53 protein-coding genes and 1 pseudogene (1 of these 54 running past the window's edge) are annotated in these 56696 nt (G+C 61.3%); 36 read left to right on the top strand and 18 right to left on the bottom strand.

Translation table 11 applies throughout. From position 1 onward, the window contains the following. The 3 genes from DC522_RS18800 to xylB (DC522_RS18790) form a co-directional block, all read right to left on the bottom strand. On the bottom strand, positions 1-25 hold the 5' portion of the coding sequence (locus DC522_RS18800) for a ribose ABC transporter permease (protein WP_116530202.1). 1007 nt of this gene lie to the left of the window's left edge; the window shows 25 of its 1032 coding nt (coding positions 1-25); the start codon lies at positions 23-25; its stop codon lies off the left edge, out of view. After that, a complete protein-coding gene (locus DC522_RS18795; RefSeq protein ID WP_116530201.1) occupies positions 22-1551 on the bottom strand; it encodes a sugar ABC transporter ATP-binding protein in 1530 nt (509 codons plus the stop codon). The genes DC522_RS18800 and DC522_RS18795 overlap by 4 nt, the downstream gene beginning before the upstream one ends. A gap of 256 nt (positions 1552-1807) precedes the next feature. Continuing rightward, complete coding sequence (xylB, locus tag DC522_RS18790) at positions 1808-3292, bottom strand: xylulokinase (protein ID WP_116530200.1); 1485 nt, start codon at positions 3290-3292, stop codon at positions 1808-1810. Positions 3293-3498: 206 nt separating this feature from the next. Between xylB (DC522_RS18790) and DC522_RS18785 the strand changes: the two genes are divergently transcribed. The 12 genes from DC522_RS18785 (at position 3499) to DC522_RS18730 (ending at position 17150) form a co-directional block, all read left to right on the top strand. Further along, positions 3499-5172, top strand: coding sequence for a GMC family oxidoreductase (locus DC522_RS18785; RefSeq protein ID WP_116530199.1), 1674 nt, complete (start codon positions 3499-3501; stop codon positions 5170-5172). A 151-nt stretch (positions 5173-5323) separates the two neighbouring features. Continuing rightward, the gene (locus DC522_RS18780) at positions 5324-6325 is read left to right on the top strand and encodes an AraC family transcriptional regulator (protein WP_116530198.1); all 1002 of its coding nucleotides are present in this window, start codon (positions 5324-5326) and stop codon (positions 6323-6325) included. 191 nt (positions 6326-6516) lie between these two features. Beyond that, positions 6517-7947 (top strand): ABC transporter substrate-binding protein, encoded by a 1431-nt coding sequence (locus DC522_RS18775; RefSeq protein ID WP_116530197.1) that lies wholly within the window; start codon positions 6517-6519, stop codon positions 7945-7947. 108 nt (positions 7948-8055) lie between these two features. After that, positions 8056-8937, top strand: coding sequence for a carbohydrate ABC transporter permease (locus DC522_RS18770; RefSeq protein ID WP_116530196.1), 882 nt, complete (start codon positions 8056-8058; stop codon positions 8935-8937). Next, positions 8934-9788: a carbohydrate ABC transporter permease gene (locus DC522_RS18765; protein ID WP_116530195.1), complete on the top strand. Its 855-nt coding sequence runs from the start codon at positions 8934-8936 to the stop codon at positions 9786-9788. The genes DC522_RS18770 and DC522_RS18765 overlap by 4 nt, the downstream gene beginning before the upstream one ends. A 3-nt stretch (positions 9789-9791) precedes the next feature. Continuing rightward, positions 9792-9998 (top strand): DUF2160 family membrane protein, encoded by a 207-nt coding sequence (locus DC522_RS18760; RefSeq protein WP_116530194.1) that lies wholly within the window; start codon positions 9792-9794, stop codon positions 9996-9998. A gap of 11 nt (positions 9999-10009) precedes the next feature. Continuing rightward, a complete protein-coding gene (locus DC522_RS18755) occupies positions 10010-11053 on the top strand; it encodes an NAD(P)-dependent alcohol dehydrogenase (RefSeq protein ID WP_116530193.1) in 1044 nt (347 codons plus the stop codon). 13 nt (positions 11054-11066) lie between these two features. Then, positions 11067-12137 carry an ABC transporter ATP-binding protein gene (locus tag DC522_RS18750; protein WP_116530192.1) on the top strand — a complete coding sequence of 357 codons (1071 nt, stop codon included), beginning with the start codon at positions 11067-11069 and terminating at the stop codon, positions 12135-12137. Between the two features lie 72 nt (positions 12138-12209). After that, positions 12210-12935, top strand: a complete 726-nt coding sequence (locus tag DC522_RS18745) for an SDR family oxidoreductase (RefSeq protein ID WP_245444299.1) — start codon at positions 12210-12212, stop codon at positions 12933-12935. Between the two features lie 51 nt (positions 12936-12986). After that, positions 12987-14471, top strand: a complete 1485-nt coding sequence (locus tag DC522_RS18740) for a mannitol dehydrogenase family protein (protein ID WP_116530190.1) — start codon at positions 12987-12989, stop codon at positions 14469-14471. 45 nt (positions 14472-14516) lie between these two features. Then, complete coding sequence (gene xylB / locus DC522_RS18735; RefSeq protein WP_116530189.1) at positions 14517-15986, top strand: xylulokinase; 1470 nt, start codon at positions 14517-14519, stop codon at positions 15984-15986. Between the two features lie 30 nt (positions 15987-16016). Then, a complete protein-coding gene (locus DC522_RS18730) occupies positions 16017-17150 on the top strand; it encodes a zinc-binding dehydrogenase (protein ID WP_245444296.1) in 1134 nt (377 codons plus the stop codon). Between the two features lie 20 nt (positions 17151-17170). On the opposite strand, the gene DC522_RS18725 is transcribed toward DC522_RS18730, so the two are convergent. Beyond that, entirely contained in the window at positions 17171-17743 is a 573-nt protein-coding gene (locus tag DC522_RS18725) for a peroxidase-related enzyme (protein WP_116530188.1), read from the bottom strand. 123 nt (positions 17744-17866) lie between these two features. Between DC522_RS18725 and DC522_RS18720 the strand changes: the two genes are divergently transcribed. Continuing rightward, positions 17867-18667, top strand: a complete 801-nt coding sequence (locus tag DC522_RS18720) for an enoyl-CoA hydratase (protein ID WP_116530187.1) — start codon at positions 17867-17869, stop codon at positions 18665-18667. Positions 18668-18744: 77 nt separating this feature from the next. Here DC522_RS18720 and DC522_RS18715 read toward each other — a convergent pair whose 3' ends face one another. Further along, a complete protein-coding gene (locus tag DC522_RS18715) occupies positions 18745-20385 on the bottom strand; it encodes an acyl-CoA synthetase (RefSeq protein WP_116530186.1) in 1641 nt (546 codons plus the stop codon). Positions 20386-20572: 187 nt separating this feature from the next. Further along, positions 20573-21802, bottom strand: coding sequence for an ABC transporter substrate-binding protein (locus DC522_RS18710; RefSeq protein ID WP_116530185.1), 1230 nt, complete (start codon positions 21800-21802; stop codon positions 20573-20575). 346 nt (positions 21803-22148) lie between these two features. On the opposite strand from DC522_RS18710, the gene DC522_RS18705 reads away from it, so the two are divergent. The 6 genes from DC522_RS18705 (at position 22149) to DC522_RS18680 (ending at position 28751) form a co-directional block, all read left to right on the top strand. Then, positions 22149-23060 carry a LysR family transcriptional regulator gene (locus DC522_RS18705; RefSeq protein WP_116530184.1) on the top strand — a complete coding sequence of 304 codons (912 nt, stop codon included), beginning with the start codon at positions 22149-22151 and terminating at the stop codon, positions 23058-23060. A gap of 204 nt (positions 23061-23264) precedes the next feature. Beyond that, positions 23265-24365, top strand: coding sequence for an ABC transporter substrate-binding protein (locus DC522_RS18700; protein WP_371679958.1), 1101 nt, complete (start codon positions 23265-23267; stop codon positions 24363-24365). An 88-nt stretch (positions 24366-24453) separates the two neighbouring features. Beyond that, positions 24454-25527, top strand: a complete 1074-nt coding sequence (locus tag DC522_RS18695) for an ABC transporter ATP-binding protein (RefSeq protein ID WP_116530182.1) — start codon at positions 24454-24456, stop codon at positions 25525-25527. Positions 25528-25544: 17 nt separating this feature from the next. Next, on the top strand, positions 25545-26471 hold the full coding sequence (locus DC522_RS18690) for an ABC transporter permease (RefSeq protein ID WP_371679956.1): 927 nt from the start codon (positions 25545-25547) through the stop codon (positions 26469-26471). Next, positions 26437-27261 carry an ABC transporter permease gene (locus DC522_RS18685; protein WP_116530210.1) on the top strand — a complete coding sequence of 275 codons (825 nt, stop codon included), beginning with the start codon at positions 26437-26439 and terminating at the stop codon, positions 27259-27261. The genes DC522_RS18690 and DC522_RS18685 overlap by 35 nt, the downstream gene beginning before the upstream one ends. A gap of 35 nt (positions 27262-27296) precedes the next feature. Then, positions 27297-28751, top strand: a complete 1455-nt coding sequence (locus tag DC522_RS18680) for a gamma-aminobutyraldehyde dehydrogenase (RefSeq protein ID WP_116530180.1) — start codon at positions 27297-27299, stop codon at positions 28749-28751. Here the strand turns inward: DC522_RS18680 and DC522_RS18675 are convergent. From DC522_RS18675 to DC522_RS18650, 6 genes are all read right to left on the bottom strand, one after another. Then, positions 28748-29881 (bottom strand): adenylate/guanylate cyclase domain-containing protein, encoded by a 1134-nt coding sequence (locus tag DC522_RS18675; protein WP_116530179.1) that lies wholly within the window; start codon positions 29879-29881, stop codon positions 28748-28750. The genes DC522_RS18680 and DC522_RS18675 overlap by 4 nt on opposite strands. Before the next feature lie 6 nt (positions 29882-29887). Next, on the bottom strand, positions 29888-30253 hold the full coding sequence (locus tag DC522_RS18670) for a response regulator (protein ID WP_116530178.1): 366 nt from the start codon (positions 30251-30253) through the stop codon (positions 29888-29890). Then, complete coding sequence (locus DC522_RS18665; protein WP_116530177.1) at positions 30253-33915, bottom strand: PAS-domain containing protein; 3663 nt, start codon at positions 33913-33915, stop codon at positions 30253-30255. Before DC522_RS18665 ends, DC522_RS18670 begins: the two co-directional genes overlap by 1 nt. Next, the gene (locus tag DC522_RS18660; RefSeq protein WP_133239310.1) at positions 33912-34904 is read right to left on the bottom strand and encodes an ABC transporter substrate-binding protein; all 993 of its coding nucleotides are present in this window, start codon (positions 34902-34904) and stop codon (positions 33912-33914) included. The genes DC522_RS18665 and DC522_RS18660 overlap by 4 nt, the downstream gene beginning before the upstream one ends. A 220-nt stretch (positions 34905-35124) precedes the next feature. Next, a complete protein-coding gene (locus DC522_RS18655) occupies positions 35125-36114 on the bottom strand; it encodes a homocysteine S-methyltransferase family protein (RefSeq protein ID WP_116530175.1) in 990 nt (329 codons plus the stop codon). A gap of 68 nt (positions 36115-36182) precedes the next feature. Further along, complete coding sequence (locus DC522_RS18650) at positions 36183-36884, bottom strand: Crp/Fnr family transcriptional regulator (protein WP_116530209.1); 702 nt, start codon at positions 36882-36884, stop codon at positions 36183-36185. Between the two features lie 183 nt (positions 36885-37067). Between DC522_RS18650 and DC522_RS18645 the strand changes: the two genes are divergently transcribed. From DC522_RS18645 to DC522_RS18625, 5 genes are all read left to right on the top strand, one after another. After that, positions 37068-37295, top strand: coding sequence for a hypothetical protein (locus DC522_RS18645; protein WP_116530174.1), 228 nt, complete (start codon positions 37068-37070; stop codon positions 37293-37295). 45 nt (positions 37296-37340) lie between these two features. Next, positions 37341-37961, top strand: a complete 621-nt coding sequence (locus tag DC522_RS18640) for a class I SAM-dependent methyltransferase (protein WP_116530173.1) — start codon at positions 37341-37343, stop codon at positions 37959-37961. Between the two features lie 354 nt (positions 37962-38315). Beyond that, positions 38316-39242, top strand: a complete 927-nt coding sequence (locus DC522_RS18635; protein WP_116530172.1) for a FecR domain-containing protein — start codon at positions 38316-38318, stop codon at positions 39240-39242. A gap of 65 nt (positions 39243-39307) precedes the next feature. Continuing rightward, the gene (locus DC522_RS18630; RefSeq protein WP_116530171.1) at positions 39308-42079 is read left to right on the top strand and encodes an EAL domain-containing protein; all 2772 of its coding nucleotides are present in this window, start codon (positions 39308-39310) and stop codon (positions 42077-42079) included. Positions 42080-42157: 78 nt separating this feature from the next. Continuing rightward, positions 42158-42907 (top strand): extensin family protein, encoded by a 750-nt coding sequence (locus tag DC522_RS18625; protein WP_205769676.1) that lies wholly within the window; start codon positions 42158-42160, stop codon positions 42905-42907. Between the two features lie 67 nt (positions 42908-42974). Here DC522_RS18625 and DC522_RS18620 read toward each other — a convergent pair whose 3' ends face one another. Next, positions 42975-43202 carry a hypothetical protein gene (locus tag DC522_RS18620; protein ID WP_116530167.1) on the bottom strand — a complete coding sequence of 76 codons (228 nt, stop codon included), beginning with the start codon at positions 43200-43202 and terminating at the stop codon, positions 42975-42977. Positions 43203-43728: 526 nt separating this feature from the next. Between DC522_RS18620 and DC522_RS18610 the strand changes: the two genes are divergently transcribed. Then, on the top strand, positions 43729-44535 hold the full coding sequence (locus DC522_RS18610) for a DUF1194 domain-containing protein (protein ID WP_116530169.1): 807 nt from the start codon (positions 43729-43731) through the stop codon (positions 44533-44535). A 6-nt stretch (positions 44536-44541) separates the two neighbouring features. On the opposite strand, the gene DC522_RS18605 is transcribed toward DC522_RS18610, so the two are convergent. Continuing rightward, positions 44542-45711 (bottom strand): PHB depolymerase family esterase, encoded by a 1170-nt coding sequence (locus DC522_RS18605; protein ID WP_116530168.1) that lies wholly within the window; start codon positions 45709-45711, stop codon positions 44542-44544. A gap of 181 nt (positions 45712-45892) precedes the next feature. Continuing rightward, positions 45893-46120: a hypothetical protein gene (locus DC522_RS18600; protein WP_116530167.1), complete on the bottom strand. Its 228-nt coding sequence runs from the start codon at positions 46118-46120 to the stop codon at positions 45893-45895. Between the two features lie 260 nt (positions 46121-46380). Between DC522_RS18600 and DC522_RS18595 the strand changes: the two genes are divergently transcribed. Genes DC522_RS18595 through DC522_RS18585 form a run of 3 tightly spaced genes read left to right on the top strand, consistent with a single transcriptional unit; the run spans position 46381 to position 47431 of the window. Continuing rightward, positions 46381-46617, top strand: coding sequence for a hypothetical protein (locus DC522_RS18595; RefSeq protein ID WP_133239308.1), 237 nt, complete (start codon positions 46381-46383; stop codon positions 46615-46617). Positions 46618-46619: 2 nt separating this feature from the next. Then, positions 46620-46922, top strand: a complete 303-nt coding sequence (locus DC522_RS18590; protein WP_116530165.1) for a hypothetical protein — start codon at positions 46620-46622, stop codon at positions 46920-46922. Between the two features lie 5 nt (positions 46923-46927). Beyond that, complete coding sequence (locus DC522_RS18585; RefSeq protein WP_133239307.1) at positions 46928-47431, top strand: phage holin family protein; 504 nt, start codon at positions 46928-46930, stop codon at positions 47429-47431. 62 nt (positions 47432-47493) lie between these two features. Here the strand turns inward: DC522_RS18585 and DC522_RS18580 are convergent, their stop codons facing one another. From DC522_RS18580 to DC522_RS18570, 3 genes are read right to left on the bottom strand one after another with little or no spacing between them, the layout of a single operon-like run. Continuing rightward, the gene (locus DC522_RS18580) at positions 47494-49347 is read right to left on the bottom strand and encodes a DEAD/DEAH box helicase (RefSeq protein WP_116530163.1); all 1854 of its coding nucleotides are present in this window, start codon (positions 49345-49347) and stop codon (positions 47494-47496) included. Positions 49348-49399: 52 nt separating this feature from the next. Continuing rightward, positions 49400-49780: a hypothetical protein gene (locus DC522_RS18575; RefSeq protein ID WP_245444294.1), complete on the bottom strand. Its 381-nt coding sequence runs from the start codon at positions 49778-49780 to the stop codon at positions 49400-49402. A 21-nt stretch (positions 49781-49801) separates the two neighbouring features. Next, a complete protein-coding gene (locus DC522_RS18570; protein ID WP_116530161.1) occupies positions 49802-50581 on the bottom strand; it encodes an IclR family transcriptional regulator in 780 nt (259 codons plus the stop codon). 177 nt (positions 50582-50758) lie between these two features. Here DC522_RS18570 and DC522_RS18565 point away from each other — a divergent pair, with 177 nt between their 5' ends. From DC522_RS18565 to DC522_RS18530, 8 genes and pseudogenes are all read left to right on the top strand, one after another. Next, entirely contained in the window at positions 50759-51940 is a 1182-nt protein-coding gene (locus DC522_RS18565) for an ABC transporter substrate-binding protein (protein WP_116530160.1), read from the top strand. A gap of 92 nt (positions 51941-52032) precedes the next feature. Further along, positions 52033-52896 carry a branched-chain amino acid ABC transporter permease gene (locus DC522_RS18560; RefSeq protein ID WP_116530207.1) on the top strand — a complete coding sequence of 288 codons (864 nt, stop codon included), beginning with the start codon at positions 52033-52035 and terminating at the stop codon, positions 52894-52896. A 10-nt stretch (positions 52897-52906) separates the two neighbouring features. Then, entirely contained in the window at positions 52907-53899 is a 993-nt protein-coding gene (locus DC522_RS18555; RefSeq protein ID WP_245444303.1) for a branched-chain amino acid ABC transporter permease, read from the top strand. Next, positions 53896-54660, top strand: coding sequence for an ABC transporter ATP-binding protein (locus DC522_RS18550; RefSeq protein ID WP_116530158.1), 765 nt, complete (start codon positions 53896-53898; stop codon positions 54658-54660). The genes DC522_RS18555 and DC522_RS18550 overlap by 4 nt, the downstream gene beginning before the upstream one ends. Then, complete coding sequence (locus DC522_RS18545) at positions 54641-55357, top strand: ABC transporter ATP-binding protein (RefSeq protein WP_116530157.1); 717 nt, start codon at positions 54641-54643, stop codon at positions 55355-55357. The genes DC522_RS18550 and DC522_RS18545 overlap by 20 nt, the downstream gene beginning before the upstream one ends. Positions 55358-55365: 8 nt before the next feature. Then, on the top strand, positions 55366-56160 hold the full coding sequence (gene pcaD / locus DC522_RS18540) for a 3-oxoadipate enol-lactonase (protein ID WP_116530156.1): 795 nt from the start codon (positions 55366-55368) through the stop codon (positions 56158-56160). 31 nt (positions 56161-56191) lie between these two features. After that, complete coding sequence (gene pcaC / locus DC522_RS18535) at positions 56192-56545, top strand: 4-carboxymuconolactone decarboxylase (RefSeq protein ID WP_371679954.1); 354 nt, start codon at positions 56192-56194, stop codon at positions 56543-56545. A gap of 36 nt (positions 56546-56581) precedes the next feature. Further along, a pseudogene (locus DC522_RS18530) lies at positions 56582-56696 on the top strand (protocatechuate 3,4-dioxygenase subunit beta); the annotation flags it as partial.

Below are 56696 nucleotides of genomic sequence, written 5' to 3'. Positions count from 1 at the left end.
CGCTGGTCTCATTGGGAGATGTCATGCGGCGGCTTCCTTTACCCCCGTCGCGATGGCGACGATGTTTTCCTGCGTGATCGGCGGATGGCCGACCCCACCGACCTCACCGGCGATCCTTCCTTCGCGCATCACCAATACGCGGTCGCAGATACCTACGATTTCCGGAAGTTCGCTCGATATGACGATGACGCCGACGCCACGCCGCACCAGCTCGTCGATCAGCCGGTAGATCTCGGATTTCGCGCCGATATCGACGCCGCGCGTCGGCTCGTCGAGAATGAGCACCCGGGGCTTGGTTTCGAGCAGGCGCGAGAGCAGAACCTTCTGCTGGTTGCCGCCGGAGAGGCTGCCGACGGGAACGATATCTCCGGCAACGCGGATCCCAAGCGCTTTGATGGCAGCAGCTGCCCGCGCCTTGGCCGCTTTGAGGTTCAGCACCTTTCCGACCCGTGAATCCCGCTCCAGAACGTTCAGATTGACGTTCTCGCGCACCGTCATATCGAGGAAGAGACCAAGGTGCTTCCTGTCCTCGGTCAGATAGACGATGCCGGCCTCGATCGCATCCTCGGGGCGACGGATGGAGAGGGGCTTTCCCTGAAGGGTGATCTCGCCGCTCGTCCGGCGGTCGGCTCCGTAAATGAGGCGGGCAAGCTCAGTGCGCCCGGCCCCGACAAGCCCTGCAATCCCGAGCGTCTCTCCCAGGTGAAGATCGAAGGAGCACTCGTGCACGCGCTGACCATCTCCCATATCGCGGACGGAGAAGATCACCGGGCCTCGGCTGCCTTTTGCGTCATGGTCCTTCTTGTAGAAGGAGGACAGATCGCGGCCCACCATCATCCGGACCAAACGCTCGGCCGAAATTTCGTCCCGTTCGAGCGTGCCGACATAGGTTCCATCCCGCAGCACCGAGACACGGTCGGCAAGCTCGTAGACCTCGGCCATGCGGTGGCTGATATAGATGATGGCCATGCCTTCCGCTCGAAGCTGCCGCACGAGCGCGAACAGGGCTTCCGTTTCTCGGGACGAGAGGGACGTGGTCGGCTCGTCCATGATCAGGATGCGGGCATTGGCGATAAGCGCGCGGGCGATCTCAACCAACTGCCGCTCGGCCATCGACAATGCGCTGACCTTCGTCGAGGGGCCGAACGTAACCCCCAGTTTGGTGAGCACGGTGCGGCAGGCATTCTCCATCGAGCCGCGGTCGATCATGGGGCCGCTGCGATGCTCACGCCCCAGCAGCATGTTTTCCGCGACGGACAGGTTCGGTGCGAGGGAGAGTTCCTGATAGATGGTCGAGATGCCGTGATGGAGAGCGGCGAGGGGAGAGTTGATGATCACCGGCTTGCCGTCGATGCGGATCTCTCCGCCGCTATCGGCATGATAGGCCCCTGAGAGAATCTTCATCAGGGTCGATTTGCCGGCCCCGTTCTCGCCCATGAGGGCATGGATCTCACCAGGATATATTGTGAGCGACACATCGGAGAGGGCTCGCACGCCGGGGAAGGTTTTCGAGATCCCGGACATTTCGAGGATCGGAGATGATCCTGTCATAGATCCTCCCTTGGCGGTATCCCGCCAGTGCGGGCGATGGGAGACTTATCGGGAAGGAGAGGATTGCCGGAAGGCCGCTCATGGACAGCAGGAAGCACGCCGTCCCTGGCTGCACCAGGAGCGGCAGCGGTGGAATGTGGGGGTGTGACGACAGAGCCCCGGTCCACGGTTCTTTCCTCCCTGACGTCCCCGGCTTGACGATGAGGCGGTTTGTTCGTTCAGGATGAGAGAAGACTAGGGCCGCTCAAATCAACTTTCAATCGCCACCTGACAGGGCGTGCTTGAACTCCGGCTTGAGAGCACGATAGAGGCGACGGAAGTTCTCGATGCGTGGGCTATAGAGTTCCGCAAGGTGAGATTCCGGCTCGATCGTCTCAAGCACTGCAGGCGCTGAGCAGACAGCCTCCGGAGGCTCCCCGGTCGCTGCCAGCCGCGCCAGCCGCGCGGCGCCGAAAGCGGGCCCTTTATCGCCCCCTTCATAGCGGACAAGCCGGATGTTCAGGACGTTGGCGAGAATGCGCGCCCAGAAGGCACTGCGAGATCCGCCGCCGATCAGGCCCGCGTAAGAGAGTTGCGTGCCTGCGTGCTCAAGGCATGCCTTGGCATCGGCGAAACTGAAAGCGACACCTTCCAGAACGGCCTGCACCAGATCCGTCCGTTGCGTTTCGGGGGAAAGTCCGAAGAAGACGCCGCGCGCATAAGCGTCGTTGTGGGGCGTGCGTTCTCCTGCGAGATAGGGCAGGAAGAGCAGGGAGGAGGGCTTGCGGGAGATGTCTTCAGTCTGCCGCAGAAGGTCAGCGATATCCGTCTTGAGCAGCTCCGCCACCCAAGCGAGGCAGCTTGCTCCGTTGAGCATCGCCGCCATCTGGAACCAGCGATCAGGAAGACCATGGCAGAAGGAATGCACCAGGGCCTCGGGCGCGGGGCTGAATGCCCTCGTGGTGACGAAGAGTTGGCCCGATGTCCCGAGTGAGATGAAAGCCGCTCCGTCCTCAACCGCTCCCAGCCCGACCGCGCCCGCTGCCACATCGCCCGCACCACCGGCAACGACGATCTCGCCGCTCAAGCCCCATTGCCGCGCCAGTTCCGGACGCAAGCTGCCGGACGGGTCCGATCCCTCGAGCAATGCGGGCATATAGGAGCGATCCAGCCCTGTTGCCGCGAGTGCCTCGTCGGACCACGATCGCGCGGCCTCATTCAGCCACCAGGTGCCCGCTGCATCCGACATGTCGGTTGCGAGGCGGCCCGTCAGTTTCAGCCGGATGTAGTCCTTCGGCAGAAGAACCTTTCGGGCGGCCCGAAATGTCTCCGGCTCATGCCGCTGAAGCCAGAGGAGCTTCGGGGCCGTGAGGCCGGGCATCGGGAGCACGCCCATGACTCGCGAGAGGCCAGGGTGCTTTCTTTCAAGCTCCTCCGCCTCCTGGAACGAGCGGCCATCGTTCCAGAGAATGGCCGGGCGCAGGGGCTGATCGTTCTCATCGAGCAGGACAGCGCCATGCATCTGTCCCGAGAGGCCAATCCCTTTGACGTCGGTGAAGGCTTCCGGTGCCAGGCTGCGTAATCGCGTGATGGCGGCTTGGACCGCTTGCCACCATACTTCAGGATCCTGCTCGGACCAGAGATCGCGTGCGCGGGAGATCGCCAGAGGGATTTCCGTCTCGCCTATGGCAAGCTGACGCTCATCGACGACGATCGCCTTGACCGCCGAAGTGCCGATATCGATGCCGAGATAATGAGACACGCCTGCGCTCCATGAGAGGCCCGCCTGAGAAGTCTGAGTGGAGAGTCAATGATGCTGACCCGGCTTGTCTTTGACCCATACTTTAATTTCGCATTGCGATCAAAAAAGTACAGATCAGGTGCAGTTATGGCTGTAGTCGGCAACAGATCGGCATCGTAGGCTTTCGATCAAATCCTTCGTTGAGGAAGAAGGCAGGTCGGAACCTCATGGTGGCTTCAGGTCCAACACCGAGTTACGATTTCATCATCGCGGGCGGGGGCTCCTCCGGATGCGTGGCGGCCACGCGGCTCGTTCGCGACTTCGGCTGTCGCGTGCTTCTCATCGAGCGAGGACCGGCGAGGACGGCCTCCATCATGCGCATGCCGGCGGGCTACATGAAATATCTCGCCCGGGATGACTTCCTCGAGATGCATCAGACCATGCCGCAGCAACGTCTCGGCGGACGGGCGCCTATCGTGCCTCAGGCCAAGGTTCTTGGCGGTGGCAGTGCCGTGAACGCGATGGTCTATATGCGCGGTCAGCGCGAAGATTATGACGGCTGGGAAGCCTATCTCGGGGAGGGTTCCGGCTGGTCATACGCCGATGTGCTGCCTCACTTCAAAGCACTGGAGCGGAATACCAGATTCAACAATGCCTATCATGGCATAGACGGAGACCTGTTGGTCTCCGATCCAGGCAGCCTGTGCGACATGACCGAGGATTACATCCTCGCGGCACAAGGGCTGGGCCACCCCTATAACCCGGATTTCAACGGTGAACGCCAAGCCGGCGTCGGCGTGATGCAGCATACGATGGGCCGTGGGGCCAACGGGCGGATGGTGCGCTGCGATGCCGTATCGGCGTTCCTGTCTCAGGTCATGGCCGATCCGCGCCTGACCGTTGTGACCGATGCCCTGGTAACGAGAATCCTGATCGAGGCAGGCCGCGCCACCGGCGTGGAATACAGCCTCAACGGCAATATGGTGCGCGCCTATGCTGACCGCGAAGTGCTGGTTGCGGCAGGAACATACAATACGGCGAAGCTGCTCATGTTGTCAGGCCTCGGTCCGGCCGAACATCTCAGAGAGCATGGTGTCCGAGTGGTTGCCGACCTGCCCGGGGTAGGGGCCAACCTGCAGGATCACCATGAGGTGCCGCTGATTGCGTCCACCAATCGGCCGAGCGGATATTTCGGTCAGGACAAAGGCTGGCGCATGGTGCGCAACGGCCTGCAGTATATTTTGTTCGGCACCGGGCCGGTCACGACGACCGGGATCGAATCCTGCCTGTTCTATGATCCGGATGGGGAAGAGCGGCCGACCATTCAACTGTATTGCGCGCCCATCGTTTATCTCGACCGCGACGTATCGAGCGCCAAGCCGACCTATGGCGTTACGCTGACCTCATGCCTGCTGCGGCCCAAAGCGCGAGGAAGCGTCCGGCTACGCTCTTCAAATCCTGCGGATAAGCCCGTCGTCGATGCGAATTTCTTCGGCCATCCTGACGATCTGCGCCTGACGCTGGCCTCGCTTCGGCATGCCCGGAAACTGCTGGCGACAAAACCGATCGGGCCGAAGATTGCGCAGGAGCTGCTGCCGGGAGCCGATGTCGAAAGCGATGAAGCCCTCATTCAGTACTGCGGGAAGACCGTCAAAACCAATTACCACCCTTCCGGTACTGCCCGAATGGGGCCTGATGACGACCTGATGGCCGTGCTCGACAGCCGGATGCGCGTCCGCGGTGTCGATGCCCTGCGCGTGATCGACTGCTCCGCTATACCGTTCATCCCGTCCGCAAACACCAATGCGGCAGCATTGATGCTTGGGCATCGTGCGGCTGAGTTCGTTGCAAACCCTAGCCATCAGCCTGCCGAGGATCGACAGTACGAAACCTTATCCTAGAACTAACACTGGCGTCGAAAGCCTGTGCCCAGCCTGCGTATTCGGCTCAAACTGACAGCCGCGGCTCCGTCAAAGGAGACGTGGAACGATAACCGCCAAAGAGCGGATTTTAAGAGGAAACGGCCTGCTGTACCTATGGAGGGCGGCGAGAATGGAACGCAAATCAGTCCCTGTGTATGAGGTTATCGTCTTTCCGCCATCCGCATCGTTCCGGTGGAACGTTCACGACTATCCTCACCACCTGGCGAAGTGGCATTACCACGTAGAGTATGAGCTCCACCTGATCCAGAATTCCTCCGGCACGATGATGATCGGCGACTATGTCGGTCCCTTCGAGCCTGACTGCCTTGTCCTGACAGGCCCGAATTTGCCCCACAACTGGTTGAGCGACACCGGTAACCTGACCATTCCCGATCGGGACATGCTGATTCAGTTCAGCCCTGAATGTGCCGACCGCATCTGCACGAACTTTCCCGAGTTCGAGGAGGTGCAGCTGCTTATGTCGGATGCCGCATTCGGCCTGTTGTTTTCGGGAGATACGGCACGAAAGGGAGCTTCTCTGCTCCGGCAGATCGGCCCCGCTCAAGGCGCCCAGCGCATGATCCTGTTCCTGGAGCTCCTGGCGACATTGGCCAGGAACCCTTCCGAGCGGAAAACGCTCTCTCACCGCGCTCCCGCCGCAACCATACCGTCGCGCCCGTCGGAGAGGGCCGAGCGCGCGATCAACTACATCCACAACAACTACTTCTCCGATATCCATCTGACGACCGTTGCGCAGCTCTGCGGCATGGAGCCGAGCGCCTTCTCCCGCTTCTTCAAAAAGCAGACGGGTCATACCTTCGCGAAATACGTCAACCAGACGCGCATCTATTCGGCCTGCACGCTGCTCGCCCACACGGATCGATCCGTGACCGAGATCTGCTTCGATGTGGGCTTCAACAATATAGCGAACTTCAACCGCCAGTTCGTGAAGTTCTGCGATCAGACGCCATCCGCATACCGGCGAACGGCGCGTCGATGCACAACGCCTGCTCCGGCCTCGATCCAGGAAAGCATTTTTATGGCCGCCAGATACGGATCGAACGCCTCTCCGGACAAAAAAGTACAGGTCCCGATGAGCAGAGGCGTGGAAGCATTCGCTGGCGCTGAATAGATTTTCTACGGAGGCCGCACGAGACATGCGTGCGACTTCCGGGAGGCAAATTCAGAAGACCATGTTCTGATTTGCTCGCCTCGCCTGACAAAACAATACCGCCCGCCCCCCAAGGAGGGGCGTCGCATCTTTGATCTCAAGGATAACGACCGCGGGTCTTCCTTGAGAGGAAGTTCGGGAGGGAAAACGCGATGTATCACTTCAAAAGCCTGATAGCCTCGACACTCACGGCAGCTTTGCTCTCAAGCACGACGCCGGCGTTCGCCGATTTCTGGTCGGATGCGGCGAAGGGATTGGCGGGCACGACCATTCGAGGCATCTCCGAGAGTACGCCGCCGTCCAACTATGCCAAGGATGTGCTGGGTCCTGCCTTCACGAAGGCAACCGGCATCAAGGTCGAGTTCGAGGCGACGTCCTGGGATCAGATGTACGATAAGGCGATCAAGGACATGGAAGCCAATACCGGCATCTATGACTTCGTCTATATCGAGCAGGACATCATCTACAGCTATCTCGCCCGCAACTTCCTGGTCGATATCACGCAAGCGCTGAACGAGAACCCCAATCTCAAGTCGCCGACCTTCGACCCGACGAAGTTCACGAGCTTCATCGACAACTTCAAGAACGACAAGGGCAACCTGTTCGGCGTCCCGATGGAAGCCTTCATCAAGGTTTACCTGTACCGCAAGGACCTGTTCGACGATCCCAAGGTCAAAGAGGCTTACAAGGCGAAATACGGCGCGGATCTCGCGCCTGCGAAGGATCACAAAGAATATCGCCAGATCGCCGAATTCTTCACCGAATGGGGCAAGTCCAGCGGCCAGGAGATCTTTGGAACCACCGTTCAGGCGGCCTCCGGCCATCCCGCTGCGGTCTACGAAGTCGTCGAAAGCATCTTCCCCACCTACGGCGTCTATAACTGGGGTATCGATACCAAGACCTATGGCGCTTCGGTTGCGAATGGCGGCCGCATGAACAGCCCTGAGGCCAAGGCCGCTCTGACCTGGTGGATCGGAAATCTTGCTTATGCTCCGCCGGAATCGACCTCCAGCACGTGGGACGAGGTTGCTGCAACCTTCGCAGCAGGCCGGGCCGCACAGGGGCTGGTCTATGGCGAGAACGCAGCCTGGATTGCGACCGACGACAAGAAGTCGACGGTGGTCGGCAAGGTCGGCGTGGCGCTTCCGCCCGTGCAACCCGGCGTGATGGATCAGGCCGCCTCGGGTGCGGGATATATCGGCTACTATGACGGCGGCGCCTTCGGCATTCCGCATTCGTCGAAGAACAAGAAGGCCGCTCTTCTCTGGCTGCAGTACATCGGTCAGGACTCCGTCCAGACGGATTGGGCGCTTGCCGGGTCGCGCATCACGCACAAGGCGACCTACGACGACCCGAAGGTGCAGGCGCAAGACAAGAAGGTCGACGGCTATTACACCTTGATGCGCGAGAAGGGACCGCTCTTCCGTGGCGCGCCTCCTTTCCCGTTCCACAACCAGGTCCGCGAGGCGATCGCTCCCTTCATCTACCAGGCGATCACAGGCGAGCTGAAGCCTGACGAGGCGCTCGACAAGGCCGCCGCGGCAGCCGACGCCGAATTGAAGAACCTCGGCTACCGCAAGTAATGCGCCCTTCCTTTTGGGCTATCAAGGCCACCGTGCTTTTTGTGCGGTGGCCGTTAAACCCCAAATTCCCCGGTCGAGTTTTCGCGACCGGACGGCAGGAGCATCAGGATGCGTGCGAATTCGGTGGGATGGCTGTTTCTCGCGCCGACCCTCCTCATTTTGTTCGTCTTCGGGGTCATTCCGTTCCTCTATGTTCTCGTCATAGGGTTCATGAACTGGAACAGTTTTGCGGCGAATCCGGATATGCAATTCGCCTGGGCCGAGAACTTCAGGCGCCTCGTCTTCGACGATCAGTTTCTGTACTCGCTCTGGCTGACGCTCAAGTTTGCCTTCTTCGCGGTCCTCAGCGAGATCGTGCTCGGCTATTTCCTCGCTCAGCTCTTCATGAAAGACTTCCCGGGCAAAGGTTTCTTTCGCACCATCCATACGCTGCCGCTCGTGATCGCCCCGATTGCCGTCGGCGCCACGTGGCGTCTTCTGACGGTGCCCGGCCTCGGACCGTTGCCGTTTTACCTGAATCGGTGGTTCGGGTATGAATTCAACATCAGCCGGTATATCGACCAGGCCTTCTTCACGACGGTCGTCATGGATGTGTGGCACTGGACGCCGCTCGTCACGCTGACGCTGCTCGCTGCACTGTCGTCCCTGCCGAAGGAACCTTTCGAGCAGGCCCAGATCGATGGCGCGAACCGCTTCCAGATCTTCTGGCATATCACCCTGCCGCTGCTGAAGCCCGCCATTCTCGCCACGGTTTTCATTCGGATGATGGATGCATTGCGCACCGTGGATGAGGTCTGGATGCTGACTGGCGGCGGCCCGGGCGCTGCCACGCGGTATATCGGCCTTCACATCTGGCGCGTCGTCTTTCCGAAGACCGACTACGGCTACGGGTCGGCGATGTCGCTGATCACACTCTATCTCACGATCGTCATGTGCTGGATGCTCTATGCGGGTCTGGTGGCACGGCGTGATTTGAAGAGGGCGGAATGATGCGTCAGTTACGCAAGAGAGCTTCTGCATCGCTCGTGTCCATCCTGTTCTGGACGCTGTCGAGCATCGTCACGCTGCTCCCGATCTACTGGATGTTTGCAGTCTCCGCGAAGAGCCGCGTTCAGCTGTTCGGAAGCCCGAACTTCGTGATTTCGAGCTTCTTCACGGAGAACTACACGAGCACACTGGCCGATGCGGCCTTCCAGCGGTATATGGTCAATTCCATCGTGGTCGCCACGGCGAACGCTTTGCTCGTCACCACCTTGGCCCTGCTCGCCACCTATGCTCTGTCCCGGTACAAGCTGCCAGGGAAGGAGAATCTCTTTTTCTGGACCATCACCAACCGCATGGCGCCTCCCGCGGTATTCCTCCTTCCGCTGTTTCTTCTCTACACCCAGGTCTTCGTCGTGGCTGATGTGAAGCTGTTCGACACGAAGATCGGCCTGATACTCCTGTACTGCGTCTTCAATCTCCCCTTTGCGATTTGGACGCTGAGAGGGGTGATCGACGGAATTCCGAAAGAGCTCGACGAGGCCGCCTTCGTGGACGGAGCCAATACGTGGCAGGTCTTGACCAAGGTCATCCTGCCTCTGGCGAAGCCGGGTCTCGCGGTGACGGGAATTCTCACCTGGGTCTTCGCGTGGAACGAGTACCTGTTCGCAGCGACGCTGACCAGCGTGCATGCGCGCACCATCACGACGGGACTTGCCGAGTTCGTGACCGTCACCGGCACGAACTGGGGAAGAATGGCAGCGACCGCGATGTTGACCCTTGTGCCGGCTCTTCTCGTGCTTGGTCTCGCGCAGCGTCACATCGTGGCGGGTCTCACCTTCGGCGCTGTCAAGGAGTGATGCATGAGTGACGACATCGATAGACCTGTCGTGGAGCGCCGTGGCTTCCTTCCGATTGAGACAAATGCCTTTGATCGGATCTTCATTGCGGTCCTTCTGTTCGTTGCCTTGCACTTGCTCTGGATGCGCTTTCTCGAGGCGGATCTTCCCCTCATGGTGGCTACGGTTCTGTCGCTGGTCCTTGGGGTCATCATTGTCATGCGCGGGTAGGAGGACCTTCGATGAAAGCGCTCGTTCTTGAGGAAAAGGGAAAGCTCGCCCTTCGTGATCACATCGTCGAAGAGGAGCTTGGGCCGCGCGATGTCCGCATCCAGCTGAAGGTCGTTGGCGTCTGCGGCAGCGACGTTCATTACTATACGCATGGCGCCATCGGACCGTTCGTCGTTCGGGAGCCGATGGTCCTCGGCCATGAGGCGGCCGGTGTCGTCACCGAAGTCGGCTCTGCCGTCCGCGAGCTCAAGGTGGGCGACCGTGTCTGCATGGAGCCGGGGATCCCTGACCCGACGAGCCGTGCAACGAGGCTCGGATTGTACAACCTCGATCCTGCGGTCAGGTTCTGGGCGACGCCTCCGATCCACGGCGTTCTCAGGCCCAGTGTCGTCCATCCGGCTGATTTTACCTTTAAGCTGCCCGACAACGTGTCCTTCGAGGCAGCGGCCATGGTCGAGCCCTTGGCCGTTGGTGTGCATGCCGCGATCAAGGCCCGGGTCAAGCCCGGTGACATCGCCGTTGTCACCGGCGCGGGTCCGATTGGCCTGGTCACGGTTCTCGCGGCGCTCGCGGCTGGCTGTGCCCGTGTCATCGTCAGCGATGTCGATGACGACAAGCTGGCCATCGCCGCGAAATTGGGCCCGGTGACGCCTGTGAATGTGCGCAGCCGCGATCTCACTGAGGCGGCACGCGCGGAAACGGACGGGTGGGGAGCCGATATCGTCTTCGAATGCTCCGGCAACGAGAAGGCCGCAGCCGATGTCTTCGATCCGCTCTGCCCGGGCGGCTGTGTGGTCTATGTCGGCATTCCGCTGGAGCCCATCGCTTATGATGTCGCCAAGGCCCAGGTGAAGGAAGCCCGTGTCGAACACGTGTTCCGTTACGCTCATGTCTTCCCGCGCTGCATCGCCATGCTGTCATCGGGCTCTATCGACGTGAGCCCTCTGATTACCCGCACTTTTCCCTTCTCCAGGAGCGTTGAGGCCTTCGAATACGCAGCCTCGGCCCCGAAGGGGGAGGTGAAAATCCAGATCGATATGCAAGATCAAGCCTGACGAGGAAAAGAACATGGCGCCAGTCTCCATCAGCAATGTCAGGAAGCGTTACGGGTCTGCCGAGGTGATCCACGGCGTTTCCGTGGATATCAACGACGGCGAGTTCGTCATTCTCGTCGGCCCCTCCGGCTGCGGGAAGTCGACCCTGCTGCGAATGGTTGCGGGGTTGGAAGAGATTTCGTCCGGTGATGTCCGGATCGGCGGAAGGGTCGTGAACGACAAGCCGCCGAAGGACCGGGATATTGCGATGGTCTTCCAGAACTACGCGCTCTATCCCCACATGACCGTCTACGACAACATGGGCTTCTCCCTCAGACTGAAAGGGCGGCCCGCGTCGGAGATCGATACGAAGGTCAAGCATGCGGCGGCTATTCTCGATCTTGAGAAACTGCTCAATCGTTATCCGCGCCAGCTTTCCGGCGGCCAGCGCCAGCGCGTCGCCATGGGCCGGGCCATCGTGCGCGACCCGCAGGTGTTCCTGTTCGACGAGCCGCTCTCCAACCTCGACGCGAAGCTGCGCGTGCAGATGCGTGTGGAGATCAAGGAACTGCACCAGCGGCTGAAGACCACCACGATCTATGTCACCCACGACCAGATCGAGGCCATGACCATGGCCGACAAGATCGTGGTGATGCATGATGGCGTGGTGGAGCAGATCGGCGCGCCGCTGGAGCTCTACGACCGGCCTAGGAACCTGTTCGTGGCGGGTTTCATTGGATCACCTGCGATGAACTTCATCGAGGGGCAGGTTGCGCTCGTCAATGGCCAACCGATCGTGAAGACGCTTGACGGCATTGCTCTTCCGGTATCGGTTCCACCGGCACAGCTCAAGGAGGGGCAAAGGGTCGTCTATGGCATCCGCCCAGAGCACATCACCCTGGGCGGGGGTGGTCATGCGGCAAACGTCTCGGTGATCGAACCAACAGGGTCGGAGACGCAGGCCTTCATGAAGCTCGGCACGAACCCGCTGGTAGGCGTCTTCCGGGAACGCTTTTCTGTGCATCCGGGCGAGCGCCTCGATATCCGGCTCGATCCCGAGAAGGCGCATCTCTTCGATAAGGACACCGGGCAGAGATTGTCCTGAGATTGCAAGCCTCATGACAGGCTCCATTGTTGTCGCCGATGGCGGATTTACGTGCTGGTGAGGAACGAATCCATGGAATTCGAAGGCAAGAGCGTTCTCGTGACGGGAGCCGGCAAGGGCATTGGCCGGGCAACGGCCAAGCTCTTGGCCGAGCGTGGGGCCAAAGTCGTTGCGATGACCCGGACGAAGGAGGATCTCGACAGCCTGGAGAGTGAAATCGGCTGCCGGTCCATTGTCGTCGATCTCGCTGATGCGGCGGCGACGCGAGAGGCGGCACGAGCCGCCTTGCCGGTCGACTACCTGGTGAATTGCGCCGGAGCGACGGCGCTCGATCCTTTCCTCGAAGTGACGACGGAGACGTTCGACTGGCTCTACGCGGTCAATACGCGTGCACCCATGATCGTGGCCCAGGAATATGCGCGGGATCGGGTCGCGCGCGAGCTGCCTGGGTCGATCGTGAATGTCTCGTCGATTTCATCCTTCATCGGGTTTGCCGATCATGCCGCCTATTGCGCTTCAAAAGGGGCGCTCGATGCCTTGACGCGCGTGATGGCGAACGAACTCGGGCGCCACAAGATCAGGGTGAATGCCATCAACCCGACGGTCACGCTCACGCCGATGGCGACAAAGGCCTGGAGCGATCCCGAAAAGGCGGGACGCATGCTCTCGCGCATTCCGCTCGGGCGGTTTGCCGATCCTGACGATGTCGCGGAGGTCATTCTCTACCTACTGAGTGACCGCGCCGCGATGCTGAACGGCCTTGCGATGCCGGTCGATGGTGGCTTCATGATTAACTGATCTGGGCGCTGCCCGTCGATATCCGAAGGTTAAACGATAGGTTCAGGTCAGATGGCTCAGCCTCTCTCCCTCGCTCGTCTTGCCTCTCTTCCCGAAGCGGTTGCCCGGCCGCGCTATCCGCGGGAGGTGTTGCGCCCAGGCATTCTCCATATCGGTGTCGGGAACTTTCATCGCGCCCATCAGGCGGTCTACCTGGACGACCTGTTCAACAACGGCAGGGACTTGGACTGGGCGATTATCGGCGCGGGCGTACGCGCGGGCGATGCCGCGATGCGGCGTGCTCTCGAGCCACAGGATTGGCTCACCACGGTGGTCGAGTTGGAACCGGGAGCCAACCGTGCCCGCGTCACCGGTTCCATGATCGGCTTCGTGCCCGTCGGGGCGGACAGCCGCGCCATCGTCGATGCGCTCGACGATCCATCGATCAGGATCGTGTCGCTGACCGTGACCGAAGGCGGCTATTGCATCGATCCGGCCACCGGATTCTTCAACCCCGAGCATCCGGAAATCCGCTATGACGCTTCGCATATCGATGCGCCCAAAGGTGTGTTCGGTGTGCTGGTCGCGGCTCTTAAGCGGCGTCGCGAGCGGAATATGGCTCCTTTCACGATCATGTCGTGCGACAACATTCCCCATAATGGCCAAGTGACCATGGATGCGGTCGCGGGCCTTGCCGATCTGATCGATCCTTCGCTTGCCGCCTATGTGCGCGAGGTGGTGGCCTTCCCCAACAGCATGGTCGACCGCATCACCCCGGCCACGACCGACCGGGAGCGCGCCATTCTCGAGGAGCGGTTCGGCATCAAGGACAATTGGCCCGTCTTCTGCGAGCCTTTCCGGCAGTGGGTGCTCGAAGACCATTTCTCCACAGGTCGGCCGGCGCTGGAGGAGGTAGGCGTGACCTTCACGCCTCATGTCGCCGCGTTCGAGCTGATGAAGCTGCGGATTCTCAACGGCGGGCATGCGGCCATCGCCTATCCGGCGGGCTTGCTCGGAATCCACTTCGTCCATGACGCCATGGCGGATCCTCTCGTGCGCGGGTTCCTCGACAAGCTGGAGACGGAAGAGATCATTCCCCATGTGCCGCCGGTGCCCGGCGTCGATCTGGCCGAATACTACCAGCTCATCGCCAGCCGCTTCGCCAATCCCGATGTCGGTGACACGATCCCCCGCCTTGCGCAGGACGGATCGAACCGGCAGCCGAAATTCATCCTGCCCTCGACCCGTGAACGGCTGAACGCCGGAGCCGACGTGACGGGGCTTGCCCTGGAATCTGCCCTCTGGTGCCGCTACTGCGCCGCGACCACCGATGCGGGTGAGCCGTTTGCACTCAACGACCCGAACGCCGAACGACTGACGCCAGCCGCTCTCGTGGCCAAGGATGATCCGGGGTTCTTCCTGGCCTTACGCGATATCTTCGGCGACCTCGCCGAGGCTCCCCAGTTCCGCTCACGGTTCGAAACCGCGCTCAATTCTCTTTGGCGGGATGGCACGCGCGTCACGCTGCAGCGCTACCTGGGTGGCAATCTCGCCTAATGCGAGCGCCTGGAATTGAGGGTGATCTGACGGAGACAATGGCCGATGTATATGGGAATCGATTTAGGCACCTCCAGCGTCAAGGTCATCCTCATCGATGAGGCAGGCACGCTCGTCGACGAGGCGGCGGCACCGCTCACATTGTCGCGGCCACGGCCGCTCTGGTCGGAGCAGGATCCTCAAAGTTGGTGGGATGCGACGCAGGCCGCCGTTCGGAACCTGAAGAGTCGCCGTTCCCTCGATGCCGTGGCGGGCATCGGCCTTTCCGGACAGATGCACGGCGCTGTTCTGCTCGATTCCAACGATCAGGTTCTTCGTCCCGCCATTCTGTGGAACGACGGGCGTGCCGGAGCGGAGTGCCGGGAACTCGAGCAGCGTGAGCCGGCAAGCCGGGAGATCACCGGCAATCTGGCGATGCCCGGATTCACTGCGCCGAAGCTCATCTGGGTCGCGAAGAACGAGCCCGACATCTTCGCGCGCACGGTGCGGGTGCTGCTTCCGAAAGACTGGATCCGCCTGAAACTGACGGGCGAAGCGGTCAGCGACATGTCCGACGCTGCCGGCACTCTCTGGCTCGATGTCGGGAAGCGGCAATGGTCGCCTGCGATGCTCGAAGCGACGGGACTCGGCGAGCGGCATATGCCCCGTCTCGTCGAGGGCACCGAAGTGTCGGGTGTTCTCTCTGTGGAAGCGGCTGCGGCGCTCGGCCTCCGTCCCGGTATTCCGGTCGCGGGCGGCGGCGGCGACAACGCGGCGGGAGCCGCGGGAATCGGTGTCGTCCATCCTGAAATGGCTTTCGTATCGCTCGGCACATCAGGCGTGATCTTCGTAGCCGATGCGGCCTTGAAGAAGGATCCGGAGCGGGCGGTTCATGCGTTCTGTCACTGCATTCCGGGCATGTGGCACCGGATGGCGGTGATCCTGTCTGCTGCGGCCACCTTGTCGTTTGCCACCCGCCTTGCGGGTGCCGCCGATGAAGCGTCCCTTCTGGCCGAGACGGAAGCGGCAGGTCTGCCGCCCCAAAGCCGCCTCGTCTTCCTGCCGTATCTCAGCGGCGAGCGGACACCTCACAACGATCCGGCGGCCACAGGCGTCATCTTCGGACTTGATGGAACGACGACGCGGGCGGATCTGGGCCGGGCCGCGCTTGAAGGGGTGGCTTTTGCTCTGGCGGACGGATTGGACGCTCTGCAGGCCCGTGGCGGGACGATCGGCGGTCTTTCCGTCATCGGCGGTGGAGCGCGCTCGAAACTGTGGGGGCGGATTCTGGCAGCCGCACTTCAGCGGCCTCTCACCTATCATCGGGGAGGCGAGGTGGGGCCGGCGTTGGGCGCAGCCCGGTTGGCGATGGTCGCTGCTGCGGGAGCGAGTCTTGACGAGGCCTGTCCTCCGCCGCCGGTTTCTCATGTCATCGAACCGGAAGCTGCGTTGGCGGAGTTGCTCAAGGCCCGACGTGCCTTGTATCGCCGCTTGTATTCCGACTTGAAATCGACCTTTGCGGATTCAGCGTCGTGAGCAGCATTCATACGGAAGGCAGGAGACGCAATGATGGCATTGAATGAAGAGGATACTCCAGTCGGATTGCGGGAGCAGTCCAACAGGAAGATGACGGCCATCGTCTGCCATGGGCCTGAGGATTACCGCGTCCAGCAGGTGGACCGGCCGGTGCCGGAGGAGCGCGAGATGGTCCTTCGCATTGCGGCTTGCGGCATCTGTGCGAGCGATTGCAAATGCTGGTCGGGCGCGAAAATGTTCTGGGGCGGGGACAATCCCTATGTGAAGCCACCGGTGATCCCAGGGCATGAATTCTATGGTGTGGTCGATGAGCTGGGGCCGGGAGCAGCGGAGCATTTCGGCGTCAGCCTCGGGGAGCGCGTGATCGCGGAACAGATCGTGCCGTGCGATCAATGCCGGTTCTGCCGGTCAGGGCAGTATTGGATGTGCGAGGTCCACAATATCTTCGGCTTCCAGCGCGTGGTGGCCGATGGCGGAATGGCGGAGTACATGCGCATTCCACGCACCGCGCGCGTCCACAAGATCGACGAGGGGATCTCCGCAAACGATGCCGCGATCATCGAGCCTCTGGCCTGCGCCATCCACACGGTCAATCGCGGCGACATCCAGCTCGACGACGTGGTGGTGATCGCAGGGGCCGGGCCGATCGGCCTCATGATGGTTCAGGTGGCGAAGCTCAAGACGCCGAAACTGCTCATTGCCATCGACATGGTCGACGAGCGGTTGCAGCTCGCGAAATCCTTCGGCGCGGATGTCGTCATCAATCCTCGCGAGCAGGATGCGCTGGCTGTCGTGCGGTCTCTGACGGATGGATATGGGTGCGATGTCTATATCGAGGCGACAGGTTCGCCGAGCGGCGTCGAGCAAGGCCTCAATCTCATTCGCAAGCTCGGTCGTTTTGTCGAGTTTTCGGTCTTCGGAGCGCCGACGACGGTCGATTGGTCGATCATCGGCGACCGCAAGGAGCTCGATATTCGTGGCGCTCACCTTGCGCCTTATTGCTACCCTATCGCCATCAATCTGCTGTCGCGGGGACTGGTGACATCAAAGGGCATTGTCACTCACCGCTACCGCCTTGAGGAATGGGACACGGCCATCGCTGTCGCGAACTCTCTGGATAGCGTCAAGGTGCTCATGGACGCGACAAGTCAAGAGAGTGAATAAGGTGAGAGGGGCGTGATCGCTCAAGTCCTGCCCATCATGTAGAACTCGTCGTTCGGGCGCAGGTTGGTGACATTGGCGAGGCGGTTCGACATGCCGAAGAAGGCGGCGATGGCGGCGATGTCCCAGGCGTCGTCCTCGCTGAAGCCATGAGCGCTCAAAGTTTCGAGGTCGGCATCGTCAACCGCATAGGCCTCGAAAGCCACCTTCATGGCGAAGTCAAGCATGGCTTTCTGCCGCTCCGTGATGTCGGCCTTCCGATAATTGACCGCAACCTGATCCGCGATCAGCGGATCTTTCGCCCGAATGCGCAGGATCGCCCCGTGGGCGACGACGCAGTACTGGCACTGGTTGGCGTTGCTCGTCGCCACCACGATCATCTCACGCTCGGCCTTGGTGAGGTTCCCCGGCTTGTCCATGAGAGCATCGTGGTAGGCAAAGAAGGCGCGAAACTCGTCAGGGCGCCGGGCAAGGACCAGGAAGACATTCGGGACAAAGCCCGACTTTTCCTGCACGGCCAGGACGCGTGCCCGGATATCCTCCGGTAGATCGGCGATCTCCGGCGTCGGAAAGCGGCTGATTGGTGCCTTGCTCATGGGGGCTCCCTTCCTGTTATGTCGCTGCGGCGTCGCATCGGCCGAGCGGCTTGCTTGACCTCAGCTTATTCGGCTTGGCTCAGGCGGACAACGTGCTTAAATTCGGGGCCAGGAGAGACAATCATGAGCGCGCAGCAGACTATCCCCGAAGAGCCCATTCTGATCCGCGAGGACCGGGAAGGGGTCGCGACCCTGATGCTGAACCGGCCCGGCCAGTACAATGCGCTGTCGGAGGAAATGCTGCAGGCGTTGCAGCAAAGCCTGGACGAGCTTGCCGCCGATGAGAGTGTGCGCTGCGTGGTGATTGCTGCCGCGGGCAAGGCCTTCTGCGCAGGACACGACCTCAAGCAGATGCGCTCCAATCCGCGCCAGGAATATTACGAGGTTCTGTTCCAGCGGTGCGGCCGGGTCATGCAGAGCATCGTGAATCTGCCCGCTCCTGTGATCGCCCGCGTGCACGGCATGGCGACGGCAGCCGGGTGCCAGCTGGTCGCGTCCTGCGATCTCGCGGTCGCGGCCGAGAGCGCGACCTTCGCCGTCTCCGGCATCAATGTCGGCCTTTTCTGCTCCACGCCGGCGGTGGCTCTTTCGCGAAATGTCGCACCCAAGCAGGCCTTCGAGATGCTCGTGACGGGACGCTTCATTTCGGCCGCCGAGGCGCTGTCCTACGGCTTGATCAACCGCGTCGCGCCGGATGCCGAACTCGATGCGGCCGTCGCCTCGCTGACGTCGGCCATCTGCTCGAAGAGCCCTGTCGCGATCCGTACCGGAAAGGCGATGTTCGGGCGGCAGCGCAGCATGAGCCTGGAAGAGGCCTATTCTTTCGCAGGCCAGGTGATGGCCTGCAACATGATGGCCGAGGACGCGGCCGAGGGCATCGATGCGTTCATCGGAAAACGTAAGCCCGTGTGGAAGGGGCGCTAGAGCATCGGACCCAAAAGTGGATCTGCACTTTTGGGAGTCGATCCGATGCTCATTCTCTGAGGAGCGCGCCCCATCCTTCACGCCTGGCTTGCGTGGGCGCGCGCCATCTCGCGCAGCTGGAATTTCTGGATCTTGCCGGTGGATGTCTTCGGCAACTCCGTGAAGATCACCGTGCGCGGGCATTTGAAGGAGGCGAGGTGCTGCCTGCACCAGGCGATGATCTCCTCCGCCGTCACGGATTGATCGGGCTTCAGCTCCACGAAGGCGCAAGGGGTTTCGCCCCATTTCTCGTCCGGCATCGCGACGACGGCAACCGTCTGAACCGCAGGATGCTTGTAGATCGCATCCTCCACCTCGATGGAGGAGATGTTCTCGCCGCCGGAAATGATGATGTCCTTCGAGCGGTCCTTCAGCTGGACATAGCCGTCGGGATATTTCACGCCGAGATCGCCTGAATGGAACCAGCCGCCCGCGAAAGCCTTCTCGGTCGCGCTCGGGTTCTTCAGGTATCCTTTCATGACGACATTGCCGCGGAACATGACCTCGCCGAGCGTCTGCCCATCCGCCGGTACGGGCTGCATCGTGTCCGGGTCGAGCACGTCGAGCGCTTCCAGAACGGGATAACGCACGCCTTGGCGCGCTTTCTTCGCGGCATATTCCGCAGGAGACAGCTTGTCCCAATCCTCATGCCACTCGTTGACGACGGCGGGACCATAGACCTCCGTCAGGCCGTAGAGATGCGTGACGTCGAATCCCGCTTCCTTCATGGCCGCCAGCACGGCCTCCGGCGGGGGAGCGGCCGCGGTCATGAAGCGGACCGTTTGCGGGAACGTGCGCTTTTCGGCTGCGGGCGCATTCAGCAGCGTCGACATGACGATGGGCGCACCACAGAGATGGGTGACCTTGTAATCCGCCAGCGCATCGTACATGGGCTTCGCGCGAACGGCCCGCAGGCACACATGAGTGCCGGCGACGATCGAGAGCGACCAGGGAAAGCACCAGCCGTTGCAGTGGAACATGGGAAGCGTCCACAGATAGACCGGATGCTGCCCCATTCCGCCGGTGACGATGTTGCCCATCGCAAGCAAGTAAGCGCCGCGATGGTGATAGACGACGCCCTTGGGGTCGCCCGTCGTGCCGGACGTGTAGTTCAGGGTGATCGCATCCCATTCATCGCCCGGCAGGCTCCAGGCGAATTCCGGATCTCCTTCGGCCAGGAAGTCCTCGTATTCGAGATCGCTCAAGCGCTCGCCTGAACCGGTGAATTCCGGGTCATCGTAGTCGATGACGAGCGGCTTGACGGAAGAGAGTTCGAGGGCCGCCTTCACGGTTGCCGAGAACTCGCGGTCCGTGATGAGAACCTTCGCGCCACTGTGCTCGAGAGAGAAGGCGATGATCTTGGCATCGAGGCGCGTGTTGAGCGTGTTGAGCACCGCGCCTGCCATCGGCACGCCATAGTGGCATTCGAGCATGGCGGGGACATTGGGGAGCACCACCGATACCGTATCGCCGCGTCCGATGCCGAGCCGGATGAGCGCCGAGGCGAGGCGGCGGGAGCGGGCATAGAAGTCGCGGTAATTACGCCTCAAGGAGCCATGGACGATGGCCGTCCGGTCCGGGTGAATGCTTGCGGCACGCTCCAGAAACGTCAGAGGCGTCAGCGGCTGGTAGTTGGCGGGATTCTTATCGAGGTTCGTGTCGTAAACAGTCGAAGTCACGGGCGTTCCCTGATGTCTGCTTATGAAGATCCTTGAGAGCCGCGGGCCCGGTCGGATGGTTCTGTTGGGCTGGAGCCTATCAAATGCGCGCGCACCCGTCTCGGGTGTTCACAGCGAGCATCCCCTAGCAATAAGGCGGTAGGCTGAACCAGCAGGGCCGCCGTGCAGGCGGCCCTGTCCGGTGTCATCAATGTCCGGCCTTGACGAGCGGGCACTCGCCTTCCGACAGCGGACGGAAGGCCTGGTCGCCGGGAATGGTGCGAACCAGCTTCAGGTAATCCCAAGGCTCGCGGGATTCTTCCGGCTTCTTCACCTCGAAGACGTAGAGGTCGTGCACCATGCGGCCATCCTCGCGCACCTTCCCGTTCTTGGCGAAGAAGTCATTCACCGGCAGTTCCTTCATCTTCTTCGCAACGGCCTGCGCCTCGTCCGTGCCCGCAGCCTCGATGGCCTTCAGGTAATGGATGATCGACGAGTAGACGCCGGCCTGTCCCATCGTCGGCATGGCCTTGTGGCGCTCGTAGAAGCGCTTCGACCAGGCGCGGGTCTCGTCGTTGAGGTCCCAGTAGAAGGCCTGGGTCATCAGGAGGCCTTGAGCCTGCTTCAGGCCAATCGCATGCACGTCGGTGATGTGCATGTAGAGGCCCGCGAGTTGCACGCCCGAATCCGTGAGACCGAACTCGTGCGCCTGCTTGATCGCATTCACCGTATCGGCGCCGGAATTGGCGATTCCGACGATCTTCGCGCCCGAACTCTGGGCCTGGAGGAGGAACGAGGAGAAGTCATGATTGCCTTGCGGGTGCCTGACGTTGCCAACGACCTTGCCGCCTGCCTTGGTGACGGCCTGGGCCGTATCCCGCTCCAGGGCATGGCCGAAGGCATAATCCGCCGTCAGGAAAAACCAGGGGCCGCGGCTTGCCAATGGCTGCCCCGTGCCCACGGCGAGGCCATAGGTATCGTAGGTCCAGTGAATGCCGACAGGAGAGCAGAACTTGCCCGTAAAATCCGAAGAGCCGCCCGTGGAGGCAATGACCAGGCGGTTCTTTTGCCGGCCGATCTCCTGGACGGCCAGCATGACCGAGGATGTCGGGAGATCGACGATCGTGTCCACCTTGTCCTCATCGATCCAGCGGTTGGTAACCGCGGATCCGACATCCGGCTTGTTCTGGTGATCGCCCGCGACGACCTCGATGGGCTTTCCAAGCACCTTGCCGCCGAAATCCTCGATTGCCATGCGGGCGGCGATGGTCGAGCCGGAGCCCGCCATATCCGCATAGATGCCGGATTGGTCGTTCAGCACGCCGATCTTGACCACACCATCGGAGATCGCCTCTGCCGCCTGCGCCGAGGCGAGCGGGAATCCCGTGGACAAGGCGCCAATCACGGCTGCCAGCGCAATGTGATGCCTGTGAAGCATCGTTCTCTCCTTTGATTGTGTTCCAGCGCAGGAGACAAGCGCTGCTGTTCGTCCTTGTCAACGGAAAAGTTCTGTTTAACGAACGAAAGTGAATGTAACAGATTTACTCCTCACGATGTCAGGCGGGACCATTCCCGACCGGCGAAGAGAAATCCTTGCATGTCTGAGATGTGTGTTGTCCCGCGAGCCGTTTCCAATAGGATCTTGTTCGCCATAAAGAACCGGGGTTTGGCGCTGCGACGATGGTGCCCTCACACATTTCACGGGCCTCTGGAGCGTGGCTTTTCAAAAGGGCAGGGGCGGGCAAGAATGGAGGACGGTCAAAACCATAGCTCCTGAGCCTCCGATGGCCTTCTCTCTCCGCCAAGTTCGCTATTTCGTCGCCATTGCGGAAACGGGATCCATCTCCGGGGCGGCCCGCCATCTGTCGATCTCGCAATCCACGATTACCGAGGCCGTGCAGGAGCTCGAGCAGGATCTCGGCTTCAAGCTGGTGGAGCGCTCCACCCATGGCATGAGCCTGACTCTGAAGGGTTATCAGTTCCTGCGTCACGCCGAGAAGATCCTCGCAGAAGTGTCCAATGCGCGGCGGGCGCTGAGCGATGGTGGCGCGCCATCCGAGGGGCGGCTCAATCTGGGTGTCACGCCGCTGGTGGCGAGCTACATCCTCGCCGACCTGCTCGCCCGGTTCCGGCGTGCCTTTCCGCTTCTCGAAGTCGGCGTCGTGGAGGACGGGCGCGATTATCTCGAACATCTCCTGATCGGCGGCGAGCTCGATATCGCCGTCATGGTGCTGCCGCCGAGGCCGAGGCTGCTTTCTCTCGAAGCCGAGATCGTGGAGGCCTCGCGCTATCGTCTGTGGCTGCCCCTCGGCCACAGGCTCGCTCAGGAGGTGGAGGTCAGCCTGCGGGATCTGGCCGAGGAGCCGCAAATCCTGCTGGCCATCGACGAAATCGATGAAGCCCCCAAGCATGCCATGCAGCAGCTTGGCATCCGCCCACCCACGGCGTTCCGCACCCGCTCGGTGGAGGCGGTGCGAAGCCTCGTGGCGACGGGAGCGGGTGTCGCTGTCCTGCCCGATCTCACCTATCGGCCCTGGTCGCTGGAAGGCGACAAGATCGAGGCACGGCGTATCCACGAGGATCTGCCGGCGGTGTCAGTCGGCGTGGTATGGCGGCGCGGCTCCCGCCTTTCGCCTCCGGCTTCTCAATTCCTCTCCGTCGTGCGGACCTATAGGACCCACCGACAGCGCGCCTGACCTATCGGAAATTCCGATAGCCGAATTCTCTCGATTAAAGTGGCGCAGCTTGGCGACTTGGGACACTCTTTTCCCCAGGATAAGAGGCCCAAGCCTAATGGGCCCCGCCTGCTTTCAGATGGGGTTAGAGGGAAGGGGAGGCGCATCATGCGTCGCATTGTCTTCAAGACCGCGGGACTCTGCTTGGCGGCGTCGATCGGCGCCATGCCTGCCGCCGCACAGGTCAAACAGCTCGGCAAGGCCGAGGGTTCGGTCGATATCATCGCGTGGCCCGGCTATATCGAGCGGGGCGAGACCGACAAGAAATACGATTGGGTCACGAGCTTCGAGCAGAAGACCGGCTGCAAGGTGAATGTGAAGACCGCCGGCACCTCGGACGAGATGGTGGCCCTCATGAACGAGGGCGGGTTCGATCTCGTCACCGCATCGGGCGATGCGAGTCTGAGGCTCATCTCCGGCAAGCGCGTGCAGCCGATCAACACCAGTCTCGTTCCAAGCTGGAACACTGTCGACCAGCGCCTGCAGAACGCGCCCTGGCACACGGTCGACAATGTCCATTACGGCGTGCCCTATCAATGGGGCTCGAACGTCTTGATGTACAACACCAACGTGTTCAAGGAAGCGCCCAAGAGTTGGAACGTGGTGTTCGAGGAGATGACGCTTCCCGACGGCAAGTCCAACAAGGGACGCATCCAGGCCTTCGACGGGCCGATCTACATCGCCGATGCGGCGCTCTACCTGATGAAGCATCAGCCGGATCTCGGTATCAAGGATCCCTACGAGCTCAACGAGAAGCAGTACAAGGCGGCGCTCGATCTGCTGCGCAAGCAGCGCGGGCTCGTGCAGCGTTACTGGCACGACGCCATGGTCCAGGTGGACGACTTCACCAATGAAGGCGTGGTCGCTTCCTCATCCTGGCCCTTCCAGGTGAATCTCCTGCAGAGCCAGAACAAGCCCGTCGCCAGTACCGTTCCGGAAGAGGGCGCGACCGGTTGGGCCGACACCACCATGATGCATGTGGACGCGCCGCATCCGAACTGCGCTTATCTATGGCTTGAGCATTCCTTGAGCCCGAAGGTACAGGGCGATCTCGCCTCCTGGTTCGGCTCCGTGCCCTCCGTTCCCGCCGCATGCAAGGGCAACGAGCTTCTCGGCGCCGAAGGCTGCGAGGTCAACGGCATGGGCAATTTCGAGATGATTAAGTTCTGGCGCACGCCGGTTGCAAAATGCGCAACCCAGTCCGAAGGCTGCATACCCTATTATCGCTGGGTGACGGATTACATCGCCATCCTCGGTGGGCGTTGATGCCCTGACGCGGAGGCGCTCGAGCTTCAAGAGCGCCTCCCTTCGACACAACAGGAGGCCTGATCGCTTGACCTCCGGAGCGCCACTCATGTCCGTTCACACGCGTCCGCAAGACACCATTGCGGCTCAATCCCTTGCGCCTGCACCGGCTCACGCCGTGCGCTTCAACGGCGTCGCCCGCCACTTCGGCGCCGTGCGGGCTGTCGATGGGCTCGATCTCGACATCCATGTCGGCGAGTTCTTCTCGATGCTGGGTCCCTCCGGCTCGGGCAAGACCACGTGCCTTCGCCTGATCGCCGGATTCGAGCAGCCCGATGCAGGTGAGATCAGTATCTTCGGTGAGCCCGTTGCGGGTGTTCCGCCTTATCGCCGCGCGGTGAACACGGTGTTTCAGGATTATGCGCTGTTTCCGCATCTGAACGTCCTCGACAACGTGACTTACGGCCTGCGCATTCGCGGCATGGGGCGCACGGAACGGGAGAAGCTCGGACGTGAGGCGCTCGCGCTCGTAAAACTCGTCGGCTTCGACGTGCGTCGTCCGCAGCAGCTCTCCGGCGGCCAGCGCCAGCGCGTTGCGCTTGCGCGCGCCTTGGTCAACCGCCCCAAGGTGCTGCTGCTCGACGAGCCGCTCGGCGCGCTCGACTTGAAGCTGAGAGAGGAGATGCAGGTGGAGCTGAAAGCATTGCAGCGCAGCCTCGGCCTTACCTTCATCTTCGTCACGCACGACCAAGGCGAGGCGCTCTCGATGAGCGACCGCGTGGCCGTGTTCAATGCAGGTCGTATCGTGCAGGTTGGCACGCCGGAAGAGATCTATGAGCGGCCTCGAATGCGCTTCGTCGCCGAATTTGTTGGCGGCTCCAACGTGCTCGAACCCGCCGTGACCGCACGCTTCGGTGGCCCCTCGAGGCTCGTGAGCCTCCGGCCTGAAGCGATTGCCGTTCGTCCCGCCGGGAATGCAAGCGAGCCAGGGCGCCTTCATGCGGACGGCACATGCATCGAAGTTCAATACCAGGGTGCGATGCGGCGCGTGATCGCCGATTGCGCGGGCGTTCGCCTCTGTGCCCTCGTGCCTGCGTCGGAGGTGCGGAGCTTGGGTCCTGGCGAGCCGATCCGCCTGTCATGGTCGCCGGCCGCCATGCATGAGATGGAGGATGAACGGTGACCGCTGGCGTCCTCGATCTGCCGATCCCGCGCGAGAGCCTGTCGCGCCACTTCTCCGATGCGCTCTTCAAGCGCCGCGGCCTTCTGCTCACTCTCCTTCTCGTGCCGCCGCTGCTGTGGCTCGGGATCGTCTATGTGGGCAGTTTGATCGCGCTGCTGCTGCAGAGCTTTTTCTCCATCGATGAGTTTTCGGGAACCATCGTTCGCGAGTTCACGCTGAAAACCTATGCCGAGTTGCTGCAGCCAGCCAATCTCGACGTGATCCTGCGCACCGTCGCGATGGCCGCTGCCGTGACGCTGGCCTCCGCGATCCTTGCCTTTCCTATCGCCTATTACGCAGCGCGCCACGCATATGGGCGCATGAAGGCAGCCTTCTATCTCGCGATCATGATGCCGCTCTGGTCGAGCTATCTCGTGAAGGTTTATGCCTGGAAACTGGTGCTCGCGAAGGAAGGGGCGGTGGCATGGGCGGCGAACCGGATCGGCGCGACCCCTATGATCGACGGATTGTTGAGCACTCCGCTGATTGGCGGTCCGTCCCTGTCTGTCAGCTATATCGGCCAATTCCTCGTCTTCATCTATCTCTGGCTGCCATTCATGATCTTACCCGTCCAGGCCGCGCTGGAGCGCGTGCCCGGCAGCCTCACCGAGGCGTCGGCCGATCTCGGCGCATCGCCGAACCAGACTTTTCGGACGGTGATCCTGCCGCTCGCCATGCCGGGCATCGCAGCAGGCTCCATCTTCACCTTCTCGTTGACGCTCGGTGATTACATCCTGCCGCAGATCATCGGCCCATCGACGCTGTTGTTGGGCCAAGCCGTCTATGTGTTGCAGGGCACGGCGGGCAACATTCCGCTCGCTGCGGCTTTCGCAGTCGTGCCGATCATGGTGATGGCGCTCTATCTTCTTGCTGCGAAGCGACTGGGGGCGTTCGATGCATTCTAAGGCTTCCCTGGGCTTGAAGATCAGTGCCACCGTCGGACTCCTCTTCCTGCACGCGCCGCTCGCGTTCGTGATCCTCTACGCCTTCACCACGGAGGAGCGCAGCTATCAGTTCCCGCCGCCGGGTCTGACGCTGAAATGGTTCGGCGTTGCCTGGTCCCGTCCTGATGTCTGGAACGCGCTCACGCTCTCGTTTCAAGTCGCAGCGGTTGCGACCTTCATCGCCCTGGTGCTGGGCACGCTTGCCGCCGGTGCGCTGGCGCGGAGCAGGTTCTTCGGACGCGAGGTGATCTCGCTTCTCATCATCCTGCCCATCGCGCTGCCCGGCATCATCACCGGCATCGCATTGCGCTCCGCCTTCAACCTGATGGATCTGCCTTTCTCCTTCTGGACCATCGTGGTGGGGCATGCCACCTTCTGCGTCGTGGTGGTGCATAACAATGCGGTGGCGCGCCTGCGGCGCATGTCCCCCTCCATCGTGGAGGCGTCCTACGATCTCGGCGCCGACAGCTTCCAGACCTTCCGCTATGTGATGTTGCCTAACTTAAGCACGGCGCTGCTTGCAGGCGCAATGCTCGCCTTCGCCCTGTCCTTCGACGAGGTGATCGTCACCACCTTCACCGCAGGACAGCAATCGACGCTGCCGATCTGGATGTTCAACGAACTCGTCAGACCGCGTCAGCGGCCCGTCACCAACGTCGTTGCCGTCATTGTGATCGTCCTGACCTTCCTGCCTATTCTCGCGGCCTATTACCTGACCCGCGAGGAGGTGGGAGCATCGAGCCGCCCGTGACGGGAAACCGATCAGAACAATTTGAGGAGGACACCATGGATACAGCCAATCTTTCCAGACCATCCGACACCGAAATGCTGATCGGCGGGCGCTTCGAGGCGGGATCCGAGGATGCGGAGACGATCCTCAATCCGCGCACGGGCGAAACGATCCTGAAAATGCCCGAAGCATCTTCCGACCAGATCAATGATGCGGTCTCGGCAGCAGAAGCCGCCTTCGCCTTCTGGTCACGCACCACGCCTGCCGAGCGCTCAGGACTTCTGCTGAAGCTCGCTGATCGCATCGAAGCGGAAGCGGAGTCCTTCGCGAGCCTCGAAGCGCTCAATTGCGGCAAGCCGCGCTATCTCGTGCTGCGTGACGAGATCCCGGCAATCGTCGATTGCTTCCGCTTCTTCGCCGGTGCGGTGCGCACCATGCAGGGCGCAGTCGCCGGGGAATATCTGGCGGGCCATACCTCCATGATCCGGCGCGATCCCATTGGCGTCGTGGCATCGATCGCGCCGTGGAATTATCCGCTGATGATGGCGGCGTGGAAGCTCGCTCCGGCCCTGGCTGGCGGCAATACGGTGGTGATCAAACCCTCCGAGCAGACGCCGCTGACGACGCTGAAGCTCGCCAGGATCATCGCCGATATCTTCCCTCAAGGCGTCGTCAACGTGGTGGTGGGACGTGGCGAAACTGTCGGCCAGACACTCATCTCCCATCCGAAGGTCTCGATGATCTCCCTCACCGGCGACGTCGCCACGGGCAAGAAGATTCTCGCCGCTGCCGCAAATTCGGTGAAACGCACGCATCTGGAGCTCGGCGGCAAGGCGCCGGTCATCGTGTTCGATGATGCGGATCTCGCCGAGGTGGTCGAGGGTATTAAGGTCTTCGGCTACTATAATGCCGGCCAGGATTGCACGGCAGCCTGCCGCATCTATGCGGGCTCCAAGATCTACGACCGTTTTGTCGCGGATCTCTCCTCCGCCGTTTCAGGCCTGCGACTTGGCCGCGAGAATGACGATGAGAACGACATTGGCCCGCTGATATCACCGCGCCAGCGCTCGCGCGTGGCCTCGTTTGTGGAACGTGCTGCGGATCTCAAGCACATCGAGATCACGGCCGGCGGCAAGGAGGGAAGCGGCGGCGGCTTCTTCTACGAACCCACCGTCGTGGCCGGGGCCCTCCAGGAGGACGAGATCGTTCGCCGTGAAGTGTTCGGCCCTGTCGTCTCCGTGACGCGCTTCGACGATGTGGATCAGGCGGTCGCCTGGGCGAACGATTCCGATTACGGCCTCGCCTCGTCCGTGTGGTCCAAGGACGTGTCGAAGGCCATGAGCACGGCCTCGCGCCTGCAGTATGGCTGCACATGGGTGAACTGCCACTTCATGCTGGTCAACGAGATGCCCCATGGCGGCCTGAAGCAGTCCGGCTACGGCAAGGATATGAGCATGTACGCGCTGGAGGATTATACGGCCGTGCGCCACGTCATGGTGAAGATGGGTTAGGCGCTCGCGCTCTCAGGTCTGAGCCCTTCGATATTATAAATTTGAATCGGGCGGCTCAGACCCTTCAGATTGAAGTCGCCAAGAGAGGTTAAGGCCGCCAGATTCTCCACCTCCGCAGCGATGCGCTGCGTGACCAGGATCTGGCTGTCGCGTGCTTCCGAACACAGGCGCGCGGCCACATTCGTCACGGTGCCGATGGCGGCGTAATCGAACCGCCCTTCGAAGCCGATCCGGCCCATGGTCGCGTAGCCTTGCGAGATGCCGATGCCAAATCCGATGGAATAGCCCCGAAGCCGCCAGTCATGCGCCAGCATCTGAATGTGATCGCGCATGGCGATCGCAAGCTTGACGGCACGAGCGGCGGGATCGGGACAGGGAATGGGATCGTTGAAGAAGATCATCATGCCGTCGCCCGTGAACCGCTCAAGCGTTCCCGCAGCCTCGTGGATCAGCGGTCCGAGAGTCGAGTGATAGGCATTCAGAAGGTCCATCACCTCCTCGGGCGCAGCGATCTCGGCAAAGCTCGTGAAGCCGCGCAGATCGCAGAAGAGCACCACGATCTCCCGGCGGTGATGCTGAAGGATTTCGGCCTGGCCGCCCTTCGAGGCGATCATGTCCGCGATCTGAGGCGGCAGGAAGCGCCTGAGATCGCGTAACCGCTCGAGCTCCTGCACCTGCTGCTCGACACGCTCTTCCAGATGTTGGTTCAGGGCTGCAAGTTCCGAGGCCTGTGCCTGGACAGTGTCGTAAAGGGTTTTTATCCGCAGCAGCGAGCGTACCCGTGCAACGAGCGTCGCAGGCTCGAAAGGTTTGGTGAGATAGTCATCACCTCCAGCGTCGAGGCCCGCGACCACGTCCTTGATGCTGGATTTCGCCGTCAGCAGAATGATGGGAGTGGCGCGAAGGGCTTCATTGCCCTTGAGCTGCTGCGTGACTTCGATGCCGTCCATCTCCGGCATCATGATATCGAGCAGGATCAGATCGGGGCGCAGTCGATCCGCTTTCTCGAGCGCCTCGCGTCCATTGCTGGCCGTCTCGATCTCATAGCCCTGAGCCTCCAGGCGCACGCGGACGATCTCGATGTTTTCCTCGATATCGTCGACAACCAGGATGAGAGGGCGATCACGCATGGCCCGTCATTCCAGAAGTTCGCGCACCTTCGCGAGGATTTGGCGCGGGCTGAAGGGTTTCGCGATGTAACCGTCGCATCCGGCAGCCCAGGCCTTCTCCTCATCTCCGGAAAGCGCATAGGACGTCACGGCAATGATCGGGGGCGGCTGGATGGATTGATTGGCCTTGATATGCCGGATCGCCTCATACCCATCGAGAATGGGCAACTGGATATCCATCAGGATCAGATCGGGCTTGAATTCCGCCGCAGCCGTGATCGCCGCCTGGCCGTCATGCGCCTCGCAGATTTCAAATCCCGCATTGGTCAAGAGATCGCGCAGGATCCGTCGATTGTCCTCAGTGTCCTCGACGATCAGGATCCGCTTGCTCATCAGGCAGCCTCCGTCACAGGGCGGGTCTCAAGCGGGAGGTCGATGGTGAAGGTGGAGCCTTGTCCCTCGGCTGAGTGGACATGAATCGTGCCGCCGTGCATCTGCACGATCCGCTTCGAGATAGCGAGGCCGAGCCCTGTTCCGGTGCCGCCATTCACGGCATTGGAGCCTTGCTGGAAGGCCTCGAAGATGAGTTTCTGATCCTTCGGCGCGATACCGATGCCAGTGTCCCGGATGGCAATCTTCAGACGTCCGCTCACCACCTCGGCCGAGACATCGACGGAGCCCTGATCCGTGAACTTGATGGCGTTGCCGACGAGGTTGACGAGCACCTGGGTCAACCGGCGCTCGTCGCCGCTGCCACAGGGAAGTTCCTCCGGAACCGAAACTCGAAGGGAAAGCCCCTTCGCCTTGGCGAGCGGCTCCGCCGTGGTGACGACGGCATGGATGAGATCGGAAATCGAATAGGGCTCTGCCGCGATCAGAAGCTCTCCGGCCTCGATCTTCGAGAGGTCGAGGATATCGTTGATGAGAGCGAGAAGATGGCGGCCATTCACCTGCACGCGCGTGAGCACGCCGTGCGCCTTGTCGGGAAGATCACCGTAGAGACCGTCGATGAGAAGCTCGGTATAGCCAAGGACGGCATTGAGCGGCGTGCGAAGCTCATGGCTCACATTCGCCAGGAACCGGGACTTGGCCTGGCTTGCTTCCTCGGCGTGCTCCTTGGCCTGACGCAAGGCTTCGTCGCGGGCATGGCGTTCGGTGATGTCGCGCACCACGCAGATGAGCCCGCCGTCCTGGATGATGGTGAGCGAGACATCCTGCGGGAAGAGCGTGCCGTCGCGCTTCAGGCCCACAGCCTCGCCGTTCCAGTGACCGTCCTGGAAGACCTTGGGGAAGGCGACGGCCTCCAAATATGCGCGCTCCTCGTCCGTGTAGAGCTGCTTCCAGCTTTTCCCGACAAGCTCCTCCGGGCGGTCATAGCCGAAGATCTTCAGATGAGCTTCGTTGAGGTACTGGTAGCGATAGTCGGCATCGAGGATCGCCATGCCGTCCATGGCCGCTTCCATGGCGGCCAGATGGCGGCGCAGGACATCCTCGAACCGCTTCATGTCGGTGATGTCGAAATAGGTGAGCATGCGCCCGCCATCCGGCAGTGCAATAATACGGTACTGAAGAACGCGCCCGTTCTTCAGGCGCATCTCGGTCATAACGGGAGCACCGCTTCTGATCTCGCCGATGCGTCGTGCCTTGTAGGCCCCCCATTCTTCATCCGAGACATCGTAGCTGCCGAGTGACCGGCTCTTCTCCATGTCCTCTTCCAGGGATCGGGGCTTCTCATAATAGCTCGCGGGCATCTCCCAGATCTCGCGATAAGCCCGGTTGGCGAGGCGGATGCGAAAATCGGGGTCGAGAAACAGGATGCCGTACTGAATGGTGTCGAGAACGGCGTTGAGGTCGCGCAACGCCGCTTCGGTTTCCTTCTTGGCCTGCTTGAGCTGCGCTTCCCTCTGTTTCAACTCGGTGATGTCGTTGAAGGCGAACAGAAGGGCAGGGGTGGATTCATAATCGGCGAAGCTCGCGTTCACCAAGGCCCAGAACTGCTTGCCGTCGTGGCGCTGAAGGAGAACTTCCACGTCCTGAACGCGGCCTTCCTGCGATAGAATCTTGAGGATGCGCTCGCGATCCGTCGGGTTTGCGTAATAGTTCGGCGCGGGCGTTCCCCGCAACTCCTCGGGTTTGAGGCCGATGGCCTCTGCCGTGCGGGCATTGGCATACAGAATCCGCCCGTCCGACATCCGGGTCACGACCAGCGGGAAGGGCGCCAGTTCCAGAAGGCGTCGCTGGCGCTGCTCGGCGAGCGCGATGGCATCGAGGGCCCGCTTCTGCTCGGTGATATCCACATAGGTGAGCATGCGTCCGCCATCCGGCAGGGCGACGCAATGGTAGCGGAGCACACGGTTGTTCGGGGACTGGATCTCGATCGGAGCCTGATCGCAGCGTCGGATATCCTCCATGTTGCGCTCGATGAAGGCGTCTTCGTACTCGTGTTCGATGCCGAGGGCCTGGCTGTGATGGGCAACCACGTTGCGGATTGGTGTTCCCTTGGCGATCTGCGCCTCGGGCACGGCCCACATTTCCTTGTAGGCCCGGTTGGCGAGGCGGATCTTCAGGTCGGGGCTCAAGAACAGAATGCCGTAATCGATGGTATCGAGCAGCGCATTGAGCTCCCGGTGGCGCGCCAGCTCCCGTTCGGCTTTCTCACGCTCCGCAAGCTCGTGGGCCAATTCGTCATTGAGCTTGGCGAGGCTCGCGCTGCGCTCGTTCAGCGCTGATTCACGGGCGTCGATCTGCCGGGCCATGGTGGTGAAAGCGTCCGCCAGCTCGCCGATTTCGTCATCGCGGCGAAGATTGAGGTGTGTCTTGAACTCTCCCTTGGCGACAGAGCTCGTGGCACGCACCAGGAGACGCAATGGAACGGCAATCTGGCTCCTGAGCGTCGAGCTTAAGATTGCGATTTCGAGAATCAGCGCCAGGGCGCCCATGAGGAGAATAAGGCGAGCCGTCTGCCACGCGCTCTCGGATGCAAGATCCAGAGGATAGACCGTAGCCAGGGTCCAGGCCGGACCGCTGAGCTTCGTGACGGCAATCACCTGATTGTCGCTTTGGTCACGAATGACGGTCTGCTGCGGAGAACGCTCCAGCGTCAATCGGTGAATTTTCTCAAGTTTGGGGTCACCGGTTTCGGAAATCGGCAAGGAGCCGCTGCGTGCCTGGATGGCATCCATGAAGCGGGGATGGGCGATGATCCTTCCTTCTTCGGAGAAGAGGATGTTATATGTGCCGCCCAGATCCGTGCTGACGGCGCGGCCGATCAGGTCATGGACGAGGATATCCTGGCCGATCTGGATGGCCGGGCGTCCGTCCAGAAGAGCCGGGCGGGTGACCGATACGAGCCAATCGTTGATACCATAGTCGAAGTAGAGTTCGGACCAGCGCTCCTTGGCAGAGTCGGCGATCGAGCCGGTGTTCGCGACGAGCACGTCGTCCTTGTTGTCGGAGAGCAGATTCAGCTTGCCCGAGATCTCCCAATCCCCCGCACGCAAAGCCCAGGGCTGATCCGGCCAGTACATGATGACGGCGCCTTCCGGCGTCATCACATAGAGATTGGCGAACTGGCTTTTCCACGCAGGGCCGAATTGCGTGATCAGATCGAAGGCGACGACAAGTCGCCGCTTGAGATCCCGCTCGATCATCACGTGCTTGCCGATGAAGCCTGTGACGCCATAGGTCTTGAAGACATTTTCCGTCAGCCGCGTGGTTCCGTCGGGATGCTGCTCGAACAGGCTTGCAAAGCGCTGCTCCGCTCCCTGCGGGTCCATCTGGCTGATCTCGCGCAGATAGGCATCCGAGAATGTACGAATATTGCTGCTGGCGAGGTCGAAGATCGCGCTTTCACGAACGCGCCTCTGTTCGACATACCGCTCAAGGTTCTCAACGGCCTGCTGCTCGAAGCCCGTCTTCACGTGCCAGTAGCTCATGATCGTAGCGGCCGCGACGACGAGGCTGATGCGGATCGCGATCTTGCGGAGCGTCAGCAGGGTAAGGGAGCGCTTCGGGCTCGTGACCTTTCGAGGTTCAACAGACTCAAGGCTTGTCATGGTACGGCTCTGGCGAGGGGAGGGAAGTCCTTGATGCCAAGCCTTCGGGCAATCCTGTCATTAAAGAACAACTCGCCTTCGCGATTGTATGAAAGAGGAATGTCGCTGGGCTGAACACCTTCGAGAATGCGAAGCGTTGCTTGGCCCACCCAGCGCCCCTGTTCCTGCGGGCTCTTCACCACTCCGATGAGGCTGACGGAGGTGAGCCACTCGAAATCCGTCCCGCTCGGGATTTCGCTCTTCTCCTCCGCAAGGCGGGTGGCATCGGCGATGTTCCAGTCGGGCAGAGCTCCGACGCCGAGGATCATCAGCATGTCGACCTCCTTCTGAGCCCGCAGGAAGGCCTCCTTCCAGGCCGCATGCGTTTTCACGAAGTAAGTCTTGTCGTAGGTGATCCCGAAGAGCCTCTCGTGATAGGCCAGCTCCTTGCGCTTGACCTGCGTATCCTCAGACAGAAAGCCGAGCCTTGGGCCGCGCGCGTGCCTCCGCAGCAGCTTCACAATCTGTGGAATCGGCGAGACCTCGACCATGCCCGTGGTATTGCGGAAGGGCAGGCCATAGGTGGAGGCGTCCCAGTTCAAGCCGCAGAAGACGACTGGGATCGAGGAGTCGCGCAAATAGGGCTGCACGAGGTGCTGCGCGGCGGGGTCGTCACTGGTCGTGACGACATCGGGATTGAACTCGTCGATGATCCGCTTGGCCTCCAGGGCCGAGGCTCGGATGTCGCTGTCGGACGGGCGTCGCTTCGTGTCCATATGGAACACGCGCAGCTCGATATCCTTGCCCGTCAGCGTCTCCCGGAGCGCCGCCACGATCCGGTCGTTCCACTCGTTGCCTGCGTGGTAGGAATCGATATGCAGCACCTTCTTCGACGCTTCCTGCGCTTGAGCGCCTTCGGTTGCAGGAAGAACAGCCAAGGCGCAGACAAGGATGCGGACGAGCGCTGCTCTCCGCACCCGAAATCCCGCATGTTCGAAACGTCGTGACATGGCATAATCCGATCGCGTGAACGTTCGACTGCCGTTGGCGGACACTTGTCCTTCTCACATTGTGCCGCGGGCTTATGCCTTGCTTGTGAGTTTCGCTTCTCAAACCATACTATTCCCCGAAACCGCTGCTCCCAACTCTTTTGCGTGATCACACCTCTTAAGAGGTAGTTTTGATATAGCGGTTCCTGCTTGGAATCGGAGCTGAACGGAGCATCAGGACTTACGAAACCCTTTGCAGTTCTTGTGCATGGCTTGAGGCGAACCCGGAGCGCGGATTGCAGGCCTCGCAAATGGCAACGATGTGGCGGTGGTCCGTGCCGCAGCATCCTCCCAGGACACAAAGCTGCGTCATCCTCTGGCGCAGCGATTGATAGTGACGCGCGAGCGCAGCCGGATCGCCAGCGTCCAGCTCGGTGGCAGCGTCGAGCTCGGCATGGCTCAGGGTGGAGGCATTGGCCCTGATGCCCTTGACCCGATTAAGCCACGTCCCCTCTGTCGCCACGGTGCTTTCGAAATGCGTCGGGTGCGCACAGTTGATCATATAGTAGATCGGGCCCGAACCGGTGGCGGCGTCCACTCGTTCGATCGCCTTCTGCAGCGTATCTCCGGAGGGCAGGCGGCCATCTGTTTCCAGTGTAAAGGAGATGACCACAGGAAGGCCACGGCTTTGCGCTGCCCGTACGATTCCGATGGCCTCCTCCGGATAGGTCAGTGTTATCGCACTCACCATATCGGCCGGTGTATCGTGAAAGACCTCGATCTGAGGCGCATGGTAACGCTCTGCTTCCCGGGCGCTCATGCGGCTGTCGGCCTTGTAGCCGTCGCCGCGAGGCCCCAGGACACCGTTGATGACGACAGGTGTGCGGTCCGTGGCGTATGCCTCGCACAGTTCGCAGGCAAAGGCTACGGATCTGCGCTGAACATCGGCGAGATCGTCTGCCGAATAGCCGAGCTTCTTGCCCCAATCGGCATTGGTGCGCCATGTCACAGTATCGAGAATGAACCCAACGCCGCGCTCTCTGGCGGTTTCGAGATAGGGCTTGAAGTAGGCTCTCAGCGTCTCGCGCCCGTCCTCGCTCATCACGAGAGGAAAGGCGGCAAAGCAGGGCAGATCGATGCCGCGATGAAAGACCAGGGTTGTTTCCAGGCCGCCATCGGTCAGGAAGTCTCCGCCGGATAGTTGCGGCAGGTTCGATCGATACGAGGCCATGCTTCTTCTCCCCCTCAAAACCATGCCGGGACTTTGAATGAGGAAGGCGTTCCGTTCTGTGATGCGGATCACACGGGATCACGCGTCGCCATGCTCCCGTCGTTCCCATGCGAACGATGCAGATAGGATGGATGGAGCACGCGAATGCGGTTACGGCTCAATTCCACCCAGCCGCGACGGCGCCAATCCTGAAGCTGCCGGTTCACGCTTTCGCGGCTTGCACCGACGAAGATGGCGAGTTCCTCCTGGCTCACATGCAGCTCGCAGCCGTAATCTTCGCTGAGCGCAACGAGACGATGGGCAAGCCGGGTTCCCAGCGGCAGCAGCGCACGTTCCTCCATTTGCGCGCTCATCCAGCGAATGCGCTCGCACAGGAGTTCGATGATCCGGATCGCGACGGAGGGGCGTTTTTCGAGAAGGTCGAAGAAGTCGCGCCGAAGGACCGTATAGAGCTCCGTCGGCTCCACCGCCACGGCATCGGCGGTTCGTGGACGGCCGTCAAGAAGGGCAACCTCACCGAAAACGTCGCCTGGACCGAGGAGATTGAGCGTCAGACGCTTACCGGAGGAACTCCCCGTCGCAATGCGGATTTGCCCGCGACGCACGGCATAGAGCGCATCGCCCGGATCCCCTTTGAGAAAAAGCGTCTCTCCTGGATCGAGGTGCCGCGACACGCACAACACTGCGATGGCCTCAATGGCGTCGTCCCCCAGGCCTGCGAAGAAGGGATTGGCCTTGAGCAGAAGCGCCAGGTTGTGCGGTCCAGCCATGAAGAGGCCTTTCGTCAAGGATGACGGGGCATCGACTGCAATGTGATCAAGGTCACAGAAGAGAGACCCCGAGCCGCGCATCATCAACCGTAGCGATGACGGCCAGGAGTGCCTTGCCTTCATCGTCATGGATCGAACCTCGATCTGGTCCAGTCTAGCATCAAAAGTGCTGGGAGGCATGCCATGATGCAGAACACTGCTTCACCGAACAGTTCAATGATCGCGCAGTCAGGTTGGATTGCGCGAGCCATCATTGAGAGCGCCACCAAGTCCATCCGCTATTTCGTTACGCTGATGAACGAGGCCGCTGCCCATGAGCGGGATCGCCGGCAGCTCGACGAGCGCATGCTGCAGGACATCGGGCTCGAGCCCTTCGACCTCTATTACGGCTGGCGCGGCTCAGGGCATTAGTGCTCGCAACCGTTTCCAGACGCACCCTCTCACGGAAGAACGAAAATGAGCCTGTATTCTCGCTATATCGGACCAAAGATCGTCAGCTGCCTCTGCGCGATGGATGACATAACGGCGGAGCGGGAGCGGGTTGTTCCTCTCGCAGGCGGTGTGGTCCTCGAAATCGGCATGGGGCCTGGTCTGAACCTGCCGTTCTACGATCCCCTCAAGGTGAGGAAGGTCATCGGAGTCGATCCCAACGATGCCTTCCTTCACCTCGGTGAGGCGCGGCATCGCAACAGCCCGGTTCCTCTGGAGATCGTCCGTGCTCCAGCCGAGGCGCTACCCTTGAGGGATGCATCCATCGATACGGCCGTGATCACCTACACGCTGTGTTCGGTCGACGATCCCGTGCAGGCGCTCAAGGAGATCCGGCGCGTTCTCAAGCCCGAGGGCAGGGTGCTCTTCCTTGAGCATGGGCTGTCGCCGGAAGCGGATGTGGCGCGCTGGCAGCATCGGCTCAATCCGATCTGGCGATCCCTCGCAGTTGGCTGCAATCTCACGAGGCCAGTAGTGGAACTGCTCCAGCAAGCCGGTTTTTCCATCCAGGATATGGAGGAGTATTATCTGGGTGGAGCTCCGCGCGTGATCGGCTTTCACTGCCGCGGCATCGCTCAGGCCAGCTGACTCTGCGGATCCTCCATCCCGTCGTTTCTCTCCATTCCAGCGCCGACCCGTTCACCGATGTCGCTGAACCGGTCGGTTCTTATTTTGCTCCGGCGCTGAAATCTGGCGAACCAGACGTGGTGCAGCGGCATGCACAGCGTATTGGGTAGGCTTCCTGTAATTCAATCTTATCCTCTTACTTACCTTGGGGCATGTAGGTATCGTAGCGGCGCGATTTGCGTGAGCGAGGACGCATTCCGAAGCGCTCGCAGCCTGCGGAATTCACAATCGACAGGAAAGGGAATATGTTATAGTGTTTTAAATGGGGTCTGAGATATTGCCTTCATCCTGCCAATAACGATTGCCGCACCTGCCATGATGCTGATCCCGCTGCGCCGCCTGTTCATGTTTCCCCTTCTTCTGCTCTTGAGTGCGGCTCCCGCCCTGGCAGGAGATTGGGTGATTGTTAAAGTCTCGGGTGAGGCTTGGATCTCCAACCCGAATGCACCGGTTGCCAGAGCGACGGCTGGAATGACCGTGCCGGATGGGGCGACTTTCTCGACGAGCCACAATGCCCGCGCTCAACTGGAGCGAGGAGCTGAGAGCATTCTGGTCAGCCCCAATACGGTGATCTCACCGCAATCCTACACGTTCTTCGGCACGAGCACGACGATCCAGCAGCAGGTGGGACGGATCGAACTTGAAGTTGAGAAACGCAACGTCAGGCATTTCTCGGTGAAAACCCCGCTTCTGGCAGCTGTCGTGAAAGGAACGCACTTCACGGTGTCCGTGTCCAGGGTCGGCGCGGACGTGCAGGTTGCGCGTGGATTGGTGGAGGTTTCCGATCTGAAGACCGGCGCATCGGCAGAAATCGGCCCCGGTCAGAAAGCCATCGTCGGTGGGCCGGAAGGACGCGGTCTTCGAGTGACTGGTGCAAGCGATACTCTGGATGTCCGGAAAGGGCACCCCCAGAGCTCTGATGACGAGGATGCCGGAACGAAGGGGCAGTCAGGCAGCAAAGCCGGAACAGGCAAGACATCGAGCAACTCTGGCGGCACAGGCACCGGAAGCAGTGGCGGTGGCAAAGGCGGCTCCGGGTCTACCGGTTCGGGCAGCAATGCCGGCGGCAACGGGAACGGTGGTGGCAAAGGTGCAGATAAGGGCAGCTCCAACAACGGTGGTAACAACGGCAATGGCGGTGGCGCTGGTGGAGGCAACGGCAATGGCAGTAGCAATGCCGGCGGTAACGGCGAAGGCAACGGTCGGGGAGGCGGTTCCTCCGAGGGCAGCGGAAAACGTTAAGGCACTCCACAGCGCGTCAGGTTGCTGACGTCCGCGGCTTATCCTCTTTCCCTTGTGAGGGACTCGTGTTCCGATACGCGATCGTCATCAGTCTCATCGCTCTCTTTGCGGGCTTGCTTCACAACGAAGGCGCACTCAAGCCGCTGAAGGATAGGCTGACAGAACTCCGCTTTGCTGCCGCTTCCCGGGATCCAACCGGCGGGATCGTGCTGGTGGAGATCGACGCCAAGAGCATTGCCGAGATCGGTGAATGGCCTTGGCCCAGGCGCATTCATGCCGATCTGATCAAGTCCATCGATCGCTTCGAGCCTTCCGAAATTGCACTCGACATCGATTTCAGCGCGCGGTCGAACGAGGCGGATGACAGCGCTCTCGAAGCCGCTTTGCGAGCTGCGAAAAGCTCGGTCATCCTCGCCACGTTCAACCAGCCTGCGTCGTCGGACATCCAGGATCGCCGCACCATCGCCAGCCAGCCGCTCGCCCGCTTTCGGGATCATGCTTGGCTTGCAAGCGTCAATATAGAGCCGGATTCCGACGGGCACGTTCGGCGCTATCCCTATGGCGCCTTGATCGACGGGAAGCTTCTGCCGTCGCTTGCCACGCTCTACGGAGGCGTTTCCCCGAGCACTGAGTCGTTCATCATCGACTTCAGCATTTCGGCAAGTGAGATTGATCGCATCTCGGTCATCGATCTTCTGCAAGGGCGTGTCGAGGCTCAGCGCCTGAGAGGTAAGAAAGTCATCGTCGGCGCCGGCGCAATCGAGCTGCGCGACGTCTTCCAGGTGCCTCATTATGGTCTGATCTCCGGTTCTCTCCTCCAGGCCGTCAGTGCGGAGGCCATCGTGCAGGGACGGGCGCTTGACGAAGCGGCGCAAGAAATCTCAATTATCGGCTTGATCGTGCTGGCGGTTCTGGTTTGGGCGGCAAGGTGCTCCAAATGGCACCACGTTGTCCTCGCGCTGATTGGCTGTGCCGTTCTGGTGGAAATCTGCGCCTGGGCCCTGCAGGTTCTGCACACGATTGTGCTCGATACCTCAGCTTGGCACGTTGCTGTTCTAGGCTTCATGGCTCTTACGGTCGGACGGGAGATCGACCTGCGTCGTATTCTCCTCGTTCTGTCAGACACAGAGCGTCATAACCTGAAGATTGTGCTCGATCAGGTCGTCTCAGATAATTTCGACGGCATCATCGTGGTCGATGACGAAGGAACCATCCAATCGATCAGCCGCGCCGCAGCACAGATTCTCAAGCCGGGGGCCCGCCGCAACTGGATCGGGCTTCCCGTCAAGGAACTGGCACCGGTTGAAATGCTGATGGCGATGAGAAACGCTATTTCCGACTGTGCTCAGGGCGAATGGCGCGGAGCTGCGCCGCGTGAGCTATGCATGCAGGGTGACGGTGCTGACGAGCGGGTGCTCGAATATGTCGTCACCCCCTCACGTCTCCAGGAGAACGTGGACACGAGCCGTGGCAGACCTGCGGATCGTTTCGTCGTTTGTCTGAGCTTCAGGGATGTCACCGAACGAAGGCGTGCCGAGCAGCGTCTGGCCTATCTTGCTCACTATGACACGCTGACCGGGCTGCCCAACCGCAACCACTTCACGGAGCGCCTGCGCGAGGTATTGAAAGCGAGTACTGCGGGAGCGCCCTCTGGGGCTGTTCTCTATTTCGATCTCGACCGCTTCAAGACCGTCAACGATACCTTCGGCCATGGGACCGGGGACCTCCTGCTGCAGGCCGTTGGTCGTCGCGGATTGGAGCTCGTTCCGTCTCCGCATCTCTTCGCGCGGCTCGGCGGAGATGAGTTCGCCGTGCTCTGGCGTGAGCCGATTGGGAAGGAGGATCTCCAAATCCTCGCGTGGCGCCTGATCGAACAAATTGGCGATCCTTACGAAATCAACGGCAATCGTCTGACGATTGGCGTCAGCGTCGGCATTGCAATGATCGATGAGACGGCAAGCGAGCCCGATCTCATCATGAAACAGGCGGATGCGGCGCTCTACAGGGCAAAGAAGGCTGGACGCGGGCTGCATTGCTTCTACGAATCTTCGATTGAAGCGGAGCTGCGGGTCAGGCAAAAGCTGGAGATGGAGCTTTGGGATGCCCTGGCGCGGCAGGAATTCCAGGTGGTCTATCAGCCGCAATTCGACCTCGGCAGCCGAACGCTCGTTGGTGTGGAGGCGCTTCTGCGCTGGCCTCATCCGGAGCGTGGAATGGTGCCACCTGACGAGTTTATTCCCGTTGCCGAGGAGGTCGGCATGATGGAAATCCTTGGCGAGTGGGTTCTGCACGAGGCATGCCGCGAGGTCGTTCGCTGGCCGCAGCCCATCAAGCTTTCGGTTAATGTATCGCCAGTTCAATTCACACGCGGCAATCTCGTCGCATCTGTCACGAAGGTGCTGGCTGATACGGGCTTGCCAGCAGATCGGCTGATGCTTGAGCTTACCGAGTCGCTCTTCATTCAGGAGAGCGGTGCGGTCCGCAGGGCCATCGATGAGCTGAAGTCTTCCGGCGTTGGCTTTGCTCTCGATGATTTCGGAACAGGCTACTCCGCCCTCAGCTATCTGCGGAAGTTCCCTATCGACGCCATCAAGATCGATCGTTCATTCGTCTTCGGCGTTCCGAACGATGTGGAAGCGATGGCAATCGTGCAGGCCATTGTTGCCCTCGGTCGGAGCCTTGGAATTCGCTTGATCGCCGAGGGGCTGGAAACACCGGATCAGATCCGCGTGCTCCAGGAACTCGGATGCCAGGAAGGCCAGGGTTATTGTCTAGGTCGCCCCCAGCCGCTCCAGGTCATCATGGGGCTCCTCAATCAAGGCCCTGGACCTTTTTGAATACAAGTCTCGATTGGTTCGGCCGCACCGACAGTCCTGAGGGCTCGCTCCCTGCATGGTCTGCCCTAAATCCATGGTGTGCAGGATGAACTTTTTCCGACGCGTCGGCGTACGAGACTTCTCCCGACCATTCTGGGCCGGCTCGCCCTCACTGCTGCACTTGGGCTTGCGATCCTGGCGGGACTGGTCTGGGGCAGAGTCATCGTCGTTCCGAGCCATCTTGATCCCTTCGCGCCCCTGCAGGTGGCGGATGAGGTGAACTGGCTGACCCGGATAAAGCTCTCGCGTCTCGAGAGGAACGGGCCGCAATGCCTTCGAGTGTTGGCGGAGTCGGATGTTTCCTACAGACCCGCTTCGGATCGTACGGACAGGGATGGCTGCGGCTTGTCCAATGCCGTCGAGGTGACGGAGGCTTCGCGCGCCTTGAGCCGGAGCTTTACGGCTTCATGTTCTCTGGCAGTGGCCTGGGCGCTCTTTGACCGCCACGTCGTCGGACCGGCGGCTCGCAGGCATCTCGGACAGGATGTGGTGCGCGTCGTCCGCTTCGGCACTTACGCCTGTCGCAACATCAACCACCGCACTGAAGGCCGGCGCAGCGAACATGCGACCGCCAATGCTATTGATCTCGCCGGCTTCGTGCTGGCCGATGGACAGCAGATCACGGTGAGAAGCGACTGGACGGGAAGAGATCCCCGCCGCGCGGCTTTTCTGCGGGACATCCGGGATGGCGCCTGCGGGCTCTTCGACGTCGTGCTCAGCCCCGATTACAACGGGGCCCATCGTGATCACTTCCATTTCGACATGGGCACGTATCGCGCCTGCCGATGAGAGGAGCTTCGTCGCCCTTCGCGTCGTACGGAAAAGGAAACCCGGTTTTCCCGCGTCAGACGCTGCTTCAGTTGACGGCGTAGGAGGGAGTGTCGCCCATCAGCGCGGCCTTGGCGGCCAGGAGCAGCGCCTCGCCGAGCTCGCGCGCATGCTCGGGCGTCATCGCCACCGGCAGCTGCCGGCGCACGCCGCGCTCGTACTCCTCCAGCGTGGTGGCCATCTCGATCACCATCATCGCATCGCGGCCATCGAGCGTGCCAACCGAGAAGCTGGTGAGCGCGCCAATCAGGTCCATGTCAGGTTTCATTGTTCTGCCCCTACGGTGTTGTTGACCAGAACCTACCGAACTTCCCACGCCCTGTCTGCTCTCCGGCCAGAGAGTGGATTGTGTTACATCGCTGATATTGCAGGAAAATCGCCAGCCAGGCTCAGGCCCTGCGCAATTGTGAAATCACGAAGTAGAGCTGTTTCCGTTGGCCTGGAATCAGCCCTCTTGTTTGCCGGGCCGCATTTTTTGATGGTGAACCGGAGCCGCTTCACCGAAAAAGGCTCCAGCGCGAATGCCATCATAGTAGCAGTGTTCTCTTCGTGGAGGCCTCGATGGCAGCTTGCCGGGCCCCATGCTCCCATTGCCCTTTAAAGGACAAGTTCGTCCCTGAGGCTCTGCCTGAGCATCCGTTCGGCAGGTGACTTCTCCGGCTCATTGAGAAGAGGTTCAGCTTTTTATGCGCGGCTCAGCGTATCAAAGTCCAGCTTGGTGCGTTGAGAAAGAGGTAACTTGGGCGTTGGTCAACTGACCGAGGGCAGAGACGGAGGTCGTCATGCTTCGTCGTTTCTGGTGTACTCTCGCGTGCCTTATTCTCGCGGGCGGCTTTCTCGGAGGAGCGCCAGCCTCCGCTGAGCCTCCGCTCGATTTGGCTCTCGTCATCGCTGTTGACGTGTCCTCCTCGATGGAAGCGGAGGAACAAGGCCTGCAGCGCACAGGCTTCGTGGAGGCCTTTCGATCCTCGGCTGTTCATGAGGCCATCCAGAACGGCGTAGCAGGCCGGATCGCCGTAACCTATGTCGAGTGGTCTGGGGCCAAGGATCAGGTGGTGCTCGTTCCCTGGACAGTCATCGATGGTCCGGAGAAAGCGAATGCCTTCTCCAACCATCTCGCCAGCAAGCCGATACGCCAAGCAGGCATGACGTCGATCTCCGGGGTGATCGACTTCAGCCGCAATCTGTTCACGGATCTCGGCAGAATCTCGGCGCGCCGAGTCATCGATATCTCGGGGGATGGTCCCAACAATGATGGGCGCAAGGTTGAACTCGCGCGGGATGAGGCGATCGCGGAAAGCATCACGATCAATGGCTTGCCGATCATGTTCGGGCGAGCCTCGAACAGCCCCGAGATGGACGGGCTGGACGTGTATTATCGGGAATGCGTCATCGGCGGCGTCGGATCCTTCGTGATCCCTCTGCACGACTCGGAGCAATTCGCCATGGTCATTCGCACCAAGATCATGCGCGAGATCGCCGGGCGTGAGGATCGGCCTCCACAAGTCCTTCCGGCTCAGTCGCGTATGAATTGCGTGACTGGCGAGAAGAAAAGCGAAGACGATCTCAGCGTCAAGAAAGGCCCGTGAGTGCCTTCAGCGCATGAGGCCGGCAGCCCTCAACGCTCTTGTAATGATAGCGCCGACATCCGGGATGGAGACAGGCGCTTGCTTCCTGCGCTCCTGCGAAGCGGTGGTTGATGGCGAAGTCTTTTCGATTGAAGTAGGTCTCGGCGTGGTGCTTGCAGACTTCTTCGATGCACCGCGCCCGGTGAGGCCCCAAAACCGCGCGATGTGATAGCTCGATGAGATCCCGGCTTCGAGCAGGAACGGGCCTGCAACGCCGTAATTGTTCTCGCCATCGCCCGTGGCGAGCGGCGTGCCATGGGCCATGCCGGTGATGACGTATTCCTCGACCACTTCCTCGCCGACATCGTTCGTCCAGACGCGACGCGGATAACCATCCACGGTTTCGTTCCTGCTGGAAGCCGCCGACAAGCCATGGACATTCGTCCATTGCTTGATGATCTCGCCTGCATTGAGGGGCTTCACGGTGGCATCGGCGCTGCCATGCCAGACGGACACCTTGGGCCAGGGCCCGCGATGCGGAGAGGCCTGGCGTACCAGATCGCCCCATTCCTCGGCCGGGCGTGTCTGCCCTTGAAACATGCACTCGAACGCTTCCGAGACGCTCGTGGCGCATCGATAGGGAAGGCCGGCGATGATGGCCCCGCCGGCGAAAACCTCTGGGTAAGCGGCCAGCATGGTCGCCGTCATGGCGCCGCCGGCCGACAGTCCGGTTACGTAAATGCGGTCACGATCAACGCCGTGATCGCGAACGGCGCGCTCCACCATCTGGCGGATCGAGGCGGCTTCGCCGCTGTCGCGTTCGATGTCCCCGGCTTGGAACCAGTTGAAGCAGCGTTTCGGGTTATTTGCATCCTGCTGCTCGGGGAAGAGCACGACAAAGCCGTAACGCTCGGCCAGAACCGACCATCCGGAGCCGTAATCATAGCCCGCAGCGCTCTGTGTGCAGCCGTGGAGAACCACGACGAGGGCGGGGGAGGCGCCGATCTCCGGCGGCGCATAGGTGAACATGCGCAGATTGCCGGGGTTAGGGCCGAAATTTTGCGTTTCCGTCAGGCGGCTCGGAGCCGTCGAGGAAGGCTCCAGCGAGGCTGCGCTCTCGGCCGAGGCCTTCATCAATCCTTCCCATTGCCTCCGGTAGCGAGCCAATTGGTGGATCATGCTTCCTAGGCGCTGCATCAGGCTTATCCTTCAGGACTGCTGAATGTCAGATAACGCTTTAAAGAAGCTCTCGTTGCAATGCAAAAAAATATTTTGCGGTGCAGCAAAATATTCCGATGAGCGTAGGATTGTTGCCGCAAAACCATGCCGTAACGTCATCTAACATCTCGCAGCGGAGCTTCAAGGAGAAGCTGCTGCTTCAGTTGACGGCGTAGGAGGGAGTGTCGCCCATCAGCGCGGCCTTGGCGGCCAGGAGCAGCGCCTCGCCGAGCTCGCGCGCATGCTCGGGCGTCATCGCCACCGGCAGCTGCCGGCGCACGCCGCGCTCGTACTCCTCCAGCGTGGTGGCCATCTCGATCACCATCATCGCATCGCGGCCATCGAGCGTGCCAACCGAGAAGCTGGTGAGCGCGCCAATCAGGTCCATGTCAGGTTTCATTGTTCTGCCCCTACGGTGTTGTTGACCAGAACCTACCGAACTTCCCACGCCTTGTCTGCTCTCCGGCCAGAGAGTGGATTGTGTTACATCGCTGATATCGCAGGAAAATTGTTCTCCAAAGTGCAGAGCGACCTGCAGCTTGGCCATACTTGATGAAGATCAAGGCTGCTTGTGTTGGAGCCGGGTACAAGGGCTTCAAGTTGCTCATTGGGCCTGCCGTTCGTCTGCTTTTGAGAGGGAACAGAACCATGCCGGATCTCGTAAAACTCGCCGAGGACCTCAAGCGCACCCGTGATGAGATCCGGCTGAAGATCCATCTCGGCTCGAGAGAGGTGCAGGACGAGTGGTCCGAACTCGAGCAGCGTTGGAGTTCCTTCGAGAGCAGGGCTGAGCTTGACAAGAGCACCAGGGATGTGGGCGATGCCTTGAAGATCCTCGCCTCCGAGCTGAAAGACGCCTATACGCGCATTCGGCGGGCGCTCTGATCATGGCGCGCGCTTCTCATATTCATCATGAGCTTGCCTCTCTGCACGCGGACCTGAACAAGCCGTCACGTGCCGCCGCCAAGGCGAAATCGCATGCCGCGAAGCATGAGAGGACAACCAATGCAGCCGAAGAAGCCAATGCATCCTTCGCTGCCGATCTCGAAGAGCAGCTGAAGGAATTGAGCAAGGCGTTGTCCGAGTATTCCGGCAACGTTGAAGATTTCATCGCCGAGCATCCGCTGGCGTCCGTGCTGGGCGCTTTCGTCTTAGGCGTGGCGATCGGGCAGATGGTGGGAAGGGCCTGAAAATCATGATGGACAGCATCGTTCGCAATCTTCGCGTCCTCTGGCGCGCCGAGTCGATCATTGCCGACATCCGCTTCCGCCAGATGATGACCCGTTCCTCCTTGAGGGGAGCGGCGGTTCTTCTCGGGCTTTTCGCGTTTTTCATGGGAAATTTGGCAGTGTTCTTCGCGCTCGATCAGGCGTGGGGTTCCATCTGGGCCGCCGCCGTCATCGCCCTCGGTAACGTCCTCGTCGCCATCATCCTGCTGGTGGTCGCAGAAAAGTCGAGGCCGGGGCGGGAGATGGAGCTGGCGCTCGAAGTGCGCAACTCGGCGATCCAGGCTCTGGAGGCCGATGCAGAAGCCATTCAGGAGCAGCTCACGGAGCTGCGCGATGAAGTGCGCGGCATGAAGCAAGCCGTCCTCGGCTTCGTGCGGCAGCCGATCGACGCCGTTCTGCCGTCGATGCTCGTGCCGCTGGCGGGGGCTGTGATCAAGAACCTTAAAAAGCCTGCCGCAAACGAGTCCTGAAGGCGGCGGCATCGGTAAAAGCATCAGGCCGGAGTGCTTCTCGCTCCGGCCTGATTGGATTCTCAGCGGCGTTTGTCGGACGAACGCTTCTTGTCCTGTTTCTTGTCCTTTGGGGGCTTGTGAGGTTTCGTGTCCTTGTGCGCACGAGGCGGTTTGGATTCATGGACGCGCTTGCCTTCTCGCGGGCCCTTACGCTCGGAAAATTCGCCTCTCTCCTTCGGACCCTTGTGCTTGGGCGCATCCCAGGTCTTTCCATGCGGCGCGTCGGCGGGCTCGATGCGGATGTCCTCGTCATTGGCCTTGCGCACAGCGGCGGCGAATTTCGGCGCATGTGACTTCGCGATCTGGAATTTCGACTCCCTGTCGAAGATCTTGATCGACCCGATCTCCTTCTTGGTCACATGACCGAGACGGCAGATAATGGGCAGAAGCCAACGGGGATCGGCATTGTTGCGGCGCCCCACGCTCATGCGGAACCACACCATGTCTTCCGACGCGCCGTAAGCGCCATCTTCTGAAGCGCCGCGGCCCCATTCCCTGCCGCCGCGCGCGCGCTCTTCCTGGCGTTCGCGCTTGTCCTTGCGCTGACGCGATCCACGATCTTCGCCGGGATCGAAAACCTCTTCAGGTGCGGGCAGGCGTGAACGATGGAAGCGCGCCAGGGCATTGGCGATTTCCTCGGCCGACTTCTCGGCGAGCAGAACGCGAGCCATGGCAAGATCTTCTTCCGTCGTCTCCTCGGAGAACATGGGATCCTGCATCAGGCGCTCGCGGTCGAGCGTGCGGATGTCGTCAGCCGAAGGAGGGCCGGCCCAAGCCACGTCGATGCCGGCCATGTCGATCAGGCGCTCCGCCTTGCGGCGCCGCGTATAGGGCACGAGCATCACGCATACGCCCTTGCGACCGGCGCGGCCAGTGCGGCCGCTGCGGTGCAGGAGCGTTTCGTGATCGTTCGGCAAGTCGACGTGAATGACCAGACCGAGATCGGGCAGGTCGATGCCGCGAGCGGCAACGTCGGTCGCAACGCACACGCGGGCGCGTCCATCGCGCAGGGCCTGAAGAGCATGGCTGCGTTCGCTCTGGCTGAGTTCACCCGACAGAGCAACCGCTGCGAAACCGCGCTCGACGAGGCTCGCATGCAAGTGGCGCACGGCTTCACGGGTATGGCAGAACACCATCGCGCCGCGGCTTTCATAGAAGCGCAGCACATTCACGGTGGCGAGCTCTGTCTCGTTCGGCGCGCAGCGGATGGCGCGATATTCGATGTCGCCGTGCGGCTCATTCTCGACCAGTGTGTCGATGCGGTGCGCATCGCGCTGATAGCGGCGCGCCAGCGTCACGATGTTCTTCGGCAAGGTGGCGGAGAAGAGCAACGTGCGGCGCTCCTCGGGCGTGGCGTCGAGGATGAACTCGAGGTCCTCGCGGAAGCCGAGATCGAGCATCTCATCCGCTTCGTCGAGCACCACGACTTTCATCCTCGATGTATCGAGGCGTCCACGCTCCAGGTGGTCGCGCAGGCGGCCCGGCGTGCCGACGACGATGTGGCAGCCGTCTTCCAGGGCCCGCTGCTCGCGGCGCACATCCATGCCGCCGACGCACGACGCAACACGTGCGCCGGCCGGGCCATAGAGCCAGATCAGCTCGCGATTGACCTGAAGTGCCAGCTCACGGGTCGGCGCGATGATCAGCGCCAGCGGCTCGCGCGGAGCCCCGAAGCGCTCCGCATCGCCGAGCAGGGTCGAGGCCATGGCCAAGCCGTAGGCCACCGTCTTGCCGGAGCCGGTCTGGGCTGACACGAGAAGATCGCGGTCGAGAGCATCCTGCTCAAGAACGGCGGCCTGGACGGGAGTGGGGTCGTTATAACCTCGATCGGTGAGGGCGCGTTCGAGGCTGGGATTGGTCTTGGGAAAAGGCATGGGAATGGGGCTGAACCGGTTCGAGAGAGCTCAAAGGCTCCGATAAATGTGATCAGCCGGAGGTGGCGCCGTCGTCTATTTCGTCGATGGACACCAGGAAAACGACATCGATGTTGATGCCGTCAGAGTCTTCGTCGTCTTCGACCTCGTCCTCATCCTCTTCGTCCAGAACCTCATAAAACGCATCGATTTCGTCCTCGGATGCGGGTCTGGTTGTCAAGGCAGCTGAGCCGTCCCAAAGGAAGCGGCCCTCGCTCTTAAACGACTTCAGGTCATCTTTAAAGCTCTCGCTCAAAAAGAGTTCCTCGGCCTGCTCCTGATCGGCATTGGTCACGGCAACCGCCTTGCCGGCAATCTCCAGGGTAACCATGGCATGTCCTTCATCGCGCAAGCTGGTCTCTTTGCCTAACGCGCATCTGGGCGTTTCGATCAATTCGGCTGAGTTTCAAGAAGCCTACAGCGTGTAGTGCAGGGCCTCGCTGGCGGATCGCAGGGACGGCAGGAAACGCTCCTCCATCTCGGAGGCCGGCACGCGCGCGGCCTGAGCGCTGATGTTGAGGGCAATGGTGACCTGGCCGTTCTCCTGGACCAGCGGCACGGCAATGGAGCGGAGGCCGAATTCCAGCTCCTCGTCGACGAAGGCATAGCCTTGCTGTCGGGCCGTCTCCAGGATGGCGCGGAATTCGTTCTTGTCCGTGATGGTTTTCGGGGTTCGAGGCTCCAGGCGCACCCGGTTGAGATAGGCCTCGATGGTTTCAGGGGGCTGGTTGGCCAGGATCGCCCGCCCGAGCGACGTGCAATAGGCGGGCAGGCGGCTACCCACGCCTAAGCCGATGGACATGATGCGGCGGGTGGCCGAGCGGGCGATGTAGACGATATCGTCGCCATCCAGAATGGCCGCGGAGCTCGACTCGCCCGTCTCCTCCGAGATCCGCTCCAGGAAGGGCTGCAGACGTGTGGAAAGCGCCGTGGAGGAGAGATAGGCATAGCCAAGCCTGAGAATGCGCGGGCTCAAGGAGAAGTACCGCCCGTCGAAATCCGCATAGTTGAGCCGGGTAAGGGTGCGAAGATAGCGGCGGGCAGCCGCGCGGGTAATGCCCGTGATCTTGGCCACATCCGACAGAGTCAGGCGGGGACGGCTGGCATCGAAGGCTTCGATCACCAGCAGTCCTTTCTCGAGGCTCGCGACGAAATCGCGGTCCTCGCTGCTCTGGCTGTCGATCTCCTGAGCCATGCTGCTCTCCAAAGAGGGGTGTTCGACTCATGTGGACTTGACACCGTGCCCCTGAATCGTCCTTGATGTTCGGTATGGTAATCAATGTTCGCAATGCGCACAAGCTGATAACGCCATAGAACCAGGGGACCGCGATCCACCAAAAGAGATCCGCGGCTTGGAGGGAAGGAAACGAGGATGACAGCAGGGAAGAAAATTCTGGGTGCGGCCATCGGCGCATTGCTGATGAGCTCCGTCTCCGCATACGCCGAGACCATCAAGGTCGGCATCATCGGCCCGTTCTCGGGTCCATTCGCTCTACAGGGCAAGAACTTCCAGGCGGGTGTCGAAGCCTACATGGCCCTGAACGGAAAATCCGTGAAAGGCCATGATGTCGAAGTCATCTATCGCGACCTTCCGGCTGCAAACCCTGCGCAATCCCGCGCCCTGGCGCAGGAACTGGTGGTGAAGGAGAAGGTGCAGTATCTCGGCGGCGTCTACTTCACGCCCGACGCCATGGCGATCACGCCCTTGCTCGCACAGGCCAACACGCCACTCGTCATCTTCAATGCGGCGACCTCTGCCATCATGACCACTTCACCGCTCGTGGTCCGCACGTCGTTCACGACCGCCCAGACCACGACTCCTCTCGGCAAGGTGGCTGTCGATGAAGGGGTCAAGAAGGCGATTACCGTGGTCAGCGATTACGGCCCGGGCGTCGATGCGGAAAATGCCTTCAAGAAGGCTTTCGAGGCAGCCGGCGGCCAAGTGATCGAGGCCATCCGGATGCCGATGAACACCGCCGATTTCAGCCCGATCATGCAGCGCGTGCGTGACTCCGGAGCCGCCGGTGTGTTCGCCTTCCTGCCATCCGGCCCGCCCACCCTCGGCTTCGTGAAGGCGTTCAACGAGACGGGCCTGAAGAAGGCAGGCATCAAATTCTACGCGCCGGGGGACCTCACCCAGGAATCCGACCTGCCGGCGCTCGGCGAAGCGGCTGAAGGCTTGAAGACCAGCTTCCATTATGCAGTGGCCCATGACAGCCCGGAGAACAAGAAGTTCGTCGAGGCGGCCACCAAGGCCATCGGCTCGGCGGAGCAACTCTCCTTCCCGTCGGTCGGTGCTTATGATGGCATGCACGTCATCTACAAGATGATCGAAGCCACCGACGGCAAGCAGGACGCCAAGAAGGCGGTCGATGCCGTGAAGGGCCTGTCCTGGACCAGCCCGCGCGGGCCGGTGCGCATCGAGCCCGAGACGCGCCACATCACGCAGAACATCTATCTGCGCGAGGTCGCGAAGGGCGCCGACGGAAAGTACTTCAACAAGGAAATCCAGACCTTCCCGGACCAGAAGGATCCCGGCCTCGCCACGCAGTAAGGCGATGAAACGTTGAGATGGACGCAACCGCTTGAGATTTGTGTCCATCACGTCCCCTTCAGACCATGGCGCGCACGAGCGGAACAAGACAGATGCAGACGATCTTAAGCATTGCGACCGACGCCGTGGCCTTTGGCATGGTGTTGTTCATCATCTGCATCGGCCTGTCGCTCACGATGGGCCTGATGCGGGTCGTCAATCTCGCTCACGGCGCGTTCGCGATGATCGCAGGCTATATCGCATCCTACGCCGCGCGGGATCTCGGGCTTGGCTATGCGGTTGCGATCTTTCTCGCGATCATCGGCACCATCATCATCTCCATTCCGCTGGAGCGTTTTCTCTATCGGCGCATCTATGGCAGTCCTGAGCTGACCCAGGTGCTGATGACGATCGGCATCACCTTCTGCGTGATCGGCATCACCAATTATTTCTTCGGCCCGACCCTGAAGACCATTCCTCTGCCTCAAGCCTTGAGCCAGCCGGTGGACGTGGGCTTTCGCACGATTGCCGCGCATCGTCTCTTCGTGATCGCCTGCGGCGCGGTCGTGGCCGGTGGCCTGTGGTATCTCATCGAACGCACGAGCTTCGGCATCAGGCTGCGGGCAACGGTTGATAATGCCGCCATGAGCGATGCGCTCGGCGTCCGCACCCAAGTCGTTTATGCCGTGAGCTTTGCCATCGCCATCGGCCTTGCCGCACTGGGTGGCGTGGTCGGCGCGGAGTTTCTGCCCATCGAGCCTTATTATGCGCTGCGCTACATGGTGATGTTCCTCGTCGTTGTGTCAGTCGGCGGGGCAGGCTCCATCCTCGGCGCCGTCATTGCGTGTCTCGTGCTGGGACTGGTCGATACGACAGGGCGTTATCTCATGCCTGAATTCGGCAATTTCTTCTTCTATGCGGCGGTCATTCTCATCGTCTGCCTGTTCCCGCGCGGCTTCCTGGGAAGGGCTCAGTAACATGCAGCTCATGGCTCAGGCAGGAACGGTATCGGCGGCTCCCAAGGCGAAGAGCCCGTGGTGGCACGACGTGATTGGGATCGTGTCGATCGTGGCTTTCGGAGCGGCGGCCTACTGGCTGTTCCCCGACAATCTCGCGCTGCTCACCCGGATCATCGCGGTTGCGCTTCTGGTGCTGTCGATCGATCTGATCGTCGGCTATTGCGGTGTGGCCACCCTCGGACAGGCAGCCTTGTTCGGCGCTGGCGCTTATGCGGCGGGCATTGCCTGCGTGAACGGTGTCACGGAGCCGATGACGCTGCTTGCCATTGGCGCGGTAGCAGGCGCGGCGGCCGGGCTTGTCATGGGTGCGATCATGCTCCGAGCCCACGGGCTCGCGCAGCTCGTTCTCTCCATCGCCATCGTGCAGCTCTTCCATGAGGCCGCGAACAAGGCCTCCGCATATACGGGCGGCAGCGATGGATTGGCGGGGCTGATGGTGAGCCCGCTCTTCGGAACGTTCGAATTCGATTTGTGGGGCAAGACGGCCTATATCATGGGCCTCGCCCTTCTGCTCAGCGTCTTCATCGCGCTGAAATTCATCGTGGCGTCGCCTTTCGGCATGCTGTGCCGCGGCATCAAGCAGGATCCGGTGCGCATCCGTGCCATGGGGGCCTTCGTGTTCCCGGTGCTCTTGAAGATGTTCGTGATCTCGGGGGCGGTGGCTGGCCTGGGCGGGGCTCTTGCTGCCATCTCCACGCAGGTCGTCGGCCTCGACAGCGTCAGCTTCGAGCTTTCGGCCAATGCGCTCGTCATGCTGGTTCTCGGTGGCCTTGGCACACTCTATGGCGCGCTGATCGGAACCGCGATCTTCATGGGCTTCGAGCATGTGGTCTCCGCCATCAACCCGTTCCATTGGATGACGATGGTGGGTGCGCTGCTGATCGCTGTCGTGCTGGCTGCTCCCGGAGGCTTGAGCAGCCTGGTCGAGAAGTTCTCCGGATCGAGGGGAGGGAAGGCATGAGCGATCTCTTCCGCGTCGAGAACCTGTCGAAATCCTTCGGCGGCCTCGCAGTGAGCCGTAACATCTCCCTGTCGATGCCGGCGGGCGAGCGTCTGGCTCTCATCGGTCCGAACGGTGCCGGCAAGACCACGTTCGTCAACCTGGTCACAGGCCAGCTCAAGCCCAGCGCCGGACGCGTCATCCTCAACGGGGAAGACGTGACGCAAATCGGCGCTGTGCAGCGTGTGCGAAAGGGACTGGTGCGGACCTTCCAGGTCACGCGACTCTTCTCGGAGCTGACGCCCGAGGAACATGTCACACTCACCATATTGCAGCGGGAAGGAAGGGCCTCGCGGATCCTGAGCCGTTTCCGTGGCAATTCCACTGTCGCGGATGAGGTGCATGATATTCTGGGCACCCTCGGCCTGCTCGAGGTCGCGCGCCGGAAAGTGGGCGAGACCGCCTATGGCCAGCAGCGCCTTCTGGAAATCGCCATTGCGCTCGCCCTCAGGCCGAAGGTGCTCCTGCTCGACGAGCCTGCAGCCGGCGTCCCCTCCGTCGACACGCCGCGCATCGAACAGGCGCTGGAGCGCCTTCCGCCGAGCCTCGCCGTACTCATGATCGAGCACGACATGGATCTGGTTTTCCGCTTCGCCAAGCGCGTGGTGGTGCTGGCGGCCGGCGAGATCATCTTCGAAGGATTGCCGTCGGAGGTCGCTGCCGATCCGAAGGTGCGCGAAGCTTACTTGGGGAACTATGCCAATGCCCGCAGCGTCGCTTGACGTCAAAAACCTGAGCGCGGGCTATGGCCCGACGATCGTGCTGGAGGACGTGTCTTTCTCCGTGCCGCCCGGCGCGCGCCTGTCGATCCTCGGCCGCAACGGCATGGGGAAGACCACATTGCTCTCGACGCTCATGGGCATGAACCGCCGCTATGGCGGAGAGATCCTGGTCGGTGGCAAGGACCTGTCGTCCTTGAAAAGCTCCGAACGCGCCCGGTTGGGCATCGGTCTCGTGCCGCAGACGCGCGACATCTTCCGCTCGCTGACGGTGGAGGAAAACCTGATCGTCGGCATCAAGGATCGCCCGCGCAGCGTCATCCAGGAAGCCTACGACATGTTCCCGCGCCTCCATGAGCGCCGGAACAATCTCGGCTGGCAATTGTCCGGCGGCGAGCAGCAGATGCTCTCGACCGCCCGCACGATCCTGGGGCGTCCCTCCGTGCTTCTTCTCGACGAACCGCTCGAAGGCTTGGCGCCGGTGATCTGCGAGGAGCTGATGGCGGCCTTCACGCGTCTCGCCTCCAGCGGCGAGATGACGATCCTGCTCGTGGAGCAGCGCCTGGAGAGCGCGCTCGATTTTGCCGAGTCCGTGCTGATCCTGGAGCGAGGCCGCATCGTCTGGCAGGGCACGAGCGAGGCGCTGCGGGCCGATCATGGCCTGGTCGAACACTATATCGGCGTCGGCTCGCTGCATTGAGGTGGGGCATGGCATTCACTCGCGCAAACGGCATCGTTCTTCACTATCAGGTCATCGGAAGGCCTGACGGGCCCGCGCTCGTCTTCAACAACTCGCTCGGCAGCGATTTTCGCATCTGGCAGGAGGTCGCGCCTGCTTTCACCGATCGTTTCCGCGTCGTTCTCTATGACAAGCGCGGGCACGGCCTCTCCGACGCGCCGCCTGCTCCCTATACGATGGATGATCACACGGACGATCTCTTCGCGCTGCTCGATCACCTGAAGATCGATAGCGCAGCCCTGGTCGGCCTCTCCGTCGGAGGCATGGTTGCACAGCGCGCCGCCGTGCGTTCGCCTCAGCGGGTGAAGGCGCTGGTGCTCTGCTGTACTGCAGCGAAGATCGGCACGTCGGAACTGTGGAGCGAGAGGATTGCAGCCGTCGAGATTGGCGGCATTGAGCCCATCGTCGAGAACGTTCTGCAACGCTGGTTCACATCCGACTTCCGCGAAAGGCGCGAGGACGAGGTGGCGGGCTGGCGCAACATGCTGGTTCGCATGCCTGCCCACGGCTATGCCGGAACCTGCGCGGCCATCCGCGACGCTGATCTGACGCCCGATGCACGCCGGATCGAGGTTCCAACCCTCTGTGTCGCGGGCGATCAGGATGGCTCCACGCCAGCCGACGTGGTGCGCAACACCGCAAGCCTCATTCCCGGCGCACGCTTCGCACTGGTCGACGGGTGTGGGCACATTCCCTGTGTCGAGAAGCCGGATGTTCTGACCCGGTTGATCCAACAGCATCTTCAGGAGGCAGGCCTTGTCTGACGATTCTCACAGCGAACGCTACAAGGCGGGCATGGCGGTCCGCCGCCAGGTTCTCGGCGATGCGCATGTGGACCGCGCCAGCGCTCAGATGACCGAGTTTGACGCGGACTTTCAAACCTTCATCACTGAGGGCGCCTGGGGCTCGGTGTGGGCGCGGCCCCATTTCACCAAGCGCGAGCGCTCCATCGTCACCATCGCGCTGCTGGCGGCGCTGGGGCATGACGAGGAGGTCGCCATGCATGTGCGCGCCACACGCAACACCGGCGCGACCAAGGACGATATTCGTGAAGCTCTCTTGCATGTGGCGGTCTATGCAGGCGTCCCCGCCGCCAATCACGCCTTCAAGATCGTGAAGAGAGCTTATGAGGAAATGGAAAAAGCCTAAAGCACAACAATAACGGCTTCTGCAGGGAGAGCAGTCATGTCGGACGACGGACCATTCTATCAACGGGACAGGAACTGGCACCCGCCGGCTTTCACGCCGCAATACAAGACCTCCATCCTGCGCTCCCCACGATATCCGCTGCTCTCGCTCG

It is taken from the genome of Microvirga sp. KLBC 81 (assembly GCF_003075415.1).
In the GTDB taxonomy this organism is placed as follows: domain Bacteria; phylum Pseudomonadota; class Alphaproteobacteria; order Rhizobiales; family Beijerinckiaceae; genus Microvirga.
The sequence above is the reverse complement of the archived record's forward strand: the minus strand, read 5'-3'. Positions and strand labels throughout refer to the sequence as shown.

What these genes read in the sequence shown, in the direction of transcription:
- DC522_RS18600 (WP_116530167.1), bottom strand. Translation starts at nt 46,120, where the DNA reads ATGGACCTGATTGGCGCGCTCACCAGCTTCTCGGTTGGCACGCTCGAT.
- DC522_RS18725 (WP_116530188.1), bottom strand. Translation starts at nt 17,743, where the DNA reads ATGAGCAAGGCACCAATCAGCCGCTTTCCGACGCCGGAGATCGCCGAT.
- DC522_RS18760 (WP_116530194.1), top strand. Translation starts at nt 9,792, where the DNA reads ATGAGTGACGACATCGATAGACCTGTCGTGGAGCGCCGTGGCTTCCTT.
- DC522_RS18700 (WP_371679958.1), top strand. Translation starts at nt 23,265, where the DNA reads ATGCCTGCCGCCGCACAGGTCAAACAGCTCGGCAAGGCCGAGGGTTCG.
- DC522_RS18785 (WP_116530199.1), top strand. Translation starts at nt 3,499, where the DNA reads ATGGTGGCTTCAGGTCCAACACCGAGTTACGATTTCATCATCGCGGGC.
- DC522_RS18680 (WP_116530180.1), top strand. Translation starts at nt 27,297, where the DNA reads ATGGATACAGCCAATCTTTCCAGACCATCCGACACCGAAATGCTGATC.
- pcaD (WP_116530156.1), top strand. Translation starts at nt 55,366, where the DNA reads ATGGCATTCACTCGCGCAAACGGCATCGTTCTTCACTATCAGGTCATC.
- DC522_RS18640 (WP_116530173.1), top strand. Translation starts at nt 37,341, where the DNA reads ATGAGCCTGTATTCTCGCTATATCGGACCAAAGATCGTCAGCTGCCTC.
- DC522_RS18585 (WP_133239307.1), top strand. Translation starts at nt 46,928, where the DNA reads ATGATGGACAGCATCGTTCGCAATCTTCGCGTCCTCTGGCGCGCCGAG.
- DC522_RS18740 (WP_116530190.1), top strand. Translation starts at nt 12,987, where the DNA reads ATGGCTCAGCCTCTCTCCCTCGCTCGTCTTGCCTCTCTTCCCGAAGCG.
- DC522_RS18550 (WP_116530158.1), top strand. Translation starts at nt 53,896, where the DNA reads ATGAGCGATCTCTTCCGCGTCGAGAACCTGTCGAAATCCTTCGGCGGC.
- DC522_RS18610 (WP_116530169.1), top strand. Translation starts at nt 43,729, where the DNA reads ATGCTTCGTCGTTTCTGGTGTACTCTCGCGTGCCTTATTCTCGCGGGC.
- DC522_RS18695 (WP_116530182.1), top strand. Translation starts at nt 24,454, where the DNA reads ATGTCCGTTCACACGCGTCCGCAAGACACCATTGCGGCTCAATCCCTT.
- DC522_RS18660 (WP_133239310.1), bottom strand. Translation starts at nt 34,904, where the DNA reads ATGTCACGACGTTTCGAACATGCGGGATTTCGGGTGCGGAGAGCAGCG.
- DC522_RS18560 (WP_116530207.1), top strand. Translation starts at nt 52,033, where the DNA reads ATGCAGACGATCTTAAGCATTGCGACCGACGCCGTGGCCTTTGGCATG.
- DC522_RS18565 (WP_116530160.1), top strand. Translation starts at nt 50,759, where the DNA reads ATGACAGCAGGGAAGAAAATTCTGGGTGCGGCCATCGGCGCATTGCTG.
- DC522_RS18570 (WP_116530161.1), bottom strand. Translation starts at nt 50,581, where the DNA reads ATGGCTCAGGAGATCGACAGCCAGAGCAGCGAGGACCGCGATTTCGTC.
- DC522_RS18620 (WP_116530167.1), bottom strand. Translation starts at nt 43,202, where the DNA reads ATGGACCTGATTGGCGCGCTCACCAGCTTCTCGGTTGGCACGCTCGAT.
- DC522_RS18710 (WP_116530185.1), bottom strand. Translation starts at nt 21,802, where the DNA reads ATGCTTCACAGGCATCACATTGCGCTGGCAGCCGTGATTGGCGCCTTG.
- DC522_RS18670 (WP_116530178.1), bottom strand. Translation starts at nt 30,253, where the DNA reads ATGAGCAAGCGGATCCTGATCGTCGAGGACACTGAGGACAATCGACGG.
- DC522_RS18590 (WP_116530165.1), top strand. Translation starts at nt 46,620, where the DNA reads ATGGCGCGCGCTTCTCATATTCATCATGAGCTTGCCTCTCTGCACGCG.
- DC522_RS18545 (WP_116530157.1), top strand. Translation starts at nt 54,641, where the DNA reads ATGCCCGCAGCGTCGCTTGACGTCAAAAACCTGAGCGCGGGCTATGGC.
- DC522_RS18645 (WP_116530174.1), top strand. Translation starts at nt 37,068, where the DNA reads ATGATGCAGAACACTGCTTCACCGAACAGTTCAATGATCGCGCAGTCA.
- DC522_RS18775 (WP_116530197.1), top strand. Translation starts at nt 6,517, where the DNA reads ATGTATCACTTCAAAAGCCTGATAGCCTCGACACTCACGGCAGCTTTG.
- DC522_RS18755 (WP_116530193.1), top strand. Translation starts at nt 10,010, where the DNA reads ATGAAAGCGCTCGTTCTTGAGGAAAAGGGAAAGCTCGCCCTTCGTGAT.
- pcaC (WP_371679954.1), top strand. Translation starts at nt 56,192, where the DNA reads ATGGCGGTCCGCCGCCAGGTTCTCGGCGATGCGCATGTGGACCGCGCC.
- DC522_RS18655 (WP_116530175.1), bottom strand. Translation starts at nt 36,114, where the DNA reads ATGGCCTCGTATCGATCGAACCTGCCGCAACTATCCGGCGGAGACTTC.
- xylB (WP_116530189.1), top strand. Translation starts at nt 14,517, where the DNA reads ATGTATATGGGAATCGATTTAGGCACCTCCAGCGTCAAGGTCATCCTC.
- DC522_RS18605 (WP_116530168.1), bottom strand. Translation starts at nt 45,711, where the DNA reads ATGCAGCGCCTAGGAAGCATGATCCACCAATTGGCTCGCTACCGGAGG.
- DC522_RS18795 (WP_116530201.1), bottom strand. Translation starts at nt 1,551, where the DNA reads ATGACAGGATCATCTCCGATCCTCGAAATGTCCGGGATCTCGAAAACC.
- DC522_RS18730 (WP_245444296.1), top strand. Translation starts at nt 16,017, where the DNA reads ATGATGGCATTGAATGAAGAGGATACTCCAGTCGGATTGCGGGAGCAG.
- DC522_RS18555 (WP_245444303.1), top strand. Translation starts at nt 52,907, where the DNA reads ATGGCTCAGGCAGGAACGGTATCGGCGGCTCCCAAGGCGAAGAGCCCG.
- DC522_RS18705 (WP_116530184.1), top strand. Translation starts at nt 22,149, where the DNA reads ATGGCCTTCTCTCTCCGCCAAGTTCGCTATTTCGTCGCCATTGCGGAA.
- DC522_RS18580 (WP_116530163.1), bottom strand. Translation starts at nt 49,347, where the DNA reads ATGCCTTTTCCCAAGACCAATCCCAGCCTCGAACGCGCCCTCACCGAT.
- DC522_RS18650 (WP_116530209.1), bottom strand. Translation starts at nt 36,884, where the DNA reads ATGGCTGGACCGCACAACCTGGCGCTTCTGCTCAAGGCCAATCCCTTC.
- DC522_RS18770 (WP_116530196.1), top strand. Translation starts at nt 8,056, where the DNA reads ATGCGTGCGAATTCGGTGGGATGGCTGTTTCTCGCGCCGACCCTCCTC.
- DC522_RS18750 (WP_116530192.1), top strand. Translation starts at nt 11,067, where the DNA reads ATGGCGCCAGTCTCCATCAGCAATGTCAGGAAGCGTTACGGGTCTGCC.
- DC522_RS18675 (WP_116530179.1), bottom strand. Translation starts at nt 29,881, where the DNA reads ATGCGTGATCGCCCTCTCATCCTGGTTGTCGACGATATCGAGGAAAAC.
- DC522_RS18665 (WP_116530177.1), bottom strand. Translation starts at nt 33,915, where the DNA reads ATGACAAGCCTTGAGTCTGTTGAACCTCGAAAGGTCACGAGCCCGAAG.
- DC522_RS18635 (WP_116530172.1), top strand. Translation starts at nt 38,316, where the DNA reads ATGATGCTGATCCCGCTGCGCCGCCTGTTCATGTTTCCCCTTCTTCTG.
- DC522_RS18720 (WP_116530187.1), top strand. Translation starts at nt 17,867, where the DNA reads ATGAGCGCGCAGCAGACTATCCCCGAAGAGCCCATTCTGATCCGCGAG.
- DC522_RS18595 (WP_133239308.1), top strand. Translation starts at nt 46,381, where the DNA reads ATGCCGGATCTCGTAAAACTCGCCGAGGACCTCAAGCGCACCCGTGAT.
- DC522_RS18765 (WP_116530195.1), top strand. Translation starts at nt 8,934, where the DNA reads ATGATGCGTCAGTTACGCAAGAGAGCTTCTGCATCGCTCGTGTCCATC.
- DC522_RS18780 (WP_116530198.1), top strand. Translation starts at nt 5,324, where the DNA reads ATGGAACGCAAATCAGTCCCTGTGTATGAGGTTATCGTCTTTCCGCCA.
- DC522_RS18745 (WP_245444299.1), top strand. Translation starts at nt 12,210, where the DNA reads ATGGAATTCGAAGGCAAGAGCGTTCTCGTGACGGGAGCCGGCAAGGGC.